Below are 56,988 nucleotides of genomic sequence, written 5' to 3' on the forward strand. Positions count from 1 at the left end.
CACAAAAAAGCCCCCGGGCAATCACTCATCCGGGGGCTTTTGGCGATCGCCTGAAAGCGTATTACTTCTTCAGGCCGTAATGCTCATCGAGCATGCCCGGTGCGTTGGGCGTTTTTGGCGCGTAGTCGCGAGGCGGTTCCTGGTCGCGCGGTGGCGTCAGGCGTTCCCGTGGGGCCTGGGCGGCATCGGCGTGCAGCGCGGCCAGCAGGCGTTGGCGAGTCTGCTCGTCCAGGGCCAGGCGGTTGGCACCCTCGGCGAGGTGGTCTTGTACTTCCTGATAGCTCTGGGTGAGTTTTTTCACCAGCGTTGCGGTGCTGTTGAAGTGGGTCACCACTTCATTCTGATAGCTGTCAAAACGTTCCTGAATGTCATCCAGCTGACGTTGCGTGCTGTTAGGCACGGCATTGGGCAGCAGACGCGCAACCAGGAATCCAATAGCGACACCGGCAACCAGGGCAAGAGTCGGCAACAACCAAACTAAGAGCGAGTGTTCCACGAGTCCTTCCTCTATAAACGGCTTTGCTTTACGTTAACGGCTCGGACCTGCGCTGTATACCGCGACGAGATCGCAATCATGCCAGGCGCAGACTTTTAGCTAGACGAGTCGACCCTTCGAGAGGTCACGGAGTTCCTTCCTTGCTTATGCGTGAAACCCCTGTAGAGATTGCCGGCCCGGTGGGTCAATTGGAAGCCTTGTACCTGGATTCCCCCGAACCACGTGGCCTGGCGCTGATCTGCCATCCCAACCCGGTGCAGGGCGGCACCATGCTCAATAAAGTGGTTTCGACCCTGCAACGCACTGCCCGTGATGCCGGCTTGATTACTTTGCGATTCAACTACCGTGGTGTGGGCGCCAGCGCCGGCAGCCATGACATGGGCAGCGGCGAAGTTGACGATGCCCAGGCGGCCGCCCAATGGCTGCGGGCCAGGCACCCGGACTTGCCGCTGACCTTGCTGGGTTTTTCCTTCGGCGGCTTTGTCGCGGCCAGCCTCGGTGGGCGCCTGGAAGCCCAGGGCGAAACCCTGGCCCGGCTGTTCATGGTGGCGCCGGCGGTGATGCGCCTGGGGGCTCAGGACCCGTTGCCGCAGCACGGCGCTCTGACCCTGATCCAGCCGGAAACCGACGAAGTGATCGACCCGCAGCTGGTTTACGATTGGTCCGCGGCCCTCGATCGCCCCCATGAGCTGCTGAAAGTGGCAGAATGCGGACACTTTTTTCACGGCAAGCTGACCGATCTCAAGGATCTGCTGCTGCCGCGCCTTTCGAATTGATTGCAGTCTGATAAGCGATTACCCATGACTACTCGTATGCGCATCCTCACCGGCATTACCACCACCGGCACCCCGCACCTGGGCAACTACGCCGGTGCGATCCGCCCGGCGATCGTCGCCAGCCGCGACAGCAATGCCGATTCGTTCTATTTCCTGGCCGACTACCACGCCCTGATCAAGTGCGACGATCCGCTGCGCATCCAGCGCTCGCGCCTGGAAATCGCCGCGACCTGGCTGGCCGGTGGCCTGGATGTGGACCGGGTAACCTTTTACCGTCAGTCCGATATCCCGGAAATCCCTGAGCTGACCTGGCTGCTGACCTGCGTCGCGGCCAAGGGCCTGCTCAACCGCGCGCACGCCTACAAGGCGTCGGTGGACAAGAACCTGGAGACCGGCGAAGACCCGGACGCCGGCATCACCATGGGCCTGTACAGTTACCCGGTGTTGATGGCTGCCGATATCCTGATGTTCAACGCGCACAAGGTGCCGGTCGGCCGCGACCAGATCCAGCACGTGGAAATGGCCCGCGACATCGGCCAGCGCTTCAACCACCTGTTTGGCCAGGGCAAGGAGTTTTTCACCATGCCCGAGGCGCTGATCGAAGAGAGCGTCGCCACCTTGCCCGGCCTGGATGGGCGCAAGATGTCGAAAAGCTACGACAACACCATTCCGTTGTTCACCAGCGCCAAGGACATGAAGGACGCGATCTCGCGCATCGTCACCGACTCCCGCGCCCCGGGCGAAGCCAAGGACCCGGACAACTCGCACCTGTTCACCCTGTTCCAGGCGTTCGCCACACCGGACCAAGCCGCTGAGTTCCGCAGCGAACTGTTGCAGGGCCTGGGTTGGGGCGAGGCGAAAAACCGTCTGTTCCAGCTGCTCGACAGCGAACTGGGCGAGTCCCGCGAGCGTTATCACCAACTGATTGCACGGCCTTCGGACCTGGAAGATATTCTGCAGATCGGCGCTAAGAAAGCCCGCGCCGTGGCCACGCCGTTCCTCAACGAACTGCGTGAAGCGGTCGGCCTGCGTTCTTTCGTCAATCAGACGCAAGTCGCTGCCAGCACCAAGAAAAAAGCCGCCAAGGCCGCGCGCTTTGTCAGCTTCCGTGAAGACGACGGCAGTTTCCGCTTCCGTCTGCTGGCGGCCGATGGCGAGCAACTGTTGCTGTCGCGCAACTTTGCCGACGGTAAAACCGCGGGGCAGGTAACCAAGCAGCTGCAATCCGGCCAGGCGCTGGATGTGCGCAGTGATGACCTGGGTTTCAGCGTCTGGCTCGAAGGCGCGTGTGTCGGCGATAGCCCGGCCTTTGCCGACAGCGCTGCGCGGGACCTGGCCATCGACGCCTTGCGGGTCGCTCTGACGCCAGTTCAGGAATAATCAACGGCGCGGCCCGACCAAGGGCCGATTGCCATTCTTTCGGGCCGTCGCTACAGTGACGGCCCGTTTTTGTTGCCTTGCTAACGAATTATGACGCCCCTAGAACGATATCAAGCTGATCTCAAACGTCCGGAGTTCTTCCATGACGCCGCCCAGGAAACTGCCGTGCGTCATTTGCAGCGCCTGTACGACGACCTGGTTGCGGCCTCGCAGAACAAACCGGGCCTGCTCGGCAAGCTGTTCGGCAAGAAAGACCAGGCGCCGGTCAAGGGCCTGTACTTCTGGGGCGGCGTAGGTCGCGGCAAGACTTACCTGGTCGACACCTTCTTTGAAGCGCTGCCGTTCAAGGAAAAGTCCCGGACCCACTTCCACCGCTTCATGAAGCGCGTGCACGAAGAAATGAAGACCCTCGGCGGTGAGAAGAACCCGCTGACTATCATCGCCAAGCGTTTTTCCAGCGAGGCGCGGGTCATCTGCTTCGATGAATTCTTCGTCTCCGATATCACCGACGCGATGATCCTCGGCACCTTGATGGAAGAGCTGTTCAAGAACGGCGTGACCCTGGTCGCGACGTCCAACATTGTGCCGGACGGCCTGTACAAGGACGGTCTGCAGCGTGCGCGGTTCCTGCCAGCAATTGCGCTGATCAAGCAGAACACCGACATCGTCAACGTCGACAGCGGCGTCGATTACCGCCTGCGTCACCTTGAACAAGCGGAGCTGTTCCACTTCCCGCTCGACGAAGCGTCCCACGAGAGTCTGCGCAAAAGCTTCCGCGCCCTCACGCCGGAATGCACCCAGGCCGTCGAAAACGACGTGCTGATGATCGAGAACCGGGAAATCCGTGCCCTGCGTACCTGTGACGACGTGGCCTGGTTCGACTTCCGCGAACTGTGCGACGGTCCACGCAGCCAGAATGACTACATCGAACTGGGCAAGATCTTCCATGCCGTGTTGCTCAGTGGCGTGGAACAGATGAGCGTCACCACCGACGACATCGCCCGGCGTTTCATCAACATGGTCGACGAGTTCTACGACCGTAACGTGAAGCTGATCATTTCTGCCGAGGTCGAACTCAAAGACCTGTACACCGGCGGTCGCCTGAACTTCGAGTTCCAGCGCACCCTGAGTCGCCTGCTGGAGATGCAATCCCACGAGTTCCTGTCGCGGGCGCATAAGCCGTAAGGTGTTTCGAAATATAAAAAGGGCCTGCAATTGCAGGCCCTTTTTTATGGTGCGCAGTACCGCTGCGGTAGCTCCTACGCGGCTTGCTGGAACTGCTGCCGGTACTGGTTGGGCGACAATTCGGTGTGCTGGCGGAACAGTCGGGCGAAGAAGCTCGCATCGTCGTAGCCGACTTCGTAGCTGATGGTCTTGATGCTTTTGCGGCTGCCGGACAGCAAGCCCTTGGCGGTTTCGATGCGCAGGCGTTGCAGGTAGTGCAGCGGCTTGTCGCCGGTGGCGGTCTGGAAGCGGCGCATGAAGTTGCGGATGCTCATGCCGTGCTCGCGGGCGACGTCTTCGAAGCGGAACTTGTCGGCAAAATGCTCTTCGAGCCAGTGCTGGATCTGCAGGATGATCACGTCCTGGTGCAGTTTCTGCCCGCCGAAGCCGATGCGGCCGGGGGAATAGCTGCGTTGCACTTCATACAGAATGTCGCGGGCCACGGCCTGGGCAATATTGGCCCCGCAGAAGCGCTCGATCAGGTAGATGTAGAGGTCGCAGGCCGAGGTGGTGCCGCCGGCGCAAAACAGGTTGTCGGCATCGGTAAGGTGCTTGTCCTTGTTGAGCTGGACCTTCGGGAAGCGCTCTTCGAAGGTGTTGAAGAAGCGCCAGTAGGTGGTTGCTTCCTTGCCATCGAGCAGGCCGGCCTCGGCCAGCCAGAACACCCCGGTCGCCTCGCCGCAGAGCACTGCGCCCCGTGCATGCTGCTCACGCAGCCACGGCAACACCTGTGGATAACGCTGGCACAACGTCTCGAAGTCGTCCCAGAACGCCGGGAGGATGATGATGTCGGCATTTTCCAGGCCACCGTCCACCGGCATCAGCACATCGCTGAAGCTGTTGACGGGTTTGCCGTCGGGGCTGACCACGCGGGTTTCAAAGCCGGGGGTCAGGCCCTGGCCCTGTTGTTTGCCGTACCGCAGGCTGGCCAGGTGGAAAAAATCCTTGGCCTGCATGAGGGTGTAGGCAAAGACCCGGTCGATCGCCAGGATGCTGACGCGCCGCAACGGCGTAGAAGATTGGATAGACATAATTCAATTTATTCTTATAGGGGAAAGTGGTCACCAAGCGGCTGGATCGTCTTATTTTTTGGCGGATGTGTCCAGTGTCCCGTTGCAAGTGGGGGGATTAGTCTCTGGCATACATTTTCGTTCAACAATAACGACAGGTGCCCCGATGATCCCTAGAACCTTGTTCAGCTCCGAGCACGAATTGTTTCGCGATAGCGTGCGCACCTTCCTCGAAAAAGAGGCCGTGCCGTTTCATGCTCAGTGGGAAAAGCAGGGCTACATCGACCGCGCGTTGTGGAACAAGGCGGGGGAGGCGGGGATGCTCTGCTCCCATCTGCCGGAGGAGTACGGCGGCCTGGGGGCGGACTTTCTCTACAGCACGGTGGTGATCGAGGAGGTGGGCCGGCTGGGCTTGACCGGCATCGGCTTCTCCCTGCATTCGGACATCGTCGCGCCGTACATCCTGCATTACGGCAGTGAAGCCTTGAAACACAAATACCTGCCCAAGCTGGTTTCGGGCGAGATGGTCACGGCCATTGCCATGACCGAGCCGGGCGCGGGGTCCGATCTGCAAGGGGTGAAGACCACGGCGGTACTGGATGGCGACGAGTATGTGATCAACGGCTCGAAGACCTTTATCACCAACGGCTACCTGGCAGACCTGGTGATTGTGGTGGCCAAGACCGATCCCAAGGCCGGGGCCAAGGGCACCAGCCTGTTCCTGGTGGAAGCCGACACCCTGGGCTTTGACAAGGGTAAGCGCCTGGAAAAGGTCGGCATGAAGGCCCAGGACACTTCCGAGCTGTTCTTCCAGGACGTCCGGGTGCCCAAGGAGAACCTGCTGGGGCAGGCGGGGATGGGCTTTGCCTATCTGATGCAGGAGTTGCCACAGGAGCGCCTGACGGTTGCCATCGGCGGCCTGGCGTCGGCGGAGGCGGCGCTGCAGTGGACCCTGGATTACACCCGCGAGCGCAAGGCGTTCGGCAAGTCGATTGCGGACTTCCAGAACACCCGCTTCAAACTGGCGGAAATGGCCACCGAGATCCAGATTGGCCGGGTCTTTGTCGACCGCTGCCTGGAGCTGCACCTGCAAGGCAAGCTGGACGTGCCGACGGCGGCGATGGCCAAGTACTGGGGCACTGACCTGCAATGCAAGGTGCTCGACGAATGCGTTCAGCTGCATGGCGGCTACGGCTTCATGTGGGAATACCCGATCGCCCGGGCCTGGGCCGATGCGCGGGTGCAGCGGATTTATGCGGGGACCAACGAGATCATGAAGGAGATCATTGCGCGTTCGCTTTGACTCGCGTTGCCGGCACGGACGCAATCGCGGGCAAGCCCGCTCCCACAGGTAGGGTGTGATCCTCTGTGGGAGCGGCGGTGCGACGATTCGAGGGTCTAGAGGCCGATCACGGCGCCGGGTTCGGGTGATCCTTGTGGATCGCCTCGATCCCCGCCAGCACTTCATCCGACAGCTTCAGGTCGAAGCTGGCAATGTTGCTGTCCAGTTGTTCGATCGTGGTTGCCCCGATGATGTTGCTGGTGACGAACGGTTGCTGGGTGACGAAGGCCAGGGCCATTTGTGCCGGGTCCAGGCCGTGTTCACGGGCCAGGGCGACGTAGCGGCTGCAGGCTGCTTCCGATTGTGGGTTGAAATAGCGACTGAAGCGGCTGTAGAGGCTCAGGCGGCCTTTTGCCGGGCGCGCGCCACCTTCGTACTTGCCTGACAGGAAGCCGAACGCCAGCGGCGAGTAGGCGAGCAGGCCGCATTGTTCACGGATGGCGATTTCCGCCAGGCCCACTTCAAAGCTGCGGTTGAGCAGGTTGTAGGGGTTTTGGATGCTCACCGCACGCGGCCAGCCACGGGCTTCGGCCAGGGCGAGAAAACGCATGGTGCCCCATGGGGTTTCGTTGGACAGGCCAATGTGGCGGATCTTGCCGGCCTTGACCTGTTCATCCAGGGCTTCGAGGGTGTCTTCCAGTGGTGTCAGGTTGACTTCGCTCTTGTGCTTGTAGCCCAGTTGGCCAAAAAAGTTGGTGCTGCGCTCTGGCCAATGCAACTGGTAGAGGTCGATCCAGTCGGTCTGCAGGCGCTTGAGGCTGGCGTCCAGGGCCTGGACGATGTGTTCGCGGTTGTGCTTGAGGTGACCATCGCGAATATAGTCGATGGTATTGCCGGGACCGGCGATCTTGCTGGCCAGGATCCAGTCGGCGCGGTCTCCACGGCTCTTGAAGTAGTTGCCGATGTAGCGTTCGGTGCTGGCGTAGGTTTCTGCCTTCGGCGGGACCGGGTACATCTCGGCGGTGTCGATGAAATTGATCCCGGCGCTCTTGGCTCGTTCGATCTGTGCGAAGGCCTCTGCCTCGCTGTTTTGCTCACCCCAGGTCATGGTTCCGAGGCAGATGGCGCTCACATTCAGATCGGTGCGGCCTAGCTGGCGATAGTCCATCGGGTGCTCCCTTGGCAAAACAATCATAAAAGCAGGTTGAAAAATTTTTCGCAATCTGCATAATTGCGCACCTCTTTCTGCAGTGGAAGTGATGCGCCGCCGCCGAAGAATCTTGCCGTTGAACGGACGCGCCGACCCGAGCCCCCGATAGCGTCTGTACCCGGCTGCCTTTGACTTGTCAAAGTACGCACTATTCAGTAAGATCCGCCGTCTAATTTACAGGGCGGCCCCTGAGGCTATAAAGAATGAAAACTTTTACTGCTAAACCGGAAACAGTACAGCGCGACTGGTTTGTCGTCGACGCTGCAGGTCAGACCCTGGGTCGTCTGGCCACCGAAATCGCGAGCCGTCTGCGTGGCAAGCATAAAGCTGAGTACACTCCTCACGTTGACACCGGCGACTACATCGTCGTTATCAATGCCGAGCAGATTCGTGTAACCGGTGCTAAAACCACCGACAAAATCTACTACTCCCACTCCGGTTTCCCGGGCGGCATCAAGTCGATCAACTTCGAAAAGCTGATCGCTAAAGCCCCTGAGCGCGTGATCGAGACCGCGGTTAAAGGCATGCTGCCTAAGAACCCACTGGGTCGCGACATGTATCGTAAGCTGAAAGTCTATGCGGGCGCTGTTCACCCTCATACTGCTCAGCAGCCCCAAGAACTGAAGTTTTAACGGAATAGTTCATTATGTCGGCGACTCAAAATTACGGCACTGGCCGTCGCAAGACCGCAACCGCACGCGTTTTCCTGCGTCCGGGCACTGGTAACATCTCCATCAACAACCGTTCGCTGGATAATTTCTTCGGTCGCGAAACTGCCCGCATGGTAGTTCGTCAGCCGCTGGAATTGACTGAGACTGTCGAGAAGTTCGACATCTACGTCACCGTGATCGGTGGTGGTGTAAGTGGTCAAGCTGGCGCAATCCGCCACGGCATCACTCGCGCTCTGATGGATTACGACGAAACTCTGCGCGGTGCACTGCGTAAAGCTGGCTTCGTAACCCGTGACGCGCGTGAAGTTGAACGTAAGAAAGTTGGTCTGCGTAAAGCGCGTAAGCGTCCGCAGTACTCGAAGCGTTAATTCGCTTTCGCGTTCAAAGCGCCCAGTCTCCTCGCGGAGCTGGGCGTTTTTTATGGGCGATGATTTTTGGTGTGACAACTTGCCACATCCGCAGAGGCCCTATACTACAAGGCTTGGCGGTACCCTCGGGTGGTAATTACCTTGTCAGAATTGGGGCTTTTCATTACCATTCTGCAAAATTTTTATAAGTTCAGATTTTTACTTAGTAGATGCCTGATTTAACAGGCCACAAAGCTGATGGGAGAGGACTGGATGAGCAATGACGGCGTGAATACAGGCCGGCGTCGCTTCTTGGTAGCAGCCACATCCGTGGTGGGTGCTGCAGGAGCGGTGGGGGCTGCGGTCCCGTTCGTGGGGTCGTGGTTTCCCAGTGCCAAGGCGAAAGCCGCAGGTGCACCGGTGAAAGTGAATGTCAGCAAAATCGAGCCAGGTCAGCAAATGATTGCCGAATGGCGCGGTCAGCCGGTATTCATCGTCCGCCGCACCCAGGAGATTCTGGGGAACCTGACGAAGATCGAGGGGGATCTCTCTGATCCGGACTCCAAGGCCTCGGTACAACCGACCTACGTGGATCCCAAGACGCGTTCGATCAAGCCGGAAGTGCTGCTGCTGATCGGTATCTGCACGCACCTGGGCTGTTCACCGACCTTCCGTCCAGAAGTGGCGCCGGCCGACCTCGGTCCAAAATGGGTGGGCGGCTACTTCTGCCCTTGCCATGGCTCCCACTACGACCTGGCTGGCCGTGTCTTCAAATCGCAGCCTGCGCCTTTGAACCTGCCAGTTCCCCCGCATTCCTATGAGTCGGACGACATCATTGTCGTCGGCGTCGATACGGAGAACGCGTGATGAGCAAGTTCATGGATTGGGTTGATGCGCGCTTTCCTGCGACCAAAATGTGGGAAGACCATCTCAGCAAGTATTACGCTCCGAAGAACTTCAACTTCTTCTACTTCTTTGGCTCCCTGGCACTGCTGGTTCTGGTTAACCAGATAGTTACCGGTGTCTGGCTGACCATGAGCTACACCCCGTCGGCGGAAGAGGCGTTTGCCTCCGTCGAGTACATCATGCGCGACGTCGAGTACGGCGCGATCCTGCGTCTGCTGCACTCCACCGGCGCTTCGGCGTTCTTCGTCGTGGTCTACCTGCACATGTTCCGTGGCTTGCTCTACGGTTCGTACCAGAAGCCGCGTGAGCTGGTGTGGGTGTTCGGCATGCTGATCTACCTGGCCCTGATGGCGGAAGCCTTCATGGGTTACCTGCTGCCGTGGGGCCAGATGTCCTACTGGGGTGCCCAGGTGATCATCTCGCTGTTCGGTGCGATCCCGGTCATCGGCGACGACCTGACCCAGTGGATCCGTGGTGACTACCTGATTTCCGGGATTACCCTGAACCGCTTCTTCGCCTTGCACGTCGTGGCCTTGCCGATCGTTATTCTCGGCCTGGTCGTGCTGCACGTCCTGGCGCTGCACGAAGTCGGTTCGAACAACCCGGACGGCGTCGACATCAAGAAATACAAAGACGAAAACGGCGTACCGCTGGATGGCATTGCCTTCCACCCGTACTACACCGTGAAAGATATCGTCGGCGTGGTGGTGTTCCTGTTCATCTTCTGCTCGATCGTGTTCTTCTTCCCGGAGATGGGCGGTTACTTCCTGGAGAAGCCGAACTTCGAAGTGGCGAACGCCTTCAAGACCCCAGAGCACATTGCTCCGGTCTGGTACTTCACCCCGTTCTACGCGATCTTGCGTGCCGTTCCCGACAAGCTCCTGGGCGTTATCGCCATGGGTGCCGCGATCGCCGTGCTGTTCGTCCTGCCATGGCTTGACCGTAGCCCGGTCAAATCCATGCGCTACAAGGGCTGGATGAGCAAGATCTGGCTCTGGGTGTTCTGCATTTCGTTCGTGATCCTGGGCGTGTTGGGTGTTCTGGCGCCAACGCCAGGTCGTACGCTGTTGTCGCAGGTATGTACCTTCCTGTACTTCGCCTACTTCATTCTGATGCCGTTCTACACCCGGCTCGAGAAGACAAAACCGGTTCCGGAAAGGGTGACTGGCTGATGAAAAAGCTATTTGCTGTACTGATTCTTGCTGCTATGCCTGTGTTCTCGTTCGCATCTACTGCGGGCGGTCCTGAGCTGGAAAAGGTCGACATCGACGTCTCCGATAAAGCAGCAATGCAAGATGGCGCACGTACCTTCGCCAACTACTGCATGGGTTGCCACAGTGCCAAGTTCCAGCGCTATGAGCGTGTGGCCGACGATCTGGGGATTCCCCACGATCTGATGCTCAAGAACCTGGTGTTCACCGGTGCCAAGATCGGCGACCACATGAACATCGGCATGCAGCCGGCAGACGCCAAGGCCTGGTTCGGCGCTGCGCCGCCTGACCTGACCCTGGTGGCGCGGGTGCGTGGCACTGACTGGCTCTACGGCTACCTGAAGTCGTTCTACGAAGATCCGTCGCGTCCTTGGGGCGTGAACAACAAGGTGTTCCCGAACGTCGGCATGCCCAACGTGCTGGTCGGCCTGCAAGGTCGCCAGGTCGTAGGCTGCAAACAGGTGCAGATCGTCGAAGACGGCAAGAAGCAATATGATCCGCTGACCGGTACGCCGCTGACTCATGAAGCGTGCGATCAGTTGACCATCGTGCCGAAGTCCGGTGCCCTGACCGAAGAGCAGTTCGATGAGAAGGTCAAGAATCTGGTAACCTTCCTCGCTTACTCGGCTAACCCGGTTAAGCTGGAGCATCAGCGCATCGGTACCTACGTACTGTTGTACCTGGCGTTCTTCTTCGTATTCGCTTACTTGCTCAAGCGCGAATACTGGAAAGATGTGCATTGATCTAGCTTCAAGCATTTGCTGTTAATCGCGCGCGCCCAAGGGCGTCTCTGTAAACGTAGCGGGTCTGGTTATCCAGGCGTTACGGGAGACGCCCTCTGGGCGCGCTCGTTTTTCCGCTTTCAATAATTTCAACAAGCGAGGAGGACCGCCATGGGCGTGACCAACCGGTTGGCCTGTTACTCCGACCCCGCCGACCACTATTCCCACCGAGTGCGAATCGTACTGGCAGAGAAGGGTGTCAGCGCCGAGATCATCAGTGTGGAGGCGGGCCGTCAGCCGCCAAAACTGATCGAAGTGAACCCTTACGGCAGCTTGCCCACCCTGGTCGATCGTGACCTGGCGTTGTGGGAGTCGACCGTGGTGATGGAATACCTGGATGAGCGTTATCCCCATCCACCTTTGCTGCCGGTGTATCCTGTGGCGCGGGCCAATAGCCGCCTGCTGATCCATCGCATCCAGCGTGATTGGTGTGGCCTGGTGGATTTGATCCTGGATTCACGGACCAAGGAGCCAGCGCGCGTGCAGGCACGCAAAGAGCTGCGAGAAAGCCTCACGGGTGTCTCGCCGCTGTTCGCCGACAAGCCGTTTTTCCTCAGTGAGGAACAAAGCCTGGTCGATTGCTGCCTACTGCCCATACTCTGGCGTTTGCCGATTCTGGGTATTGAACTGCCGCGGCCAGCCAAGCCGCTGCTTGATTATATGGAGCGCCAGTTTGCGCGTGAGGCATTCCAGGCGAGTCTGTCTGGTGTTGAACGCGATATGCGCTAAGGCTTAAGGAGCCGCTATGAACTCCAGTCGTCCTTATCTCGTCCGTGCGCTCTATGAGTGGATTGTCGATAACGATTGCACCCCGCACATGCTGGTCAACTCCGAGTTTCCTTCGGTGCAGGTGCCACAAGGTTTTGCCAGTGACGGACAGATTGTCCTGAACGTTTCGCCCGCTGCCGTGCGTCATCTGCACATGGATAACGATGCAGTGAGCTTTGAAGGTCGCTTCGGTGGTGTGCCGCACACCCTGTACGTGCCTATCGCTGCGATCCTGGGCATTTACGCCCGGGAGAACGGCCAGGGTATGGTGTTTGACCTGGAGTCGCCGGTAGAGGGCGAGGAAGAGTTCGAGCCCGAAGACGATCTGCCGCCACCCGACAACGAGCCGCCGCGTCCGAGTGGGCGGCCAAGCTTGAAGGTGGTGAAGTAATAAAAAAGGCGACCCGCGCAGACTGTGTGAAAACCTAGCAATCTGCCGGCCGGTTAAACAAAATGCCCGTATCGCAAGATACGGGCATTTTGTTTGCGCGCTATATCCAAGGTGAAGACCGCTCCCAGAGCGCGCTGTTTCCACTTTCGCTGGACGAACTTATCCCCGATGACCATCTGGTTCGGGTGATCGAGGCCTGCATTTCCCTTCTGGATTTTGAGCAGTTGGGCTTCGACAAAGCCAGACCCAAGGCCACGGGACGTCCTTCGTACGATCCTGCCGATCTGCTCAAACTCTACCTGTACGGCTATTTCCAGCGGATTCGCTCATCGCGACGACTCGAGGCTGAGTGTCAGCGCCACCTGCCGCGCCTTTGTTCAGTTTTGCCGACACGCCGGCCTGATTGCTGGCGAGCCGCCGTTATCTCACTCGCCATGCTCATGAAGCCGCTTTCGAGCGGATGGAGCTGCGAATGCAGGCCCGCCCCGAGATGATGGTCAGCCGGCGATCCATCGTCGAACACCCCTTCGGCAATCTCAAGCAATGGCTATTTGGCAATGGCCGGTTCTTGCTGCGACAGCTGAAAGGCGCCAGAGCCGAAATGGCACTGGCAGTGCAGGCCTATAACCTGAAAAGAGCGATCAAGGTGATGGGCACCCATCAGTTGATGGCATTGATGGGCTGAAAGGCCCTTTTTTCGTGCCGCCTGTTAGAAAAGCAAATGCCCCGACAAGTCGGGGCATTTGTTTTTGACCTTGGCAGGCTGTGTTTTCACACAGTCTGCGAAAGGATCGCCTTTTTTATTGCTGTAGGAGCCGGGCTTGCCCACGATGGCGTTTTCAAAGGCGCCATCGCAGCCGTGCTCCTGCAGAGGGGTGTCAGTCAATGTACTCAAACAGCTTCACGATCTTCTGCACCCCGGAAACGCCCTGCACCAGGTTGGTAGCCTGGGCCGCTTCCTGCTTCGTCAGCAGGCCCAGCAGGTAGACGATGCCGTTTTCGGTCACGACCTTGATGCGCGAGCCGGGAATGCTGGCGTCGGTGAGCATCTGAGTCTTGATCTTGGTGGTCAGCCAGGCGTCGTTGTTGCGCGCCAGCAGTGACGAGGGCTGCATGATCTGCAGTTCGTTGTGCACCGTCTTGACCCGCTGCACAGCGGCAGCAGCCTGCTCGGCCTGGGCCTTGAGGTCGGCGCGGGGCGTTTGCCCGGCCAGCAGCACCACGCCATTGAAGCTGGTGACGACGATGTGCGATTGGGTGTCCAGGTCCGGGTTGGCCTTGGCCACGTTCACGCCGACCTTGGTTTCGATCAACGAGTCGTCGATCTTGCTACCGAAGGTGCGGGTGCCACGGTCATCCTGGATGGGGCTTTCACGGCTGGCGGTCACCACCGAGGTGCATCCGCTGATGCCGAGGCACAGGGTCAGGGCCAGTAGGCCTAGGCGATTAGGGGTCATTCTTCACTCCCGAACAATTGGCTGTCGATCAAGTCACAGAGGCAGTGGATCGCCAGCAGGTGAACTTCCTGAATGCGTGCGGTGACGTTGGCCGGTACGCGAATCTCCACGTCTTCGGGCAACAGCAGCGACGCCATGCCGCCGCCATCGCGACCGGTCAATGCTACGACAATCATTTCGCGATCATGTGCGGCCTGGATCGCTTGAATTATGTTGGCCGAGTTGCCGCTGGTGGAAATCGCCAGCAGGACGTCGCCGGGTTGGCCCAGGGCGCGGATCTGTTTGGAGAAGATTTCGTTGTAGCTGTAATCGTTGGCGATCGAGGTGATCGTCGAGCTGTCGGTGGTCAGGGCGATGGCCGGCAGGCTGGGGCGTTCGCGTTCGAAGCGGTTGAGCAGCTCGGAGGAGAAGTGCTGTGCGTCACCGGCCGAACCGCCGTTGCCGCATGAGAGCATTTTGCCTTCGTTGAGCAGGGCGTTGACCATCACTTGGCTGGCTTGCTCGATGTGCGGTGCAAGTACGTCCATCGCCTGTTGCTTGGTATCGATACTGGCCTGAAAAAGCTGGCGAATTCGGGATTGCATGTCCATCTGTGTGACCTTAAGTGGCGCGGCCTGGTGGCACAGCAATGTGCGGCCCGCAAAGCAAAGAGCAAAAGTGTTGGGTGAAAAACGGTCCTGCCCGAGAGCGGTCAGCTGTCAAAGGCATTCCGTAGCCAGTTCAGATGCGCAGCGGTGCTGTCTATGGCAACCACATCAAAACGGCAGGGGGAGTCGGCCCAGCGTGACTCGCTCTGCAGGAAATACTGCGCGGCGAGGATCAGTTTTTGACGCTTGCGCGCATCGATACTGCCGAGCGCGCCACCCCATTGGGTGTTTTGTCTGTAGCGGACTTCGACGAATACTACTGTATCGCCGTCAAGCATGACCAGATCAAGCTCGCCGCGTTTACACAACCAGTTCTGCGCCAGCAGGCGCAGTCCCTGTTGCTGGAGATGCTGGAGCGCCTGGCTTTCAGCATCTCGACCGCTTTGCTGGCGTGACCTGTCGGGCATTAGCGCGGGGTGTCCGGCAGGCGTTGGACCTGGCCGTTGACGAACTGTGCCCAAGGCAGTTGGCGTTGAACCCGTTGCGTCGGGCTCATGCTCAGGTTGCCCGACTGGCCTTCAATGGTGCTGTCCGGCAGGGCCTTGAGTTGACCCAGGCGTGGGGCCAGGCGGTAAGCATCGACGCCCATGGCGTACAGCCGACCCAGGCTGCTGCTGGCTTGTGGCCATTGTGCGGTCACTTGCTGGCGCAGTGGGTCGCTGGTGTTGAGCAGCCACGGTGTTTCGCAGAAGCGCACGCCGTTCATGTCGTTGTACTGGTTCTGGTCGCCACTGGCGCTGTACACGTGGGAAGTGGCGTAGACCGGCACGTCACCGGCGTACTGGAAGTTCAGCGTGGGCTTGATCTGTTGCGCCTGTTGCGGGGTCGAGGCGAGGAAGATGAACTCGATGTCCTGGCGACGCGACGGTTGTGCCGCGATCTGCGAGCCTACAGTGCTTTGCAGGCTCTTGGCGCGACCTTCGCTCTGGCGCAGTTGGAACAGGTCGGCGATCTGCTGGGCCAGTTGCACCGGCTGATCTACACGTTCAATGCCGATGATGGTGCCACCATTGGCTTGCCAGTCCTGGCTGAAGGCCTTGAGGACGCGGTCGCCCCATTCGCCTTTGGGTACCAGCACCGCAGCACGATGCAGGCCGTCGGCACGTGCACGGCGGGACACTTCGCGCGCCTCGTCCTCGGCCGCCAAGCCGAACTGGAACAGTTGGGCCGGACCTTGCTCGCCTTCGCTGTAGTTCAGCGCCAGGGTGGTAATCGGCAACTGAGGGCGGGCGTTGAGTTGCTTGACCAGGGGTTTCTCCAGCGGGCCGACCACCAGTTGCACGCCGTCGGCTTGGGCCTTGCGGTAGAAGTCGTCCAGCGAGGTCAGGCGCGAGCTGTCATAGAACTCGATGGCCGGAGGGTTCTGGCCGGCCTGTTGGGCCTGGTAGTGAGCAGCCATGAAGCCTTCGCGCAGGGCCTTGGCCACCGAGGCCAGCGGGCCTTCCTGAGGCAGCAGCAGGCCGATCTTGCCCAGCGGCTGGCTGGCCAGTTGCTTGAGTTGGGTCAGTGGCAGTGGCAACTGCAGGGCAGCCGGGTGTTTCGGGTGCTGGGCCTTCCAGTTGTCGATGGCGGCCTGTTGCAGTTCCAGGGTGCCGGCGGTTTTTACCGCCACGGCCAGGCTCATCCAGCCACCGAGCACATCGTCGGTGATCGGTTGCAGTTGATCGGTGGGCAGCGAGGCAATGAGCGCCCAGATCGCCTCGTGGTTCTTGTTCGCGGCTTCGCCTTCGAGCATCGGCGCGATGGCGATCCGCTCACGGGCGGCGGCCAGCGTCTGGCCATCGGCTTCGAGGGCGCGGGCACGTACGGTGCCGGTGCGGACCTGTTGCTCGTCCGGCAATTCGCTCAGGCGTTGCAGGCTTGGGTGGTTCAGGGCAGTCAGTGCTGCCTTGGGCTGGTTGCGGGTCATCGCCAGTTCGGCGGCCAGGGTGCTGGCAAAGACCTGCTGGCCCGGTTTGAGCGTTTCCAGCGGAACCTGTTGCAGGATTTGTGCGGATTGGCCGGCGTTACCCTGGCGATAGGCCAGGTCGGCCGCGCTCAGGCGCAGCAGGGCAGCCTTTTCCGGATTGGTGCTGGTGGCCGCCTGTTCGAGCAGTTGCTCGATACTGGCATCGGCCGTCCGTGGAAGGTCGCCAAGGCTGGACGAGGGCGAGCTGGCGCAAGCCGCCAACAGGGCAGCGAGGCAGAGGGCAGTGAACAGCCGCAGGCAAGCGATCATGTAAGTGTTCCTGATACTCGATCAAATTAGCGTGGAATTGTACCCAAGCACTGGCCGGGGCGCGATGTTACTGGCGTGAATCGTGCAATTTAGGTCGTGTAAATGTTGCCGGACTCACGAAAAGGTAGTGCGACCTGATGACAGTGGTGCGCATCCAGCGGGCTTCTACGCGCTACAATGGCGCTTTTACCGATCATGAGGTGTGCGCTTTGACTGCTCCAGGTGCTTTGAATTCCGCTGCTGGCTCGCTTTATGTGGTGGCGACGCCCATCGGCAACCTGGATGACATCAGTGCCCGCGCGCTGAAAATCTTGCGTGAAGTGGCATTGATCGCTGCCGAAGACACGCGTCACTCTTTGCGCTTGCTGCAACATTTCGGCATCGCTACGCCCCTGGCAGCCTGTCACGAACACAACGAGCGCGACGAAGGCAGTCGCTTCATCACGCGGTTGCTGGCCGGTGACAATGTTGCGTTGATCTCCGATGCTGGCACCCCGCTGATTTCCGATCCGGGTTATCACCTGGTGCGCCAGGCACGTGCTGCCGGTATCAATGTAGTCCCGGTTCCCGGGGCGTGCGCGCTGATCGCCGCCTTGTCGGCCGCGGGGCTGCCGTCCGACCGCTTTATCTTCGAAGGTTTCCTGCCGGCCAAGGCCGTTGGCCGGCGCGCGCGCCTGGAATCCATAAAGGAAGAGCCGCGGACCCTGATCTTCTATGAGGCGCCTCACCGGATCCTCGAATGCCTGCAGGACATGGAGCTGGTGTTCGGCCCTGAGCGGCCAGCCTTGCTGGCGCGCGAGCTGACCAAGACCTTCGAGACCCTCAAGGGCCTGCCCCTGGCCGAGCTGCGTGGGTTTGTCGAGAGCGACAGCAATCAGCAGCGTGGCGAGTGTGTAGTGCTGGTGGCGGGCTGGACCGCGCCAGAGACAGAGGAGGCGGTCAGCAGCGAGGCCATGCGCATCCTCAACCTGTTGCTCGAGGAGATGCCGCTCAAGCGTGCCGCGGCGTTGGCGGCGCAAATTACCGGTGAGCGCAAGAATGTGCTCTATCAAGTCGCCCTGGAAAAGCAGAAGGGCGAGTAAAAACGGGGCCTGCAGAGCGGCAAAAGGCTTTTATTGCTTGTTCTTCGGGCGCTGTGCCGTTAACCTTCGCGGCGGAGAGTCGATTGGACAGTCGCTGCCCTCTATGAAAATTAGGGGGGGGAGGAAAGTCCGGGCTCCATAGGGCGAAGTGCCAGGTAATGCCTGGGAGGCGTGAGCCTACGGAAAGTGCCACAGAAAATAACCGCCTAAGCACTTCGGTGCCGGTAAGGGTGAAAAGGTGCGGTAAGAGCGCACCGCACGACTGGCAACAGTTCGTGGCTAGGTAAACCCCACTTGGAGCAAGACCAAATAGGGTCCCAAGGCGTGGCCCGCGCTGGGACCGGGTAGGTTGCTAAAGGTGTCCAGTGATGGCCATCGTAGACGAATGACTGTTCAAGACAGAACCCGGCTTACAGATCGACTCTCCACCTTTTTTCGCTTTTGTGCTTGAATCACCGGCACAGGGGCTTGGTATTATCGGTTGGCCGCCCGCTGCATGTTGCCGGCGGGCGTTACTTAATATCGATATGCCACCATCCCGTTTGACCCCCTTGTAGAGGCGCGCGTGTAGTAGCAATTACCCACCCTGCTGAATCAATAGCAGAAGCGCTTTTGTAATACCGAAAAAATCTTACTCTTAACAAATTACTTTAACTTCTGAACGTAGCCTCCTGCGCTGCTTCAAGTTATTGAGCTCAGTCATCCGCCAAATACTCGTAACCCCTTCTTTTGTACCGCTAAATCTCCGATCTGTAAGGGTTTTCCTTTACTGCGCGCCTTGACGGTGCGGTGGGCGCATTCCTATAGTGTGCGCAAGTGGCGGAAAGTGGCATGAAGTGGGTTTTTTGAGCGTAAAACGCTAGAATTTGGAGAAACGCTGACGTGTTTCGCGGAGCTAACGCTATCAGTCTCGATGCAAAGGGCCGTCTCGCTATGCCGAGCCGGTACCGTGACGAGTTGGTTTCGCGTAGTTCCGGGCAACTGATCGTGACCATTGATGCGGTTGATCGTTGTTTGTGTGTTTACCCCCTCGATGAGTGGGAGCTGATTGAAACCAAACTGCGCGCACTGCCTTCGCTTCGCGAAGAGAACCGTCGTCTGCAACGTTTGCTGATTGGTAATGCCGTCGACCTTGAACTCGACGGCAGTGGTCGTTTTCTGGTTCCGCCGCGTCTGCGTGAATATGCCAAGTTGGATAAACGCGCGATGTTGGTAGGCCAACTGAACAAGTTCCAATTGTGGGACGAGGATGCCTGGGATGCAGTGTCTGCTGCTGACCTGGCTGCTATTCAACAACCGGGCGCCATGCCTGATGAACTGCGTGATTTGATCCTGTGACTATTGATAGCGGCTTTAACCACATCACCGTACTGCTTGACGAAGCCGTCGAGGCTCTCGCCGTACGCCCTGATGGTTGCTATCTCGATGGCACGTTCGGGCGCGGCGGCCACAGCCGCCTGATACTCAGCCAGCTCGGTCCTGATGGCCGGTTGCTGGGGTTTGACAAAGATCCTCAAGCGATTGCCACCGGGCAAACGCTAGCGGCCGAAGACGGCCGCTTTGTCGTTGTACAGCGCAGCTTTGCCGAGCTGGGTTCGGAAGTTGCCGAGCGCGGTCTGGCGGGCAAGGTCAGCGGCGTGCTGCTCGACCTGGGCGTGTCGTCGCCTCAACTCGACGACCCTGAGCGTGGCTTCAGTTTCCTCAATGATGGTCCCCTGGACATGCGCATGGATCCGTCCCGCGGGATCAGTGCTGCCGAATTCGTCAACACCGCGCCGGTCGAAGAAATCGCCCGGGTGTTCAAGGAGTATGGCGAAGAGCGTTTCTCCGGGCGTATGGCCCGTGCTGTGGCTGAGCGCCGCGACATCAAGCCGTTCGAACGCACCGGTGACCTGGCAGAAGTGCTGAAAGTCGCCAATCCAGCGTGGGAAAAGGGCAAGAACCCGGCTACCCGTGCCTTCCAGGGCCTGCGTATTCACGTCAACAATGAACTGGGCGACCTCGAAGCCGGCCTTGAAGCAGCGCTTGAAGCGCTGGAAATCGGCGGCCGCCTGGTGGTAATCAGCTTCCACTCGCTGGAAGATCGCATCGTCAAACTGTTCATGCGCAAGCTGGTCAAGGGTGAAACCGACAACCTGCCGCGCAATCTGCCGGTACGTTTCGAAGCCTTTGTGCCGAAAATCAAAGTCCATGGCAAAGCGCAGTTCGCCGGCGAAGCCGAACTCAAAGCCAACCCACGTTCCCGTAGCGCTGTCATGCGTGTCGCGGAGAAGCTGCGGTGAGCAAGCTTTTCGCCAAGCCTCTTCCAGGCGGCAGCTTTATCATGCTGCTGCTGTTTATCGGCGTGCTGGTTTCCGCGATCGCGGTGTCCTACAGCGCCCACTGGAACCGGCAACTGCTCAACTCGCTGTACGGCGAGTTGAGTGTGCGCGACAAGGCGCAGGCGGAGTGGGGGCGGCTGATTCTCGAGCAGAGCACCTGGACCGCCCACAGCCGTATTGAAGTGCTGGCCACCGAACAACTGAAAATGCGCATTCCCGGCGCGGCAGAAGTGCGGATGGTGGCGCCATGATGAAACTCGAGGGGGCACTCTTTCCGTGGCGGTTTCGCTTGGTCGTGGGCTTGCTCGGGATCATGGTGGCGGCGATTGCCTGGCGCATCATTGACCTGCAAGTGGTCGATCGTGCCTTCCTCAAGGGGCAGGGTGACGCGCGCAGTGTGCGGCACATCCCGATCCCCGCACACCGTGGCCTGATCACCGATCGCAACGGCGAACCCCTGGCGGTCAGTACTCCGGTCACCACCCTGTGGGCCAACGCCAAGGAAATGCAGAGCGCCAAGGACCGCTGGCCGGCCCTGGCTGCCGCCCTGGGCCAGGACCCGCGTGCGCTGGCCGAGCGCCTGGAAGCCCAGGCCAACAAAGAATTCATCTACCTGGTGCGCGGCCTGACGCCGGAGCAAGGCCAGGTGGTGCTCGACCTTAAAGTACCGGGCGTCTACGGCATCGAAGAGTTCCGGCGCTTCTACCCAGCCGGGGAAGTGACCGCCCACATGGTCGGCTTTACCGATATCGACGACCATGGCCGCGAAGGCGTGGAACTGGCCTATGACGAATGGCTGGCCGGGGTCCCCGGTAAGCGCCAGGTCATCAAGGATCGGCGCGGCAGACTGATCAAAGATGTCCAGGTCACCAAAAACGCCAAGGCCGGCAAGCCCTTGGCGTTGTCGATTGACCTGCGCCTGCAATACCTGGCCAACCGCGAACTGCGCAACGCGATCATCGAGAACGGTGCCAAGGCCGGCAGCCTGGTGATCATGGACGTCAAGTCCGGCGAGATCCTGGCCATGGTCAACCAGCCGACCTACAACCCGAACAACCGTCGCAACCTGCAGCCGGCGATGATGCGTAACCGCGCAATGATCGACGTGTTCGAGCCGGGCTCGACCATGAAGGCCATCTCCATGAGTGCCGCCCTGGAAACCGGGCGCTGGAAGCCGAGCGACCGGGTCGAGGTCTATCCGGGCACCCTGCAACTGGGCAAGTACACCATTCGTGACGTGTCCAAGAGCGAAGGCCCGGTGCTCGACCTCACCGGCATCCTGATCAACTCCAGTAACGTGGGCATGAGCAAGATCGCCTTCGATATTGGCGGCGAGACTATTTTCCGCCTGGCTCAGAAAATCGGCCTGGGCCAGGACACCGGCCTGGGCTTCCCGGGCGAGCGCGTCGGCAACCTGCCCAACTACCGTGAATGGCGCAAGGCCGAGACGGCTACGCTGTCGTACGGCTACGGTCTTTCGGTGACCGCGATCCAGTTGGTCCACGCCTTTTCTGCCTTGGCCAACAACGGGCGCATCGCGCCGCTGACCCTGGTCAAGACCGACAAGCTGCCGCAAACCACCCAGGTGATTCCGGAAGACGTCGCCAAGACCATGCAGGGCATGCTGCAGCAGGTGATCGAGGCTCCGCGCGGGGTATTCCGCGCGCAGGTTCCGGCCTATCACGTGGCCGGCAAGTCCGGTACTGCACGTAAGACTTCCGCGGGCCTCAAGGGCTACGCCGTCAACTCTTACCGCTCGCTGTTTGCCGGTTTCGGCCCGATGAGCGACCCGCGTTTTGCCATCGTGGTGGTGATCGATGAGCCAAGCAAGGCCGGCTACTTCGGTGGTCTGGTCTCTGCCCCGGTGTTCAGCAAAGTGATGTCGGGCACCCTGCGCCTGATGAACATCTCGCCGGACAACCTGCCGCCGACCCAACAAGCCAATGCCACCCCGGCGATCCCACTCAAAGCCAACGGAGGGCGCGGCTGATGTCTCTGAGCCTGAACAAGATTTTCGCCCATGCCGGCCGCGATCTGTTGATTCGCGAACTGGCCCTGGACAGCCGCAATGTGCGCGCCGGGGACCTGTTCCTGGCCGTGCCGGGCGGCAAGTTCGATGGTCGTGCGCATATCGCCGATGCCCTGCAACGCGGTGCGGCAGCAGTGGCCTATGAAGTCGAAGGGGCGACCGTCCTGCCGATTACCGATGTACCGCTGATCCCGGTCAAAGGCCTGGCCGCGCAACTGTCGGACATCGCCGGGCGTTTCTACGGCGAACCGAGCCGTCATCTGAACCTGGTCGGTGTCACCGGCACCAACGGCAAAACCAGCGTGACCCAGCTGATTGCCCAGGCCCTCGACTTGCTCGGCCAGCACTGCGGCATTGTCGGCACCCTGGGCAGTGGCTTCTACGGCGCGCTGCAAAGCGGCCTGCACACCACGCCCAACCCGATCGACATGCAAGCCACCCTGGCCGACCTGAAAAAGGCCGGTGCCAAGGCGGTGGCAATGGAAGTCTCTTCCCACGGCCTGGATCAGGGGCGCGTGAGTGCGCTGGCCTTCGACGTGGCGGTGATGACCAACCTGTCCCGCGATCACCTGGACTACCACGGCACCATGCAGGCCTACGGTGAAGCCAAGGCCAAGCTGTTCGCCTGGAACGACCTGAAGTGCCGGGTGGTCAACCTCGACGACGAATTCGGTCGGCAACTGGCCGCTGACAAGGGCGAATCGCGGCTGATCACCTACAGCCTGGAAGACGCCAGCGCCTACCTCTATTGCCGCGAAGCGCAGTTCGACGACGAGGGCGTGCGCGCCACGCTGGTGACCCCTCAGGGCGAACACCATTTGCGCAGCACCCTGCTCGGTCGCTTCAACCTGAGCAACGTGCTGGCCGCGGTCGGCGCTTTGCTCGGCCTGGACTATGCGCTGGACGAAATCCTCCGTGTGCTGCCCAAGCTCGAAGGCCCGGCCGGTCGCATGCAGCGCCTGGGCGGTGGCACCCAGCCGTTGGTGGTGGTCGACTACGCCCATACCCCCGATGCCCTGGAAAAAGTCCTGATGGCCCTGCGTCCACACGCCAAGGGCCAGTTGTTGTGCCTGTTCGGCTGCGGCGGCGATCGCGATCGCGGCAAGCGTCCGCTGATGGCCGAAGTGGTCGAGCGCCTGGCCGATGGCGTGCTGGTGACCGACGACAACCCACGCACAGAAGACCCACTGCAGATTTTCGACGACATCCGCGCCGGTTTCAGTGCTGTGGATAACGTGCGTTTTGTCGCCGGCCGTGGCCAGGCGATAGCCGAAATTGTTGCTGGCGCCAGCGCCGATGACGTGATCGTCCTGGCCGGCAAAGGTCACGAGGACTATCAGGAAATCAATGGCCAACGCCATGCCTTCTCTGACCTGGTGGAGGCCGATCGGGCCTTGACCGCCTGGGAGGTGACCCATGCTTAAGGCCCTGCAACTGAGCGAAGTGGCGGGTCCACTGGGTGGCCGTCTGGTCAGCACCGACAGCCGCTTCGAGGGCGTGAGCATCGACAGCCGGGCCATCGTGCCGGGCCAGTTGTTCGTGGCCCTGGCCGGTCCGCGTTTCGACGGCCATGACTACCTCAATGAAGTGGCCGGCAAAGGTGCGGTCGCCGCCCTGGTCGAGCGCGAAGTCGCCAACGCCACCTTGCCGCAACTGCTGGTCAAGGACACGCGTCAGGCCCTGGGTCAACTGGGTGCCCTGAACCGTGCGGCCTTTACCAAGCCGGTCGCGGCGATCACCGGCTCCAGCGGCAAGACCACGGTCAAGGAAATGCTCGCGAGCATCCTGCGCACCCGCGGCCCCGTACTGGCGACCCGTGGCAACCTGAACAACGACCTCGGTGTGCCCCTGACCCTGCTGGAACTGGCGGCCGAACACAGTGCCGCGGTGATCGAGCTGGGTGCTTCGCGGATCGGCGAAATCGCCTACACCGTGGCCATGACCAAGCCCCACGTGGCCGTACTCAACAACGCCGGGACCGCCCACGTCGGTGAGTTCGGCGGGCCGGAAAAAATCGTCGAGGCCAAGGGTGAGATTCTCGAAGGGCTGGACGCCGATGGCGTCGCCGTATTGAACCTGGACGACAAGGCCTTCGCTATCTGGAAGGCCCGCGCAGCCGGTCGCCAGGTGCTCACCTTCGCCCTGCTCGATAGCCAGGCCGACTTCCATGCCAGCGACCTGGATCGCGACGCACGGGGTTGCCCATCCTTCAAACTGCACAGTCCACTGGGTGTCGAACACGTCCAGTTGAACCTGCTGGGCACCCACAACGTGGCCAATGCCCTGGCCGCCGCCGCGGCCGCCCATGCCCTCGGGGTGTCGCTGTTCGGCATCGTCACCGGCCTGAACGCCGTGCAACCGGTCAAGGGACGCGCGGTGGCGCAGCTGGCGAGCAATGGCATGCGCGTCATTGATGATTCTTACAACGCAAACCCCACCTCCATGTGCGCGGCGGTTGATATACTTGCCGGCTTTTCCGGCCGCACCGTCCTGGTGCTCGGAGATATCGGCGAGTTGGGCGAGTGGGCGGAGCAGGGGCACCGCGAAGTTGGCGCGTATGCCAGCGGCAAGGTTTCTGCACTTTACGCCGTGGGGCCGTTGATGGCGCATGCCGTTGCCGCTTTCGGTGAGCAGGCTCGTCACTTTGCCACCCAGGCCGACCTGATTGCGGCGCTGGGCGCCGAACACGATACAAACACCACTATTTTGATCAAGGGCTCGCGCAGCGCGGCGATGGAAAACATCGTTGCGGCTCTGTGCGGTTCGAGCGGGGAGAAACATTAATGCTGCTGCTGCTAGCGGAGTATCTGCAACAGTTCTACAAAGGCTTCGCGGTCTTCCAGTACCTGACCCTGCGCGGGATTCTGGGTGTACTGACCGCGCTGTCGCTGTCGCTGTGCTTCGGGCCTTGGATGATCCGCACCCTGCAGAATCGTCAGATCGGTCAATCGGTGCGTAACGACGGGCCGCAATCGCACCTGTCCAAGTCCGGCACCCCAACCATGGGTGGCGCGCTGATCCTGTCCGCCATCGGCGTCAGCACCCTGCTGTGGGCCGACCTGACCAACCGTTATGTCTGGGTTGTGCTCCTGGTGACCCTGCTGTTCGGCGCCATCGGCTGGGTCGACGACTACCGCAAAGTCATCGAGAAGAACTCCCGTGGCTTGCCGAGCCGCTGGAAGTACTTCTGGCAGTCGGTGTTTGGCCTGGGCGCGGCGATCTTCCTTTATATGACTGCCGCCAGCCCGGTGGAAACCACCCTGATCCTGCCGATGCTCAAGGACTACAGCATTCCGCTGGGTGCCGGCTTCATCGTCCTGACCTACTTCGTGATCGTTGGCTCCAGCAACGCCGTCAACCTGACCGACGGCCTCGACGGCCTGGCGATCATGCCGACCGTGATGGTCGGCGGTGCCCTGGGGATCTTCTGCTACCTGTCGGGTAACGTGAAATTTGCCGAATACCTGCTGATCCCTTATGTCCCGGGCGCGGGTGAACTGATTGTGTTCTGCGGCGCGCTGATTGGTGCCGGCCTGGGCTTCCTGTGGTTCAACACCTACCCGGCGCAAGTGTTCATGGGCGACGTCGGCGCATTGGCGCTGGGCGCAGCCCTGGGCACCATCGCAGTGATCGTGCGCCAGGAAATCGTGTTGTTCATCATGGGCGGCGTGTTCGTGATGGAAACCCTGTCGGTGGTGATCCAGGTCGCGTCCTTCAAGCTGACCGGTCGCCGGGTGTTTCGCATGGCGCCGATCCACCACCACTTTGAACTCAAGGGCTGGCCCGAGCCACGCGTGATCGTCCGATTCTGGATCATCACCGTGATTCTCGTGCTGTTCGGCCTTGCCACCCTGAAGCTGAGGTAGAACGAGTGTCTCTGATCGCTTCTGACCACTTCCGCATCGTTGTCGGCCTCGGCAAGAGCGGCATGTCCCTGGTTCGCTTCCTGGCGAACCGGGGCGTGGCGTTCGCTGTGGCCGACACGCGGGACAATCCACCGGAGCTGGTCACGCTGCGCCGTGACTACCCGCACGTGGAAGTGCGTTGTGGCGAGCTGGATGTCGAGTTCCTGTGCCGTGCCGACGAGCTCTACGTGAGCCCCGGCCTGGCGCTGGCCACTCCAGCCCTGCAGGCGGCGGCTGCCCGTGGCGTGAAACTGTCCGGCGACATCGAGCTGTTCGCGCGTAACGCGAAAGCGCCGATCGTTGCCATCAGCGGCTCCAACGCGAAAAGTACCGTGACTACCCTGGTCGGCGACATGGCGGCTGCGGCCGGCAAGCGCGTGGCCGTGGGCGGCAACCTGGGTACGCCGGCGCTCGACCTGCTGCGCGACGACGTCGAGCTGTACGTGATGGAGCTGTCCAGCTTCCAGCTCGAGACCACCGACCACCTGGGCGCTGAAGTGGCCACCGTGCTCAACGTCAGCGAAGACCACATGGACCGCTACAGCGGCCTGCCGGCCTACCACCTGGCCAAGCACCGGATCTTCCGCGGCGCGCGGCAAGTGGTGGTCAACCGCCAGGACGCCCTGAGCCGGCCGTTGATGGGGGAGGGCCTGCCATGCTGGACCTTCGGCCTGGGCAAACCTGACTTCAAGGCCTTTGGTCTGCGTGAAGAGAATGGCGAGAAGTACCTGGCCTTCGAATTCACCAACCTGATGCCGGTGCGCGAGCTGAAAATCCGTGGCGCCCACAACCAGTCCAACGCCCTCGCGGCCTTGGCGCTGGGGCACGCCGTGGGCCTGCCGTTCGACGCCATGCTCGCCACCCTGCGTACTTTCGCCGGCCTGGAGCACCGCTGCCAGTGGGTGCGTGACCTGGACGGCGTGAGCTACTACAACGACTCCAAGGCCACCAACGTCGGTGCCGCCCTGGCGGCCATCGAAGGCCTGGGTGCCGACATCGACGGCAAGCTGGTGCTGATTGCCGGCGGCGATGGCAAGGGCGCCGAATTCAAGGACCTGCGTGATCCAGTCGCGGCGAACTGCCGTGCGGTGGTGTTGATGGGCCGTGACAGCGAGCTGATCGGCCAGGCCATCGGCGACGGTGTACCGCTGATTCGCGTCAACTCGCTGGTCGAAGCGGTCGCCCAATGCCGTGCCCTGGCCCAGCCAGGTGATGCGGTGCTGCTGTCGCCGGCCTGCGCCAGTTTCGACATGTTCAAGAACTACGAAGAGCGTGGGCACCTGTTCGCCCAGGCCGTGGAGGACTTGGCATGAACCTGAGAAACATCATCAAGCCTTATCCTTCGCCGATCATTACCGGGCGTGGTATCGACCTCGACTTCCCGATGCTCGCCGGTTGCCTGGCGCTGATCGGCCTGGGGTTGGTGATGATTGCATCGGCGTCCACCGAAGTGGCGGCCGTGCAGTCGGGCAGCGCCCTGTACTACATGATTCGCCACCTGATCTACGTCGTGCTTGGCCTCGGGGCCTGCATCGTCACCATGATGATTCCGATCGCCACCTGGCAACGCCTGGGTTGGCTGATGCTGATTGGCGCGTTCGGCCTGCTGGTGATGGTGATCATCCCGGGGATCGGCCGCGAAGTGAACGGCTCGATGCGCTGGATCGGCTTCAGCTTCTTCAACGTCCAGCCTTCCGAGATCGCCAAGGTGTTCGTGGTGATCTACCTCGCCGGTTACCTGGTGCGCCGGCAGAAAGAAGTGCGAGAAAGCTGGATGGGCTTCTTCAAACCGTTCATCGTGCTGCTGCCGATGGCGGGCCTGCTGCTGATGGAACCGGACTTCGGTGCCACCGTGGTGATGATGGGCGCGGCGGCCGCGATGCTGTTCCTTGGCGGGGTCGGGCTGTTCCGCTTCTCCCTGATGGTGGTCCTGGCCGTGGCGGCCGTGGTGCTGTTGATTCAGGTGCAGCCGTATCGAATGGCGCGCCTGACCAACTTTGCCGATCCGTGGGCCGACCAGTTCGGCGCCGGTTACCAACTGTCCCAGGCACTTATCGCGTTTGGTCGCGGCGAGTGGCTGGGGGTTGGCCTGGGCAACAGCGTGCAGAAGCAGTTCTACCTGCCGGAAGCCCACACCGACTTCGTGTTCTCGGTCCTGGCCGAAGAGCTGGGCGCCATTGGCTCGCTGTGCACCGTCGCACTGTTCACCTTTGTCTGCATCCGTGGCATGTACATCGGTTACTGGGCCGAGAAGTCCAAGCAGTTCTTCGCCGCCTACATCGCCTACGGCTTGTCGTTCCTGTGGATCGGTCAGTTCCTGATCAACATCGGGGTGAACGTCGGCCTGCTGCCGACCAAGGGCCTGACCTTGCCGTTCCTCAGCTATGGCGGCAGCTCGCTGGTGATCTGCTGTGCGTGCCTGGGGCTGTTGCTGCGTATCGAGTGGGAGAGTCGGACCCACCTGGGCAGCGAAGAGATGGAATTCAAGGAGAGCGATTTTGCCGAGGAGCCAACCCATGGGCGCTAACGTGCTGATCATGGCGGGCGGCACCGGCGGCCATGTGTTCCCGGCGCTGGCCTGTGCCCGCGAGTTTCAGGCGCGCGGCTACACCGTGCACTGGCTCGGCACGCCGCGTGGCATCGAAAACGAGTTGGTGCCCAATGCGGGCCTGCCGTTGCACCTGATCAACGTCAGCGGCCTGCGCGGCAAGAGCAAGATGTCCCTGCTCAAGGCGCCTTTTGTGCTGCTCAAGGCGGTGTTCCAGGCGCGCGCGATCATCCGTCAGTTGAAACCGGTGTGCGTCCTGGGTTTTGGCGGATATGTCACCGGTCCTGGTGGCGTAGCGGCCAGGTTGGCCGGCGTGCCGGTGATCGTCCACGAACAGAATGCCGTGGCCGGTACCGCCAATCGGTTGCTGGTGCCCTTGGCCGCGCGAGTCTGCGAAGCTTTCCCGGACACCTTTGCTGCCCGTGACAGCCGGCGGACCACCGGTAACCCGGTGCGCGCCGAGTTGTTCCTCGAGACCCCGCGCCCGGCCCTGGCCGGACGCCAGGCGCGTTTGCTGATCCTGGGCGGAAGCCTGGGGGCAGAACCCTTGAATAAATTGCTGCCTGAAGCCCTGTCGCAGGTTCCCGTCGAACTGCGCCCGGAAGTGTTCCACCAGGCTGGCAAAAACCACGATGAAGTGACAGCCGAGCGCTACCGCGCTGCCGGCGTCGAGGCGCACGTGCAGCCGTTCATCAAAGACATGGCCCAAGCCTACGGCTGGGCCGACCTGGTGGTCTGTCGCGCAGGTGCGCTGACTGTCAGTGAGCTGGCTGCTGCCGGTCTGCCCTCGATGCTGGTGCCGCTGCCCCACGCGATCGACGATCACCAGACCCGCAATGCCGATTATTTGGCTCGTGAAGGCGCTGCCTTCCTGATGCCGCAAAGAACGACCGGCGCCGCAGAACTGGCTGCGCGCCTGACCGAGGTCCTGATGCAACCACAACGACTCAACGACATGGCTGGCGCAGCTCGTCGCCTGGCCAAACCGGATGCCACCCGTAACGTGGTCGATATCTGCCTGGAGGTGGTTCATGGTTGAGAATCAGAAAGCCATGCCGCAGCCGGAAATGCGCCGTATCCGTCGTATCCACTTCGTCGGCATCGGCGGTGTGGGCATGTGCGGGATTGCCGAAGTGTTGCTGAACCTGGGCTATGAAGTGTCCGGTTCCGACCTCAAGGCTTCCCCCGTGACCGAGCGCCTGGAATCCTTTGGCGCACAGATTTTCCTCGGCCACCGTGCCGAGAACGCCGCCAATGCCGATGTGCTGGTGGTCTCCAGTGCCGTGAACACCTCCAACCCGGAAGTGGCGACCGCGCTCGAGCGCCGCATCCCGGTGGTGCCGCGTGCCGAAATGCTGGCCGAGCTGATGCGCTACCGCCACGGCATCGCCGTTGCCGGTACCCACGGCAAAACCACCACCACCAGCCTGATCGCCTCGGTGTTCGCCGCCGGTGGCCTGGACCCGACCTTCGTCATCGGTGGCCGCCTGAATGCAGCGGGTACCAATGCCCAGCTCGGCACCAGTCGCTACCTGATCGCCGAAGCCGATGAAAGCGATGCCAGCTTCCTGCACCTGCAGCCGCTGGTGGCCGTGGTCACCAACATCGACGCCGACCACATGGCGACCTACGACGGCGACTTCAACAAGTTGAAGAAAACCTTCGTCGAGTTCCTGCACAACCTGCCGTTCTACGGTCTGGCGGTGGTGTGCCTGGACGACCCGGTGGTTCGCGAGATCCTGCCACAGGTCAAGCGCCCAACCGTCACCTACGGTTTCAGCGAAGACGCCGACGTGCGCGCAATCAATGTTCGCCAGCAAGGCATGCAGACCTTCTTCACCGTGCTGCGCCCCGATCGCGAGCCGCTGGACGTGTCGGTGAACATGCCGGGCAATCACAACGTGCTCAACTCCCTGGCGACCATCTGCATTGCCACCGACGAAGGCGTCAGCGATGAAGCCATCGTCCAGGGCCTGTCGGGCTTCCAGGGTGTCGGCCGTCGCTTCCAGGTCTACGGCGAACTGCCAGTCGAAGGCGGCAGCGTGATGCTGGTGGACGACTACGGTCATCATCCGACCGAAGTGGCCGCGGTGATCCAGGCCGTGCGTGGTGGCTGGCCGGAGCGCCGCCTGGTGATGGTCTACCAGCCGCACCGCTACAGCCGCACCCGTGACCTGTATGACGACTTCGTCAATGTCCTGGCCGATGCCAACGTGCTGCTGCTGATGGAAGTCTATCCGGCCGGCGAAGAGCCGATCCCGGGCGCCGACAGCCGCAAGCTGTGCAACAGCATTCGCCAGCGTGGCCAGCTTGACCCGATCTACATCGAGCGCGGCGTTGACCTCGCGCCGCTGGTCAAGCCGTTGCTGCGTGCCGGAGACATCCTTCTGTGCCAGGGCGCCGGTGATATCGGTGGCCTTGCACCCAAATTGTTGAAAAGTTCGTTGTTCGCAGGCGCCGTTGTCGCGCCTAGCGAGGGGAAGTTGAAATGACTGCAGCCTACGCCAACCTGTTCTCGACTATCGCCCCGCAAGACTTCGGGCGTGTCGCCGTGCTGTTCGGTGGCAAGAGCGCCGAGCGCGAAGTGTCGCTCAAATCCGGTAACGCTGTGCTCAGTGCCCTGCAGAGCGCCGGTGTCGATGCGTTCGGCATCGACGTCGGCGACGACTTCCTGCAGCGCCTGCTCAATGAAAAGATCGACCGTGCGTTCATCATTCTCCACGGTCGCGGCGGTGAAGACGGCAGCATGCAAGGCCTGCTCGAGTGCCTGGGTATTCCCTACACCGGCAGCGGCATTCTCGCCTCGGCCCTGGCCATGGACAAACTGCGCACCAAACAGGTCTGGCATACCCTGGGTATTCCGACCCCGCGTCACGCCGTCCTGAGCAGCGAAGCGGATTGTATTTCGGCTGCGACGGAACTGGGCTTCCCTTTGATCGTCAAACCGGCGCATGAAGGTTCAAGTATCGGTATGGCCAAAGTGACATCAGCGTCTGAATTGACCGACGCCTGGAAAGCGGCCAGTACCTACGATTCGCAAGTGTTGGTCGAACAATGGATTCAAGGTCCGGAGTTCACCATTGCCATGCTGCGCGACCAGGTGTTGCCGCCGATCGCCCTGGGTACGCCACACACTTTCTACGACTACGACGCCAAGTACCTGGCCTCCGATACCCAGTACCGGATCCCGTGTGGCCTCGACAGTGCCAAGGAACAAGAACTCATGGACCTCACGGCGAAAGCCTGTGAGGCGCTGGGTATCGCCGGTTGGGGACGGGCTGACGTGATGCAGGACGCCGAAGGGCAGTTCTGGTTCCTCGAAGTCAACACCGCACCGGGCATGACCGATCACAGCCTGGTGCCGATGGCGGCCCGGGCAGCCGGCCTGGATTTCCAACAGTTGGTGTTGGCGATCCTGGCTGCAAGCATTGAGCCGCGAGGGTAAGTCCATGCAAGGCGCCCAGCTACGTCATCAGCCACCCGCACCCGGCCGCAAGCCGGTACCGCGGGGTGCCAGCCGAATGGTGGCCAAAGAGCCGATGTCGGTGCGCCTGCCGAAAGCCAATTTTGGTTTTCTCAAAGCGGTGTTCTGGCCAGTGCTGCTGGTGGCGTTGGGCTTCGGTACCTATGAGGGTGCACAGCGCCTGATGCCGTACGTGGACCGGCCGATCAGCAAGATCAACGTGCAGGGCGACTTGAGCTACATCAGCCAGCAAGCGGTGCAGCAGCGGATCGCCCCCTACGTGGCGGCGAGCTTCCTCACCATCGACCTGGCGAGCATGCGCACCGAACTGGAAACCATGCCGTGGATCGCGCACGCCGAAGTGCGTCGTGTCTGGCCTGACCAGGTGGTGATTCGCCTGGAAGAACAACTGCCCGTGGCCCGTTGGGGTGACGAGGCCTTGCTGAACAACCAGGGCCAGGCGTTTACCCCGCGTGAGCTGGCCAACTACGAACATTTGCCACAGTTGTTTGGCCCGCAGCGGGCCCAGCAGCAAGTGATGCAGCAGTATCAGGTGTTGAGCCAGATGCTTCGGCCACTGGGTTTTTCCATCGCCCGGCTGGAGTTGCGTGAACGCGGCAGTTGGTTCCTGACCACAGGTGCCGGCAGTGCGGGACCGGGGATCGAGTTGTTGTTGGGCCGCGGCAACCTGGTGGAAAAGATGCGCCGCTTCTTTGCCATCTACGACAAGACGCTTAAAGAACAGATTACGAACATAGCGCGCATCGACCTGCGTTATGCCAACGGCCTTGCCGTCGGCTGGCGGGAACCTGTAGCGCCCACGACGGCCCAACCCGCCGTCGCGAAGAATTGAGAAGAGGCAGGACCATGGCAAACGTGCAAAGCGGCAAAATGATCGTCGGTCTGGATATCGGTACCTCCAAGGTGGTGGCGCTGGTAGGCGAGGTCGCGGCCGATGGCCAACTGGAAATCGTCGGGATCGGTACCCATCCTTCCCGCGGCCTGAAGAAGGGCGTGGTGGTGAACATCGAGTCCACCGTGCAGTCGATCCAGCGCGCCATCGAAGAAGCGCAATTGATGGCCGGTTGCCGGATCCACTCGGCGTTCGTTGGCGTGGCGGGCAATCACATCCGCAGCCTGAACTCCCACGGCATCGTGGCGATCCGTGATCGCGAAGTCAGCTCCGCCGACCTTGAGCGCGTCCTCGACGCCGCCCAGGCAGTCGCGATCCCGGCCGACCAGCGGGTCCTGCACACCTTGCCGCAGGACTACGTGATCGATAACCAGGAAGGCGTGCGCGAGCCGCTGGGCATGTCCGGCGTGCGTCTGGAGGCCAAGGTCCACGTGGTCACCTGCGCGGTCAATGCAGCACAGAACATTGAAAAATGCGTGCGCCGCTGCGGCCTGGAAATCGACGACATCATCCTCGAGCAACTGGCTTCGGCGTACTCGGTGCTGACCGATGACGAGAAAGAGCTGGGTGTGTGCCTGGTGGACATCGGTGGCGGTACCACCGACATCGCGATCTTCACTGAAGGCGCTATCCGCCATACCGCGGTGATCCCGATTGCCGGTGACCAGGTGACCAACGACATCGCCATGGCGCTGCGCACCCCGACCCAGTACGCCGAGGAAATCAAGATCCGTTACGCCTGCGCCCTGGCCAAGCTGGCCGGTGCCGGTGAAACCATCAAAGTGCCAAGCGTCGGTGACCGTCCGCCCCGCGAGCTGTCCCGCCAGGCCCTGGCCGAAGTGGTCGAGCCGCGTTACGACGAGCTGTTCACCCTGATCCAGGCCGAGCTGCGTCGCAGCGGCTACGAAGACCTGATCCCGGCCGGCATCGTGCTGACCGGCGGTACGTCGAAAATGGAAGGCGCGGTAGAGCTGGCCGAAGAGATTTTCCACATGCCGGTCCGCCTGGGCGTGCCCCACGGCGTCAAGGGCCTGGACGATGTTGTGCGCAACCCGATTTATTCAACCGGTGTTGGTTTGCTGATGTACGGCCTGCAAAAGCAGTCCGACGGCATTTCCTTCTCGGGGATCAGCAGCAGCCGCGATAGCTACAGCAACGAAGAGGCCAAGAGCCCGTTGCTCGACCGCATCAAGAGCTGGGTCCAGGGCAATTTCTGAAGATTTACCGCAACACCGTTACAAGCAGTAGGCGCAGTAGGCGAAAAAACTAGAGAATTGAAGGAGAGGGAAAATGTTCGAACTCGTAGACAACATCCCCGCAAGCCCGGTCATTAAAGTCATCGGTGTTGGCGGAGGCGGCGGCAACGCTGTCAACCACATGGTCAAGAGCAACATTGAAGGCGTTGAGTTCATCTGCGCCAACACTGATGCCCAGGCGCTGAAAAGCATCAGCGCGCGGACCATCCTGCAACTGGGCACCAGCGTGACCAAAGGCCTGGGCGCCGGCGCGAACCCTGAAGTCGGTCGTCAGGCCGCCATGGAAGACCGTGAGCGCATCGCCGAAGTACTGGCGGGCACCAACATGGTGTTCATTACCACGGGCATGGGCGGTGGTACCGGTACCGGTGCTGCACCTGTGATCGCCGAAGTGGCCAAGGAAATGGGGATCCTCACCGTTGCGGTGGTGACCCGTCCGTTCCCGTTCGAAGGTCGCAAGCGCATGCAGCTGGCCGACGAAGGTATCCGCCTGCTGTCCGAAAGCGTCGACTCGTTGATCACCATTCCCAACGAAAAGCTGCTGACCATCCTCGGTAAGGACGCCAGCCTGCTGTCGGCTTTCGCCAAGGCTGACGACGTGCTGGCCGGTGCCGTGCGCGGTATCTCCGACATCATCAAGCGTCCGGGCATGATCAACGTCGACTTCGCTGACGTGCGTACCGTGATGAGCGAAATGGGCATGGCGATGATGGGCACTGGCTGCGCCAGCGGTCCGAACCGTGCACGTGAAGCAACTGAAGCGGCCATCCGCAACCCGTTGCTCGAAGACGTCAACCTGCAAGGCGCGCGTGGCATCCTGGTGAACATCACCGCCGGTCCTGACCTGTCCCTGGGTGAGTACTCCGACGTGGGTAGCATCATCGAAGCCTTCGCTTCCGAGCACGCCATGGTCAAGGTCGGTACCGTTATCGATCCAGACATGCGCGACGAACTGCACGTGACCGTCGTTGCGACCGGTCTGGGCGCGAAAATCGAGAAGCCGGTCAAGGTCATCGACAACACCGTCCACACTTCCATGACCAGCGCCCCGGCTCCTTCTGCCGCTGCCGCACGTCCGGAAATGCCGTCGGTGAACTACCGCGACCTGGACCGTCCAACCGTGATGCGCAACCAGGCTCAGGCCGGCGCAGCGGCGGCGGCAAAGCTCAATCCGCAAGACGATCTGGATTACCTGGATATCCCGGCATTCCTGCGTCGTCAGGCCGATTGATGAAATGTATCAGGCGTATTAAGTTGATTGGTGTTCAGCAAAGGTCTGGTCTGCTATTATCGCCAGCCTTTGTTGATACCAGTTCGCACTTTGCGCTGAAGCGGCCCATGCCATGATTAAACAACGCACCCTGAAGAATATTATCCGTGCCACAGGTGTCGGCCTGCACTCCGGGGAGAAGGTCTACCTGACCCTCAAGCCTGCACCTGTCGACACTGGCATTGTGTTTTGTCGTGCCGATCTCGACCCTGTGGTGCAGATTCCTGCTCGCGCAGAAAACGTTGGCGAAACCACCATGTCGACCACTCTGGTCAACGGTGACGTCAAAGTGGACACGGTGGAGCACTTGCTCTCGGCCATGGCTGGCCTGGGCATCGATAACGCCTACGTCGAGCTCTCCGCGTCCGAAGTGCCAATCATGGATGGTAGCGCTGGACCTTTTGTATTCTTGATTCAATCGGCTGGCCTGGAAGAACAGGATGCCGCCAAGAAGTTCATCCGTATCCTGCGTGAAGTGACTGTGGAAGATGGCGACAAGCGCGCCACTTTTGTCCCTTTCGAAGGTTTCAAGGTGAGCTTCGAGATCGATTTCGATCACCCGGTGTTTCGTGACCGCACCCAAAGTGCCAGCGTGGATTTTTCCAGCACTTCGTTCGTAAAAGAAGTCAGCCGCGCCCGGACCTTTGGTTTCATGAGTGATATCGAGTACCTGCGCAAGCACAACCTCGCACTCGGCGGTAGCGTTGAAAATGCCATCGTGGTCGATGCGGACGGTGTATTGAACGAAGACGGCCTTCGCTACGAAGACGAATTCGTCAAACACAAGATCCTCGACGCCATTGGCGACCTCTACCTGCTGGGCAATAGCCTGATTGGTGAGTTCAAGGGCTTCAAGTCCGGCCACGCACTGAACAACCAGCTTCTGCGCAAATTGATTGAGCAGACAGATGCTTGGGAAGTCGTGACCTTTGAAGACGCCAGCACTGCTCCGATCTCTTACATGCGCCCGGTTGCGGCGGTGTAAGTAAAAACCTCTCTAGTTTTTAAAGGCTGCCTTCGGGTGGCCTTTTTTTATGCCTGCCGCACAGGCCAGACCTACGCCTGCGCGCTGACCACGCAGTTGCGCCCCTGGTGTTTGGCCTTGTACAGGGCCTTGTCAGCGGTGTACATCAGGTTTTCCAGGCTCTGATTCGGCTGTCCCGTGGAGGTACTGAGGCCGATGCTGACGGTCATGGGCGATGCGCCGGCGGCAAAGGGCGGTAGTTGTTCGACCGCCGCACGAATGTTTTCAGCGATGCGCAGTGCACCGGCGGTATCGGTCTCGGGCAGCACCGCGGCGAACTCTTCGCCGCCATAGCGTGCCGCGAGATCAGCCGGGCGGCGGATGTTTTCGCTGATGACCCTGGCCAGCACGCGCAACGCATCATCCCCGCGCTGATGGCCGTGACGGTCATTGAAGGCTTTGAAGTGATCGGCGTCGATCATCAGCACTGACAGCGGTTTACCCGACCGATGGGCACGCGACCATTCGCGGTTCAACACCGCATCCAGGGTGCGGCGGTTGGCCACTCCGGTGAGTGGATCAATGGCCGCCTGATGGGCCAGTTCCTGCTCGGCGTGCTGGCGCAAGCGCAGTTCGCGACACAGCAGCAGGGCCAGCCACATCAGGCCGATGCACAGCACGCCGGTGGCGCCACTGATCACATAGGCGGTACGTTTCCAGGTGGCAAAGACTTCGTCCATGGACAGCGCCACCATCACCGTCAATGGCAGGTTGCCCACGCGCGAGAAGGTGTACAGGCGATTGCGGTGGTCCATGCTTGAGACGCTGCTGAAACTGCCACTGCCTTCACGCATGATGCGAACCACATTGGGCCGATTGCCGAAGCTCTTACCGATGCTGTTGTCACGCAGCATGGGTTTTTGCGCGAGCAGAATACCGTCCTTGTCGAGCACATTGAGGGTGCTGTCGTTGCCGATGTTCAGGCTCTTGAACAGCTCGTCGAAATACGCGAGACGCATGGACGCCACGGCCACGCCGAGAAACTCACCAGAGGGTGAAGAGATGCGCCGGCTGAAACTGATGCGCCACTGCTCATTGTCGGGGCATACACAACGGGGTTTGAAGGGACGGCTGATGAACATCCCGGTGTCATCGTTGAACGCATGGGCCAGGAAGTAATCACGGTCGGCGAAGTTCCCCGGCTTGGGTTCCACCCGGGAGGAGTCGGCAATCACATTGCCATACTTGTCCAGTAACAGCAGGTCGCCCTTGAAGCGTGCGGTGCTGGAGCGATCGAACAGCACCAGGTGGCGGATCTGTGGCGACACCTGCTTCAGGTCGTCTCGCTGGGCGGCGGCGATCAGGCCTTGCAGCGACAGGTCATAGAGCTCGACGTTGCGCAGCACATCCGCATCGATCAATTGCACGATGTTGGTCGCGCTACGGGTCGCCGTCTGCATCGCGTAGGCGTGTTCGCGTATCAGCAGGAAGGTGACGATGGCGATGATGGCAATCACGGTCAGGGAACTGCCGAGAATCAGCATGAATTCCGGCCGGTGGGTGTTGCCCGTCAAGTGAAGGTGCGTACGGCTTGCACTCATGGTTCTGATTTCTGCAAAGGGACATCATCAGCGTAGTTCCCGGACGGGCCGGGCGGCATTGCAGATATCAGTTCGTTAATTGATTGCCTAGTGCATGTATAGATCCGGTGCGGACAAAAGGCCAGCCCAATGGCGGGATACCGATCAATTTTGCGAGCTCCATTCCTGATAGGCGCGAACACGCTCGCGCCTACGGGGGAGGGCGTTCGCCTTAGAAAACGTTCAGCGGGTAGTCGAGGATCACTCGGTACTCGTCGGTATCGTTGTCCAGTGCGCCATAGCCGTTGCCACCGCGGTTGGTCGCCCATTGCAGGCGCACGGCGAGGTTTTTCGCCGTGCCGTTCTGGACGACGTACTGCAGGTCGAGGTCACGTTCCCAATGCTTGGCGTGCTGACCGTCCGCGTTGTAGTACGCACCATAGCCGGGGCTGTCCGGGTCCACCTTGCGCAGGTTCAGGGTACCGCGCGAATAGGACAGGGCCGACGTCAGGCCCGGCACGCCGACACCGGCAAAATCAAAGGCGTACTTGAGCTTCCACGAACGCTCGTTGGGGCCGTTGAAGTCCGAATACTGCTGCGAATTGTCGAGGTAGACGCTGTCGCCCTGGGCGATGTAGTCAAACGGCGTGTTGCCGTTCACCCGCTGATACGCGGCCGTGACGCTATGACTGCCGACGCCGAGGGTCAAATGCAGGCTGTAAGTGTTGTTGTCGATCGCCCCCAGCAGCGCTTCGCCGCTGTCCTGGGTGTGATAGTAGTGCAGGCCCGGGTTCAGGCTGGTGTGCTCGCTCAGCGCGTAGCGGTAGTCGAGGTCGTAGTAGTACTGGTTCCACACGTCCTTGAGTTCGGAGGCATACAGGCTGCTGCTCAGCCCTGGCACCGCGCTCCAGGCCACGCCGGCCCAGTTCAGGTGGCGGCTTTCGTCACCGTCGGCCAAAGTTCCGTAGGAGGTGCCGATGCGCTGATGTCCGCTCTGGTTGTACGGCTTGGTGAAACTGGCCTGGCCACCTTCGAGCAGCCAGCCATCGAAGCTCTGGTTGCTCAGGCTGACGCCGCGAAAGGTCTGCGGCAACAGGCGACTCATGCCGCCGGCAATCACCGGGTTATTGAGAAACAGGTCACCGGCCTTGAGCTCAGTGTCCATGGCGCGCATTTTCAGGGTCGCACCGCCGGTGGAAAACGACCCCGGCGCTTTGCCGTTGCCATCGCCGATCGGCAGGATGCTGGAGCCGTCAGTGCCGCCCCCACCATCGAGTTTGAGCCCAAGCATGGCATTGGCGTCCAGGCCAAAGCCCAGCGGGCCTTGGGTATAACCCGACTCGAAGAGCCCCAGCAAACCCTGGCCCCACTCGATATTGTCGTCAGCCTGCTGCAGGCGATTGCGGTTCATGTAGTAGTTGCGGGCACTGAGGTTGAGGCTGGAACCCTCGACAAAACCTTCGCGCGGGGAATTTTCGGCGGCCTGGGCGGGGGTGATCGTTGCGGCGATTGCAATGAACAGGGGACTCAGTTTGACGGTGATACTCACGTGGGATACAGCTCCTTGGCGCAATGACCTGTAGGGTCATTGTTTGAAATCCGGTGTTTCTCATGAAGGGGGACGCGTACGGGCGGGGCAAAAACACAACAAAAAAAAGCCGCTGATAGCAGCGGCTTTTAAGACAACTTCACGTGGGAAAGAGCCGAGTGAAGTGTCGAGGGAAACTCGAAACGATGAGCGATCAGCTGTCTTTCTCAACCTGGGGCTGAGCCTGGACAGTCGCTGCTTGCGGGGTGTGCTCAGGGTTTTGCGCCTTGGCGGTCAGTTCGGTCTGGGCTTTGTCGAAGGCGGCTGCCCGTGCGGCATTCTGCGCGACAAAGGCGGGCGACTCTTCGGCCATGACCGCTGGCGAAAGGAACAAGGACGACAAAACGAACGCGCTGGCAATACCCATACTGTTGGACATCTAAGGAACCTTCTTGCTTGGCAAGTGCTGTTTGGTGCGGGCAAAGATAAGGGTCCCGGGTAAAAGGAAACAGAGCGGATTGCAGAAAGGACTGTTGCGTGAACAGCAATAGTTGGCGCGGCGCCCGCCCCGTGGATGTCGTTAGAGGGGCAGGTAGAGACCGAAGGTATTGACCCCATCGTCACTGCGCACAAACACATCGCCGCCGTGCATCAGCGCAATTGCCTTGACGATGGCCAGCCCCAGGCCGTGGTTGGCGCCGCTGTTGCTGCGTGAGGCGTCGACACGGTAGAAGCGCTCGAACAGGCGCGGCAGGTGTTCGCTGGCAATCGGCTCGCCGGGGTTGGCCACGCCAAGGCGGACCTGATGGTGTTCGGTGTCGATCCGCACCTCGATCACCTGTCCGGGCGCGGTGTGTTGCACCGCATTGTTCAGCAGGTTGATCAAGGCCCGGCGCAGGTGGGCGATTTCAATCTGCACCTGGGCGTCACCACTGACCCGGACCTGGACCTGGGCATCTTCGAGGATGAAGTCCAGGTAATCCAGGGTGGTCGCCACTTCATCGGCCAGCGAGGTGCTGGTGAGTTTGGTGGCTTTACTGCCCTGGTCGGCGCTGGCCAGGAACAACATGTCGTTGATGATCGAGCGCAACCGTTCGAGCTCCTCCAGGTTCGATTGCAGCACTTCGAAGTAGTGTTCCGCCGAGCGCCCGCGCGTCAGGGCCACCTGGGTCTGGCCGATCAGGTTGGTCAGCGGTGAACGCAGCTCGTGAGCGACGTCGGCGTTGAACGACTCCAGGCGGGTGTAGGCCTGCTCGACCCGTTCCAGGGTCGAGTTGAACGAGCTGACAAACTGATCGAGCTCCGGCGGCAAGGGCGACAGCTGCAAGCGTGCCGACAGCAGTGGCGGGGCCAGGCGTTGTGCTTCCTGGGACAGCTTGATCAGTGGCTTGAGGCCGATTCGCGCGACCCAGTAACCCAGCGCCGATGCCAGCAGCACGCCGACGATTGCCAGGCTGATCAGGGCGATCAGCAGATGGTGCTGGGTGGCCTGGACGGCCTGGGTGTCGATGCCGATCATGAAGCGCAGCGGCGGGCGCTGATCCTTGGCCGGGAACTGGCTGACCAGCACCTTCAGCGGGTAGGGCTGCTGCGGTAACTGCAGGTCGCGCATGCCCAGCGGGCCCTCGGCGAAGGCGCGGACCTGCGGGGAGATGTCGCCGTACTCGTAGCGGCGATCGCCACTGATGATCCAGAAGCTGATGCGCTTGTCTTCTTCGCCGAGCAGCTTGAGCTTGTTGTTGATCTTGACCCAATGCTCCGGCGTGCCGTAACGGCCCACCGTGGATTCGAGCACGCTGTAGCGCGCATCCAGTTCCGCTTCCGGCAACAGACCCAGGCCCTTGTCGACCTGTTGATACAAGGCCCAGCCGATCAGCACGAACACCAGCGCCGCCACCAGGGTAAACATGGCGCTCAGGCGCAGGGCAATGGAATTACGGGGCACGCCGGCTCTCCAGCACATACCCCATGCCGCGGATGGTGTGCAGCAGTTTTTCCTCGAATGGCCCGTCGATCTTCGCCCGCAGGCGCTTGATCGCCACCTCGACCACGTTGGCATCGCTGTCGAAATTGATGTCCCAGACCATTTCCGCAATCGCCGTCTTGGACAGGATTTCCCCCTGGCGCCGGGCCAGCACACTGAGCAGGGAGAACTCCTTGGCGGTCAGGTCCAGGCGGGTGCCGGCGCGCGTGGCCTTGCGGCTGAGCAAATCTATCCACAGGTCGGCCACGCTCACCTGTACCGGTTCGTGGCCGCCACTGCGACGAGTCAGGGCCTGCAGCCGGGCCACCAGTTCGAGGAACGAGAAGGGCTTGCCCAGGTAATCGTCGGCCCCCTCGCGCAGGCCGCGGATCCGGTCCTCGACCCGTTCGCGGGCGGTCAGCATGATCACCGGCGTCTGCTTGCGTGCCCGCAGGGCCCGCAGCACGCCGTAGCCGTCCAGCCCCGGCAGCATCACATCGAGGACAATCACCGCGTAGTCGCTTTCCAGCGCCAGGTGCAGGCCTTCGATGCCGTCGGGGGCGACGTCCACGGTATAGCCTTGCTCCGTCAGGCCGCGATACAGGTAGTCCGCGGTTTTTTCTTCGTCTTCAACGATCAGGACACGCATGACCCGCCTCAGTGTGTGGTCGCCAGCGCAGGTGCTGGTGTAGGCCGATGAAAGAGCCGTTCAAGCCACAAGTATATGACCGGCGTGGTAAACAGCGTCAGCGCCTGGCTGACCAGCAAGCCGCCGACCACGGCAATCCCCAGTGGCTGGCGCAACTCGGCGCCGGGGCCGTGGCCCAGCATCAGCGGCAGGGCACCCAGCAGGGCGGCGAGGGTGGTCATGATGATCGGCCGAAAGCGCGTGATACAGGCCTGATAGATCGCGTCCTCGGGCGTCAGCCCGCTATTGCGCTGGGCGTCGAGGGCGAAGTCGATCATCAGGATGCCGTTTTTCTTGACGATGCCGATCAACAGCACCAGGCCGATCAGCGCCATGATCGAGAAGTCCTGGCCCAGCAGCCACAACATGATCAAGGCACCGAGGCCGGCCGAGGGCAGGGTCGAGATAATCGTCAGTGGGTGCACGAAACTCTCATAGAGCACCCCGAGAATGATGTACACCGCCACCAGCGCCGCCAGGATCAACCATGGCTGGCTGGCCAGCGAGCTTTGGAATGCCTGGGCCGCGCCCTGGAAGTTGCCGTTGACCGAGCTCGGCATACCGATTTCAGCTTTCGCCTGGTTGAGCAGGATCACCGCATCGCCCAGGGCCACACCCGGCGCCAGGTTGAACGACAGGTTGGCGGCGGGGAACATGCCATCGTGGGCGATGGACAGCGGGCCGATGGTCGGTGCGTCGAAGCGGGCCAGCGCCGACAGCGGCACCATCTCGCCGCTCAGGGGCGAGCGCAGGTAGAAATACGCCAGGCTTTCGGCCTTGCCCCGTTGCCGGGTGTCCAGTTCGAGGATCACGTTGTACTGGTTGATCTGGGTCTGGAACTCGTTGACCTGGCGTTGGCCGAAGGCATCGTACAGTGCTTCGTCGACATCGCTGGCGGTCAGCCCGAAGCGCGCGGCGGCTGCCCGGTCGATGGTGATGTGGGTGATGCTGCCGCCCAGTTGCAGGTCGTTGGAAATGTCACGGAAGGCCGGGATGCCGCGCAGTTTTTCCGTCAGGCGCTGGGTCCACTGGTTGAGGGTCGGGCCGTCGTTGCTCTTGAGCACGTACTGGTACTGGGCCCGGCTGGGGCCGGAGCTGAGGTTGATGTCTTGTCCGGCCCGCAGGTACAGGACGATACCGGGAACCGCCATCAATTTCGGGCGAATCCGATCGATGAACTGGCTGGCGGAGACATCGCGCTCACCCCGTGGCTTGAGGGCAATCCAGAAACGACCGTTGGCGATGGTCTGGTTGCTGCCCGAAACCCCGACCGAGTGGGAAAACGTCTGCACGGCGGGATCGGCCGCGACAATCTGCGCCATCGCCAGGTGCTTTTTCACCATGTCGCCATAGGAAATATCGGCGGCGGCTTCGGTGGTGCCCAGCACAAACCCGGTGTCCTGCACCGGGAAGAACCCCTTGGGGATAAACACGTAGCCCACCACAGCCATGGCCAGGGTCAGGACGAACACCCCCAGCATGGCTTTCTGGTGCGCAAGGGCGCGGCGCAGGCCGCGCTCATACAGGGCCAGCAGGCGTTCGCCGAAGCCCGGTCTGGCATGGGCGCGATGCACCGGCGCGCGCATGAACAGGGCGGCTAGGGTGGGGGCCAGGGTCAGGGACACCACCACCGAAATCAGGATGGTCGAGGTCGCGGTCAAGGCAAACTCCTTGAACAGGCGCCCGACAACCCCGCCCATGAACAGCAATGGAATAAACGCGGCCACCAGCGAGAAGCTGATCGAGACCACGGTGAAGCCAATCTCGCCGGCGCCCTTGATCGCCGCCACGCGCTGGTCGTCGCCGGCCTCCAGATGGCGGTGAATGTTCTCCACCACCACAATCGCATCGTCGACCACGAAGCCGACCGAAATCACGATCGCCACCAGGGTCAGGTTATTGAGGCTGAAGCCCATCACGTACATCAGGGCAAAACTGGCGATCAACGACACCGCCAGCACGCTGGAGACGATCAACGTCGCCGACAACTGACGCAGGAACAGCGCCATCACGGCCACCACCAGCAACACCGCGATCAACAGCGTCAATTCCACCTCATGCAGCGAGGCGCGGATGGTCTGGGTACGGTCGATCAGCACCTTGACCTCGACCGACGCCGGCAGCATCGCCTGCAGGCTGGGCAGCGCCGCCTGGATGCGGTCGACGGTCTCGACGATGTTGGCCCCCGGCTGGCGGAAAATCACCAGGTTGACCCCCGGTTGCGTGCCGGACCAGGCCTGCACATAGGCATCCTCCGCGCCGTTGACCACCCGGGCGACATCCCGCAGGTGCACCGGCGCGCCGTCTTTGTAGGAAACGATCAGTTCGCCGTATTCCTCGGGGTGGAACAGTTGGTCGTTGGTCGCCAGGGTGGAAATGCTCGACTCGCCATACAGCGCGCCCTTGGCCAAATTGAGGCTGGTCTGCTGGATGGCCAGGCGGATGTCGGCCAAGGTCAGGCCAATGGCGGCGAGCTTGTCGGCCGAGGCCTGGACGCGGATGGCCGGGCGCTGCTGGCCGGTGATGTTGACCTGGCCGACCCCGTCGACCTGGCTCAGTTGGCGAGCGAGCAGGGTTTCGGCGTAGTCGCTGAGTTCGGTGCCGGGCATTTGTGTCGAACTGACGCTGAGGATCAGCACCGGGCTGTCGGCCGGGTTGACCTTGCGCCAGGTTGGCAGGGTCGGCATGTCCTTGGGCAGTTTGCCCGCAGCGGTGTTGATCGCCGCCTGGACTTCCTGGGCGGCGGTGTCGATGCTCTTGTCGAGGGTGAATTGCAGGGTCAGGTTGGTCGAGCCCAGGGCACTGCTGGAGGTCATCTGGGTCATGCCGGGGATGGCGCTGAATTGCACCTCCAGGGGGGTGGCCACCGACGAGGCCATGGTGTCCGGGCTGGCGCCGGGCAGCAGGGCATTGACCTGGATGGTCGGGAACTCGGCTTCCGGCAGGGGCGCAATCGGCAATCGCGGGAAGGCGATCAGACCCAGCAGCACCAGGGCGAAGGTCAACAGGACCGTGGCCACCGGGTGATCGATACACCAGGCGCTGATCCCGCCGCGGGCCTTCATGGCTGCTGCTCCGAAACGGTGGCCTGAGTCAGTTCCGGCGGTTCGTCGAGGATCTGCACGCGGCTCCCCGGCTTGAGGCGCGACTGGCCATCGCTGACCAGGACGTCATTGGCTTGCACCCCCTTGATGATGTTCAGGTCGCTGTTCTGATAGACCATCTGCACCGGCACCGATTCGACCTTGCCGTCCGTGACCCGGTACACAAAGTGCTGGTCCAGGCCGCGCTGGACCACGGTCGGCGGTACCACCAGGGCCGCCTTGTCCAGCGCGGTCTGGATCTTGATCGTCACCAGTTGCCCGGGCCAGAGCTTTTGCCCGGGGTTGTTGAATTCGGCCTTGGCGCGAATGGTGCCGGTGTTGGCGTTGATCTGGTTATCGATCAGCGTCAGGTGACCTTCCCCGAGCAAGTCGCCAGTCTGGCCGTCGGTGTCGGCCCCCAGGTAGGCATCGACCGCGGCGGCGGGCGTCGCGCCGATCAGGCCTTGCAGGGTCGGCAGCATCTGCTGTGGCAGGGAGAACTCGACGGCGATCGGGTCGATCTGGGTCACCGAGAACAGCCCTTGGGCATCGCTCATGCGCAGGAAGTTGCCTTCGTCCACGGTACGAATCCCGACCCGTCCCGTCACCGGTGAACGTATCTGGGTGTAGGAGAGTTGCACCTGCGCCGCATCGATGGCGGCCTGGTTGCCCAGCAGCGTGGCTTTCAACTGATTGACCAGGGCCTGCTGCTGGTCGTAGGTCTGCTTCGACACCCCGTCATCGGCGCTCAACAGCTTGTAGCGCTGCAGATTGACCAGCGCCACCTGCAACTGGGCCTGGCTTTCGCCCTGCTGCGCGCGGGCCTGATCGAGGCTGGCGCGGATCGAGCGATCGTCGAGGGTGGCCAGCAGGTCGCCGGCTTTTACCCGTTGGCCTTCCTTGACCAGCAGTCGGGTGAGGATGCCGTCGATCTGCGGGCGAATGATTACGCTGTGCAGCGATAACACCGAGCCGATGCCGCTGACATAACGCGGTACATCGCGTTGCGCGACGCTGACCACACGCACCGGCACCGCTGTCGGCGCGGCGAGTTTGCTCGCCGCCGGCCGCAGCAGAGCCCAGGCCCCAGCGGCGACAAGCACGACGAGGGTACCGACAAGCAGGAGCGTGGTTTTTTTGCTGGGCATCAGTTCAATCGCCGGGGCCGGTGGGTCGGGTAGGTAGCCAGTATGCCTCCGTTATAGCCCCACGATACGGTCAGCAGGGTGACGGCTAACTGACAGGGCGGACAGCTTGCCGCTTGAAGCTTGCAGCTTGCCGCGGCGCTTCCCGTTATACTGCCGGCTTTTCGCGACCCATCATCCGGGCGCGACTCAACGCTACACCCGGAGCATTCATGACTTCCCCGACACAAGCGCCTGCGGCTGACGACCAGGCTGACCTGCCAGACAGCGTCGACTCCAGCGCCGACAGCGACAGCAACGCCGCCATCCCGGCCTTCAAGTTCCCGTTCAAGCCAGGTGAGCTGGCCGCGGCCAAGGCCGGCAACCAGCCGTGGTACAAGAACGGCGCCAAGAATGGCCACACCAAGGTGCCGGGCGCCGCGCCACCCGGTACCCGTCGCTCGATGGGCAAACGCTGATCGGTTGATCCTTGCCTTGCGCAGCGGTCATCAGGCCACTGCCCTAACGGCCTAGGCCGCCTGCAACGCGATAAAGGCGTACGTCAGGGGTTGCTCGGTCGTCACCTGCGCGCCGGCGGCCAGCACCTGGTCGGCGAGCGCTGTTCCCGACAGATGAAACTGCCACTGCCCGACCGAACCCGACAGCGGTTCGGCCTGGACCCGGTCCATGGCGGCGGCAAACGCGGCCATGTCAGGCAGATAGGCGGTAAAGCCGTCGCCCTTGAGGGCGGTGGTGCAAATCCCCAGCTGTGCGCAGATCCCTTCCTTGGCTTGAATATCATCCCGATCGGCCTGGCGTGACTGCTCGATCAGGCTCGCCAGCGAGCGGTCGACCAATTGGCCGCCGACGATCAACTCAGGCCCCTGCTGCCATGACTCGGGCGGGCAGTCCTTGGCGCTCGGTGTCAGGGGAATGTGCGGATTGATTTCCATCGGGTAGATCCGGCACACCAGCGGTCGACGCTCATAGATCCGGCACAGGTTGTCTTCGTCAAGATTCCGGCAGCGGCCCGCGTTGAAGGCGGCGAAGGTAATGGTCACGTAGGCGTGGGTGTCACCGCAGGGCACCACCACGGACCGGCGCTGGGCGTGTTCGCGCTGCGCGGCCGGCAGGCCCAGGCCGTTGTCCAGGAATCCCTCGACCAGCACGATCACCGCGCCGCCATCGGCTGCCCACATGCGGGCTTCGGCGAGGGTCAGGGGCACATGGTGGTCATTGCAGCATTTGCCGCAGCCTACGCAGGAAAACGATGTGTTCATGGGAGGGGTCACAGTCCGAAAGCGTCAGCGATGACAAAAAAACAGCGCCGGGGCCTGCGGCGAAGCAAGTTGTGCGCCAGTCATTGGCCCGGGGTGGCCGGGCGCACTGAATCCCATTCGGTGACGTGGGCGGTCTTGCTCTGCTTGTGGTAGAGGCACAGCTCGGTGCCGCGCTGTCCCTTCATGTGTTTCTGTGGGTACTGGCCCTCAAGCAGCAAGGCGCTGTAGCCGACGCGATCATCGAACTGCGCGGCCTTGCCCACCGGCTTGGCGTGGCTCAACTGGCTGGCCTGGGTGCAACTGGCGAGTACGGCCTTGTCGTAGGCGGCCCAGGCGTCGGGGCTTGAGGCCTGGGCGTGGAGGGCGAGGCTGGTCAGGGCGATGAAAAGCAGGGCAGGGGATCGCATGGCAGGGCTCCTGATGGGTCGGAGAGCAAGTATGCCTGATGTCGTTGTGGGGGCAGAGATGCCCTCAGTCGGGGACGGGTTCCCGGCGGACCTGGCGCATGCCGCAACTGGCGTACAACTGCCGTGCGCGAAGGTTGTCTTCCAGCACCTTCAAGTCGACAAACCCTTCGCGACGTTGCTGGAACACGCTGAAGGCATGCAGCAGCAACGCCCGTCCCAGGCCTTGCCCCTGGGCGCGGGGATGCACCACCAGGTGCTTGATGTAGGCGCTGGTCCAGCACTGGATCACGCCGACGAGGCCCTGGGCGTCGGAGGCGATGATGCACAGTTGCGGGTCGTATTCGGGGTCGCGCTCAAACCGTTCGCGCCAGACAGCCAGGGCCGAGACCTGACCGACGCCCGCTCGATATCCCGCCTCCAGCAACTGATGCACCGCCTCAGCCATCGTCGGCTGGTAGGTGGCCAGGCTGATGCCCGCCGGCCAGGCGCTGGGCGGCAGGGCGCCGGCCAGTTCGCGGCGCAGCAACAGGCAGTAAGCCTGGACCACGGCTCAATGCCCCTGCTGCGCCACCGCTTTGGCGGCGTCGATCAGGCATTGGGTCAGCTCCGGCGAAGAGAACTTGGTCAGCACTGCGTTGGCCCCGGACAGTCGGGCTTTTTCGCTGTTCATCGCGCTGTCCAGGGAGGTGTGCAGCAGCACGTAGAGGTGGGCGAAGTCCGGGGTTTCGCGCAGGGTCCGGGTAAAGGCGTAGCCGTCCATTTCCGACATCTCGATGTCCGAAACAATCAGGTTGATCTGCTGCGCGGTGCCTTGCAGTTCCAGCAGGCAGTCGATGGCTTCCTTGGCACTGCGGGCGGTGTGGCATAACAAACCGAGGTGACGCAGGGTGTTTACCGACTGTTGCAGCGCCACCTGGCTGTCGTCGACCACCAGGATGCGCGCGTTGCCCAGCAGCTCGGCATCTTCCATGCTCAACTCGGTGGGCGCCATTTGCACCGGCTCCGGGGCAATGCCGTGGATGACCTTCTCGATGTCCAACACCTGCACCAGCGTGCCGTCAACCGAGGTCACGCCGGTGATGTACGAACGTCCGCCGCCCGAGCCATACGGTGGCGGGCGAATATCGGAGGTCAGGCAGTGCACGATCTTGCTCACCGCCTGCACGTGCAGGCCCTGTTTCGAGCGGCTGACGTCGGTGACGATCAGGCAGCCACCGTCGGGGTCCGCCAGGGGGCGCTCGCCGATGGCGCGGCTCAGGTCGATGACCGACAACGAGTTGCCGCGCAGGGTCGCGATGCCTTTGACGTGGGGGTGCGACTCCGGTAACCGGGTCAGCGGCGGGCAGGGGATGATTTCACTGACTTTCAGCAGGTTGATCGCCATCAGCTTGCCACTGCGCAAGGTAAACAGCAGAAGCGAAAGTGAATCTGCGCGGGCTTTGGTGGAGGACATAAAAACCTTCTGTGGAAAAGGTGACGGAGGATCGCGCAAGCGCCGACAACTATTGATAACGGGTTATCGACTTGACGGGGGCAGGCTTTAGGGCCGGTACCACCTTTGTAGCTGCCGAGCTCCGCGAGGCAGCGTCTACAGGGGCTGCGATCATTTCATGCCCAGCCGCTTGGCCATTCGTCCCAGGTTCGCCCGGTCCAGGCCCAGCTCGCGGGCGGCGCTGGCCCAGTTGTGCTGGTGGCGCTCCAGGCAGGCGCTGATCAGTTGACGCTGGTACTGCTCGGTGGCCTGGCGCAGGTCGCCGCTCACCTCCGGTGCTGGCGCAGGTATGGCGGGCGCCGGGACTGCGCTGGCCTCAAGGGCCTCGTGGGGCAAGTCCAGGTCGGCGGCGCTGAGGCTGAGGATCTTCGGCCGCTCGCGGGCGTTGCCCAGCGCCTTCAAGGCACTGCGGCCGATCAAGTGTTCCAGTTCGCGCACATTGCCCGGCCAGCTGTAAGCCAGCAGCGAGGCCTGGGCATCGCTGGACAGGCGCAGGCTGTTGAGGCCCATGCGCGAGCGGTTCTGTTCGAGGAAATAGCCACTGAGCAACAGCACATCCCGCCCGCGATCACGCAGGGCCGGCACCCGCAACGGATACACGCTCAGGCGGTGGTAAAAGTCGGCGCGGTAGCGGCCGCTGCGCACTTCTTCGGCGAGGTCGCGGTTGGTGGCGGCGATCAGGCGCACATCGACCTGATGCTCCTTGTCCGACCCCAGGCGTTGCAGTTGCCCGCTCTGCAGCACCCGCAGCAACTTGGCCTGCACCGTCAGGGACAACTCGCCGACTTCGTCGAGAAACAGGGTGCCGCCATTGGCCAGTTCAAATTTGCCGCGTCGGTCACTGGTGGCGCCGGTGAAGGCCCCGCGCACATGGCCGAACAGCTCGCTCTCCACCAGGGTGTCGGGCAGGGCGGCGCAGTTGAGGCTGATGATCGGCTTGTTGGCCCGCGCTGAGGCGGCATGAATCGCCTGGGCCACCAACTCCTTGCCGACCCCGGTTTCCCCGGTGATCAGCACCGTCAGGTCGCTGCCGCCCACCAGCTTGATCTCCTCCACCAGGCGCTTGTGTGTCTTGCTCTGGCCGATCATTTCGCGGTCTTGCTGGCCGCTGGCCTGACGATAGACCTCGGCCCGCTGGTGCTCGTCTTCAACCCGATTGGCCAGCCGCTCGATGCGCTCGGCGGCGTTGACCGTGGCGGCCGCCAGGCTGGCGAAGGCCTGCAGGGCATCCAGCTCGATGGGTTCGAAGCGTTCCGGGTCCAGCGCATCCAGGGTCAGCAGGCCCCAGGGCTGCTCATCGATAAACAGCGGGCAGCCCATGCAGTCGTGGACCTCCAGGTGCTCGTCGAGGCCGTCGACCAGGCCGTCATAGGGGTCCGGCAGCTCGCTGTCGGCGGCAAAGCGCGTCGGTCCAGGGCTGCTGAGCAGCGCCGCGAAGCGCGGATGCTCGCTGACCTTGAAGCGCCGACCCAGGGTGTCAGTGCTCAAGCCGTCCACCGCCAGCGGCACCAGCCATTCGCCATCCAGGCGCAGCAGGGCGGCGGCATCGCAAGGCAGCAGGGCACGCATGGCTTCCAGCAGGCGCCGGTAGCGCTCGCCTTCGGGCAGTTCGCGGGACAGGTCAGAGACCAGGGGCAGCAGGGTGGTCAGCAGGGATTTTGCAGTCATATTGACTCCATGTAGTCGAGGTGACTATAAAACCCCCAGGGTCGTTATGACTACATATTAATTAAATGATTGATTTATAAGGGTTTAATTGTTGGCATGGAAACTGATAACCAAAGGGCAATTCATTAAAAGCAGTCGTTCAGGAGTTCATCCCCTTATGCTTAGTGCCCAAGACCGTGCCATCGTCAAATCCACCGTGCCGCTGCTGGAAAGCGGTGGTGAAGCTCTGATCACCCACTTCTACCGCATGATGCTCAGCGAATACCCGCAAGTGCGCCCGCTGTTCAACCAGGCGCACCAGGCCAGCGGCGACCAGCCCCGGGCCCTGGCCAATGGTGTGCTGATGTACGCCCGGCACATCGACCAGCTCGACCAGTTGGGCGACCTGGTGGCGAAAATCATCAACAAGCATGTGGCCCTGCAGATTCTTCCTGAGCACTATCCGATTGTCGGCAGCTGCCTGCTGCGCGCCATCAGCGAAGTGCTCGGTGAAGAGATCGCCACGCCCGAAGTGATGAGTGCCTGGGGCGCGGCCTACGGCCAACTGGCCGAGATCCTGATCGGTGCCGAAGCCGCGATCTACGACCAGAAAGCCGAAGCCGTCGGTGGCTGGCGCGGGGCGCGGGCGTTCGTCTTGACCCAGCGGGTCGAGGAGAGCGCGGAAATCACTTCGTTCTACTTCGAGCCAGCGGACAAAGGCCCGATCCTTGCCGCAGAACCTGGCCAGTACATCGGCATGAAGCTGCTGCTGGACGGTGAAGAGATTCGTCGCAACTACTCGCTGTCGTCCCTGGGCACTGACGGCCAGTACCGCATCAGCGTCAAGCGCGAAGCCGGTGGCCGTGCGTCGAACTACCTGCACGACCAGTTCCAGGTCGGTGCCCACATCGAACTGTTCCCGCCTGCTGGCGACTTCACCCTGACGGCCAGCGACAAGCCGCTGGTGCTGATCAGCGGCGGGGTGGGCATCACCCCGACCCTGGCCATGCTCGAAGCGGCCCTGGCCACCGAGCGGCCGGTGCACTTTATCCACTGCGCGCGCAACGGCGCGGTGCATGCCTTCCGCGACTGGATCGACGGCCTGGCCGAGCGTCATCCCCAGCTCAAGCGCTTCTACTGTTACGCCGAAGATGACGGGGTCAGCCCGGCAGCCGACCAGGTCGGGCTGCTGAGCCAGGAGCAATTGGGTCACTGGCTGCCCGAGCAGCGGGACCTGGACGCCTACTTCCTGGGGCCCAAGGGCTTCATGGCGGTGATCAAGCGTCACCTCAAGGCGTTGGGAGTGCCTGAAAGCCAGAGCCGCTACGAGTTCTTTGGGCCGGCTGCGGCGTTGGAATGACGGCAAGGGGGGCGACTTGGTCAGACCGAGTCGCCCCCATCGCGGGCAGGCTCGCTTCCACCAGTCTTTAGTCGAGGCAAGGTCAACGGTGGGAGATTCTATGGTGTTGAGGGGCTGTGTGAGCTGCTGAAGGTTGTGATCTTTTGATCTTGGATTTGGGGTATATCCATTGCTGCGGTTGTGGCGGCTAATGGTTCCGCCCTTACGGCGGGTCACTTTGGCAAACGCCGGAGTGCCGGCCCAGCCCAAAGTAACCAAAGGTCTTTGCCCCAGGCGTTCGGCCCCTCGCTAAGGCTCGGGGTCCCTTCGCTACGGTATCCATCCGGGGGCATCGCCTCCGGTTTGCTTCGCTGCACCTCCTCTCGATGTATGCGGCTTCGCCGCACGGCGCTCCGCGCCTCCCCCCTGATGGACACCTTCGCTCAGCCTGCCGATGGGGCGGGTGGATCAAGAGCAAAAGCACGGCGACCTGCCGGTCGGCCTGAGTGGCAAGGGCAGGCGAGGCGGCCTACCGGCCGGCCTGCTTTCCTGCGTTGGAGTATCTTTGTGGGAGCGGGCTTGCCCGCGATGAGGCCGGCATAGCCAACATTTATGCCCCCTGACCCACCGCCATCCCGGGCAAGCGGAGCGCCGCCTGGCCTGGTCCACAGATTCGCTGTGCGAGCCTGCTCGCGATGGCGTCATGCGCGTCAACACAGACCCCACGGCTTAATCCGCTGTTAATACCCCCCACGGTTAATTCCCCGCGAAAGGTCCGACACCACGCCGCGTGCTGCATGCGCACGCCCGGCGTGTAAACTGGCGGCCATAGCCTGCATTTATGACGAAGGAAACGGGAATGAACGAGGATTCGATGCGCCTGGGCCGTGAGCGGCGTTTTCTGGTGTTGTTGGGCATTATCTGCCTGGCGCTGATCGGGGGCGCGCTGTACATGCAGATCGTGCTGGGTGAAGCCCCGTGCCCACTGTGCATCCTGCAACGCTACGCGCTGCTGCTGATTGCCCTCAGTGCCTTCGCCGGGGCGGCCATGCGCACCCGTCGCAGCGTCACGGTGTTCGAGACCCTGGTGGTGATCTTTGCCCTGGCGGGGGCGGGCACCGCTGCCCATCACGTCTACACCCAGTTCTATCCATCGGTGAGCTGCGGCATCGATGTGCTGCAGCCGATTGTCGATGGCCTGCCACTGGCCAAGATCTTCCCGCTGGGCTTCCAGGTCGACGGTTTCTGCTCCACGCCTTATCCGCCGATCCTCGGCCTGTCGCTGGCGCAATGGGCCCTGGTGGCCTTCGTCCTGACCGTGATCCTGGTGCCGCTGCTGGTCTCGCGCAACCGCAAACAGATGAACTGAGGCCGTTACCCTCAGCTACCGTCACTGCTCAAAAAACGCCCTGGTCCTCGAAAGAGGCCGGGGCGTTTGACGTTTCAGTGGCGCGGTAAAAAGTCCGTGATGCAGGACAATCGAGGGTGCGGCAAGTGTGCGACATGTTGTCACAGCTTAAGTGTCGCAACGCATTTCAAGCGCAGCATTTTGGCATGAAAAGATACAAAGGTTTGCCCGGCACCGGGCTTCGCCAAAAGCCAGCAACCATGCCGCGCCAGGCAGTTTTAACAGGCTTCGGCGAATGGCCACAGGCCTTGTGAAAATGGGGGTTTGGCGAACATGGCGGGCTGAGCTCGGCCCCAGAAGCTGTCTGAACTGCGCACAGTAGACCTACATTTTTTGGGGTTCTTGTTGAGAATGAATCGCGATAAAATCGGCAATCGTTACAGGATTCGTTAATGATTGTTGCCGTATCCGATAAAAATTATTTCGAGATGAGACATGGTTTATAAAACGTTACATATCTACAATCGCCCGCACTGAAATTCCGGCACTGCTCACCCCTGAGCAGAGAAGGGTGGTCGAGGAGCGGTTCGATAGCTTCGTGCGACCCCAGGTGTCGGTGCCTTTCCAACTATCCGCACCAAATGGAATTGGTCTGTAACAAGGCCTTTGACCACGAATTCGAATAAGAACTCACCGCTGGCCCAGGATGTGTCAATCAACGTTTAGCGCGTGACGGGCAAGCCCTTATTCAATCCAAGAAAAATGCCAACCCTTGGCAGGGTGAAGTGTTGGCGATCAAAACCCAACTGCATTGCGCAAGCTGCTTTAGAGGTCGTGAGATGAGTAAAAACAGGTACCCCAGACTACTAGGCTTATTGCCGCTGCTCGGCACGCTGTTGCTGGGAGGCTGCAACATGACCTTGCTCGATCCCAAGGGCCAGGTCGGCCTGGATGAGCGAAACCTGATCATCACCGCAACGCTGCTGATGCTCCTGGTCGTGGTTCCGGTCATCGTCATGACCTTCCTGTTCGCCTGGAAGTACCGTGCGTCCAACACCAGCGCCACCTACACGCCCAAGTGGAACCACTCCACCAAGATCGAAATCGCAGTGTGGGCTGTCCCGGTACTGATCATCATTGCCCTGGGTTACGTCACCTACAAATCGACCCACGCCCTGGACCCGTACCGTCCGCTGGAATCCGACGTGAAGCCGGTGACCATCGAAGTGGTCGCGCTGGACTGGAAGTGGCTGTTCATCTACCCGGAACAAGGCATTGCCACGGTCAACAAGATCGTGTTCCCGGCGCACACGCCGATCAACTTCAAGGTGACCTCGGACGCCGTGATGAACTCGTTCTTCATCCCGGGCCTGGGCGGCCAGATCTACGCGATGGCGGGCATGCAGACCAAGCTGCACCTGATCGCCAACCAGAACGCTGAAATGGACGGTATCTCCGCCAACTACAGCGGCGCTGGTTTCACCGGTATGAAATTCAAGGCAATCGCCACCACCCAGGAAGAGTTCGACGCCTGGGTAAGCGAAGTCAAAAAGGCACCTAAACAGCTTGAACAAGCTGAATACGCAGCCCTTTCCAAGCAGAGCCAGAACAACCCAGTCGAGCTCTACTCCTCGGTTACGCCGAACCTGTTCCAGATCATCGTCGATAAGTACGAGGGCATGAAACCGGGTCCGAAGGTCAAGCACGAGAAGAAAGAGAAAGAAGTGGCCGCTACGGACATGGAATCGCATTCAGCTGCCGGGGCAGAGGAGTAAACGATGTTTGGTAAATTAAGTTGGGAAGCGGTCCCGTTCCACGAACCGATCGTGATGGTTACCATCGCCATGATCGCGCTCGGCGGTCTGGCGCTGTTCGCTGCAATCACCTACTTCAAGAAGTGGACCTACCTGTGGACCGAGTGGTTGACCTCGGTCGACCACAAGAAAATCGGCGTGATGTACATCATCGTCGCCATGGTCATGCTGCTGCGCGGTTTTGCCGACGCCATCATGATGCGTACCCAGTTGGCCATGGCCACCGAGGGTTCGCCGGGCTACCTGCCTCCTGAACACTATGACCAGATCTTCACCGCTCACGGTGTGATCATGATCATCTTCATGGCGATGCCATTCTTCACCGGCCTGATGAACCTTGCAGTGCCGCTGCAGATCGGCGCGCGTGACGTTGCCTTCCCGTTCCTGAACTCCCTGAGCTTCTGGCTGCTGGTTTCCGGCGTGGTGCTGATCAACCTGTCCCTGGGCGTTGGCGAATTCGCCAAGACCGGTTGGGTTGCCTATCCGCCGCTGTCGGGCCTGCAATACAGTCCGGGCGTGGGGATGGATTACTACATCTGGGCGCTACAGCTATCCGGGTTAGGTACGACGCTGACGGGGGTCAACTTCCTGGCCACCGTGCTGAAAATGCGTACCCCGGGCATGAAGCTGATGGACATGCCGATCTTCACCTGGACCTGCACCTGGGCCAACGTCCTGATCGTCGCTTCGTTCCCGATCCTGACCGCTACCCTGGCACTGCTGACGCTTGACCGTTACATGGATTTCCACATTTTCACCAATGAACTTGGTGGCAATCCGATGATGTACGTCAACCTGTTCTGGGCCTGGGGTCACCCCGAGGTTTACATCCTGATTCTGCCGGCGTTCGGGATCTTCTCCGAAGTCATCTCGACCTTCACTGGCAAGAAACTGTTCGGCCACCACTCGATGATCTACGCCTCGGGCGCGATCTCGATCCTGGGCTTCATGGTCTGGCTGCACCACTTCTTCACCATGGGTTCGGGTGCCAGCGTCAACGCCTTCTTCGGCCTGGCGACGATGCTGATTTCGATCCCCACGGGTGTGAAGCTATTCAACTGGCTGTTCACCATCTACCAGGGCCGCCTGCGTTTCACCAGCCAAGTGCTGTGGACCCTGGGCTTCATGGTGACCTTCGCCATCGGCGGCATGACCGGCGTACTGCTGG

Annotated in this window: 53 protein-coding genes, 1 other RNA gene and 1 pseudogene (1 of these 55 only partly in view); 35 read left to right on the forward strand and 20 right to left on the reverse strand. The window is 61.5% G+C overall.

Annotation, left to right across the window (positions count from 1 at the left end; all coding sequences use genetic code 11):
• Positions 1-61: 61 nt before the first annotated feature.
• The gene (locus H7995_RS11075; RefSeq protein WP_095168962.1) at positions 62-496 is read right to left on the reverse strand and encodes a Z-ring associated ZapG family protein; all 435 of its coding nucleotides are present in this window, start codon (positions 494-496) and stop codon (positions 62-64) included.
• A gap of 146 nt (positions 497-642) precedes the next feature.
• Between H7995_RS11075 and H7995_RS11080 the strand changes: the two genes are divergently transcribed.
• The 3 genes from H7995_RS11080 to zapE all read left to right on the forward strand — a co-directional run bounded on the left by H7995_RS11080 (position 643) and on the right by zapE (position 3,837).
• Positions 643-1,272, forward strand: coding sequence for an alpha/beta hydrolase (locus H7995_RS11080; RefSeq protein ID WP_166589725.1), 630 nt, complete (start codon positions 643-645; stop codon positions 1,270-1,272).
• 24 nt (positions 1,273-1,296) lie between these two features.
• A complete protein-coding gene (locus tag H7995_RS11085; RefSeq protein WP_185818368.1) occupies positions 1,297-2,652 on the forward strand; it encodes a tryptophan--tRNA ligase in 1,356 nt (451 codons plus the stop codon).
• Between the two features lie 90 nt (positions 2,653-2,742).
• Positions 2,743-3,837, forward strand: a complete 1,095-nt coding sequence (zapE, locus tag H7995_RS11090) for a cell division protein ZapE (RefSeq protein WP_185818369.1) — start codon at positions 2,743-2,745, stop codon at positions 3,835-3,837.
• Positions 3,838-3,911: 74 nt separating this feature from the next.
• Here the strand turns inward: zapE and H7995_RS11095 are convergent, their stop codons facing one another.
• Entirely contained in the window at positions 3,912-4,808 is an 897-nt protein-coding gene (locus tag H7995_RS11095; RefSeq protein WP_185818413.1) for a GlxA family transcriptional regulator, read from the reverse strand.
• A gap of 244 nt (positions 4,809-5,052) precedes the next feature.
• Between H7995_RS11095 and H7995_RS11100 the strand changes: the two genes are divergently transcribed.
• A complete protein-coding gene (locus tag H7995_RS11100) occupies positions 5,053-6,189 on the forward strand; it encodes an acyl-CoA dehydrogenase family protein (protein ID WP_206684549.1) in 1,137 nt (378 codons plus the stop codon).
• Between the two features lie 106 nt (positions 6,190-6,295).
• On the opposite strand, the gene H7995_RS11105 is transcribed toward H7995_RS11100, so the two are convergent.
• On the reverse strand, positions 6,296-7,336 hold the full coding sequence (locus H7995_RS11105; RefSeq protein ID WP_182342254.1) for an NADP(H)-dependent aldo-keto reductase: 1,041 nt from the start codon (positions 7,334-7,336) through the stop codon (positions 6,296-6,298).
• Between the two features lie 245 nt (positions 7,337-7,581).
• Between H7995_RS11105 and rplM the strand changes: the two genes are divergently transcribed.
• The 8 genes and pseudogenes from rplM to H7995_RS11145 all read left to right on the forward strand — a co-directional run bounded on the left by rplM (position 7,582) and on the right by H7995_RS11145 (position 13,139).
• On the forward strand, positions 7,582-8,010 hold the full coding sequence (gene rplM, locus H7995_RS11110; RefSeq protein ID WP_007905295.1) for a 50S ribosomal protein L13: 429 nt from the start codon (positions 7,582-7,584) through the stop codon (positions 8,008-8,010).
• Between the two features lie 14 nt (positions 8,011-8,024).
• Positions 8,025-8,417, forward strand: coding sequence for a 30S ribosomal protein S9 (gene rpsI, locus H7995_RS11115; RefSeq protein WP_003205364.1), 393 nt, complete (start codon positions 8,025-8,027; stop codon positions 8,415-8,417).
• Positions 8,418-8,669: 252 nt separating this feature from the next.
• Positions 8,670-9,263 carry a ubiquinol-cytochrome c reductase iron-sulfur subunit gene (gene petA / locus H7995_RS11120; protein ID WP_095168952.1) on the forward strand — a complete coding sequence of 198 codons (594 nt, stop codon included), beginning with the start codon at positions 8,670-8,672 and terminating at the stop codon, positions 9,261-9,263.
• Positions 9,263-10,474, forward strand: coding sequence for a cytochrome b (locus tag H7995_RS11125; RefSeq protein ID WP_166589719.1), 1,212 nt, complete (start codon positions 9,263-9,265; stop codon positions 10,472-10,474). Before petA ends, H7995_RS11125 begins: the two co-directional genes overlap by 1 nt.
• On the forward strand, positions 10,474-11,256 hold the full coding sequence (locus H7995_RS11130; protein ID WP_182342252.1) for a cytochrome c1: 783 nt from the start codon (positions 10,474-10,476) through the stop codon (positions 11,254-11,256). Before H7995_RS11125 ends, H7995_RS11130 begins: the two co-directional genes overlap by 1 nt.
• Before the next feature lie 150 nt (positions 11,257-11,406).
• The gene (locus tag H7995_RS11135; RefSeq protein WP_095168949.1) at positions 11,407-12,024 is read left to right on the forward strand and encodes a glutathione S-transferase N-terminal domain-containing protein; all 618 of its coding nucleotides are present in this window, start codon (positions 11,407-11,409) and stop codon (positions 12,022-12,024) included.
• Positions 12,025-12,040: 16 nt separating this feature from the next.
• Positions 12,041-12,454 carry a ClpXP protease specificity-enhancing factor gene (locus H7995_RS11140; RefSeq protein ID WP_166589717.1) on the forward strand — a complete coding sequence of 138 codons (414 nt, stop codon included), beginning with the start codon at positions 12,041-12,043 and terminating at the stop codon, positions 12,452-12,454.
• 62 nt (positions 12,455-12,516) lie between these two features.
• Positions 12,517-13,139, forward strand: a pseudogene (locus H7995_RS11145) (transposase).
• Positions 13,140-13,163: 24 nt separating this feature from the next.
• Here H7995_RS11145 and H7995_RS11150 read toward each other — a convergent pair.
• The 5 genes from H7995_RS11150 to H7995_RS11170 all read right to left on the reverse strand — a co-directional run bounded on the left by H7995_RS11150 (position 13,164) and on the right by H7995_RS11170 (position 16,776).
• Positions 13,164-13,349 (reverse strand): hypothetical protein, encoded by a 186-nt coding sequence (locus H7995_RS11150; protein WP_185818420.1) that lies wholly within the window; start codon positions 13,347-13,349, stop codon positions 13,164-13,166.
• Entirely contained in the window at positions 13,333-13,911 is a 579-nt protein-coding gene (locus tag H7995_RS11155; RefSeq protein WP_166589716.1) for a BON domain-containing protein, read from the reverse strand. The genes H7995_RS11150 and H7995_RS11155 overlap by 17 nt, the downstream gene beginning before the upstream one ends.
• On the reverse strand, positions 13,908-14,501 hold the full coding sequence (locus H7995_RS11160) for a phosphoheptose isomerase (protein WP_007904374.1): 594 nt from the start codon (positions 14,499-14,501) through the stop codon (positions 13,908-13,910). The genes H7995_RS11155 and H7995_RS11160 overlap by 4 nt, the downstream gene beginning before the upstream one ends.
• A 101-nt stretch (positions 14,502-14,602) precedes the next feature.
• The gene (locus H7995_RS11165) at positions 14,603-14,965 is read right to left on the reverse strand and encodes a YraN family protein (RefSeq protein WP_166589715.1); all 363 of its coding nucleotides are present in this window, start codon (positions 14,963-14,965) and stop codon (positions 14,603-14,605) included.
• On the reverse strand, positions 14,965-16,776 hold the full coding sequence (locus H7995_RS11170; RefSeq protein WP_185818370.1) for a penicillin-binding protein activator: 1,812 nt from the start codon (positions 16,774-16,776) through the stop codon (positions 14,965-14,967). Before H7995_RS11170 ends, H7995_RS11165 begins: the two co-directional genes overlap by 1 nt.
• A gap of 209 nt (positions 16,777-16,985) precedes the next feature.
• Here H7995_RS11170 and rsmI point away from each other — a divergent pair, with 209 nt between their 5' ends.
• From rsmI to lpxC, 18 genes are all read left to right on the forward strand, one after another.
• On the forward strand, positions 16,986-17,858 hold the full coding sequence (gene rsmI, locus H7995_RS11175) for a 16S rRNA (cytidine(1402)-2'-O)-methyltransferase (protein WP_166589713.1): 873 nt from the start codon (positions 16,986-16,988) through the stop codon (positions 17,856-17,858).
• Positions 17,859-17,933: 75 nt separating this feature from the next.
• Positions 17,934-18,287: RNase P RNA component class A (gene rnpB / locus H7995_RS11180), an RNA gene on the forward strand.
• 453 nt (positions 18,288-18,740) lie between these two features.
• A complete protein-coding gene (gene mraZ / locus H7995_RS11185; protein WP_185818371.1) occupies positions 18,741-19,196 on the forward strand; it encodes a division/cell wall cluster transcriptional repressor MraZ in 456 nt (151 codons plus the stop codon).
• Entirely contained in the window at positions 19,193-20,140 is a 948-nt protein-coding gene (gene rsmH, locus H7995_RS11190) for a 16S rRNA (cytosine(1402)-N(4))-methyltransferase RsmH (RefSeq protein WP_162530210.1), read from the forward strand. Before mraZ ends, rsmH begins: the two co-directional genes overlap by 4 nt.
• Positions 20,137-20,430: a cell division protein FtsL gene (gene ftsL / locus H7995_RS11195; protein WP_095168944.1), complete on the forward strand. Its 294-nt coding sequence runs from the start codon at positions 20,137-20,139 to the stop codon at positions 20,428-20,430. Before rsmH ends, ftsL begins: the two co-directional genes overlap by 4 nt.
• A complete protein-coding gene (locus H7995_RS11200; protein WP_178117370.1) occupies positions 20,430-22,169 on the forward strand; it encodes a peptidoglycan D,D-transpeptidase FtsI family protein in 1,740 nt (579 codons plus the stop codon). Before ftsL ends, H7995_RS11200 begins: the two co-directional genes overlap by 1 nt.
• Complete coding sequence (locus tag H7995_RS11205; RefSeq protein WP_185818372.1) at positions 22,169-23,632, forward strand: UDP-N-acetylmuramoyl-L-alanyl-D-glutamate--2,6-diaminopimelate ligase; 1,464 nt, start codon at positions 22,169-22,171, stop codon at positions 23,630-23,632. Before H7995_RS11200 ends, H7995_RS11205 begins: the two co-directional genes overlap by 1 nt.
• Positions 23,625-24,992 (forward strand): UDP-N-acetylmuramoyl-tripeptide--D-alanyl-D-alanine ligase, encoded by a 1,368-nt coding sequence (locus H7995_RS11210; RefSeq protein WP_166589710.1) that lies wholly within the window; start codon positions 23,625-23,627, stop codon positions 24,990-24,992. The genes H7995_RS11205 and H7995_RS11210 overlap by 8 nt, the downstream gene beginning before the upstream one ends.
• Positions 24,992-26,074: a phospho-N-acetylmuramoyl-pentapeptide-transferase gene (gene mraY / locus H7995_RS11215; protein ID WP_095168940.1), complete on the forward strand. Its 1,083-nt coding sequence runs from the start codon at positions 24,992-24,994 to the stop codon at positions 26,072-26,074. The genes H7995_RS11210 and mraY overlap by 1 nt, the downstream gene beginning before the upstream one ends.
• A 5-nt stretch (positions 26,075-26,079) precedes the next feature.
• A complete protein-coding gene (gene murD, locus H7995_RS11220; RefSeq protein WP_182342248.1) occupies positions 26,080-27,426 on the forward strand; it encodes a UDP-N-acetylmuramoyl-L-alanine--D-glutamate ligase in 1,347 nt (448 codons plus the stop codon).
• Complete coding sequence (ftsW, locus tag H7995_RS11225; protein ID WP_166589708.1) at positions 27,423-28,640, forward strand: putative lipid II flippase FtsW; 1,218 nt, start codon at positions 27,423-27,425, stop codon at positions 28,638-28,640. The genes murD and ftsW overlap by 4 nt, the downstream gene beginning before the upstream one ends.
• The gene (gene murG, locus H7995_RS11230) at positions 28,630-29,700 is read left to right on the forward strand and encodes an undecaprenyldiphospho-muramoylpentapeptide beta-N-acetylglucosaminyltransferase (RefSeq protein ID WP_182342246.1); all 1,071 of its coding nucleotides are present in this window, start codon (positions 28,630-28,632) and stop codon (positions 29,698-29,700) included. Before ftsW ends, murG begins: the two co-directional genes overlap by 11 nt.
• Positions 29,693-31,153, forward strand: coding sequence for a UDP-N-acetylmuramate--L-alanine ligase (gene murC / locus H7995_RS11235; protein ID WP_166589706.1), 1,461 nt, complete (start codon positions 29,693-29,695; stop codon positions 31,151-31,153). Before murG ends, murC begins: the two co-directional genes overlap by 8 nt.
• Positions 31,150-32,106 carry a D-alanine--D-alanine ligase gene (locus H7995_RS11240; protein ID WP_166589705.1) on the forward strand — a complete coding sequence of 319 codons (957 nt, stop codon included), beginning with the start codon at positions 31,150-31,152 and terminating at the stop codon, positions 32,104-32,106. The genes murC and H7995_RS11240 overlap by 4 nt, the downstream gene beginning before the upstream one ends.
• A gap of 4 nt (positions 32,107-32,110) precedes the next feature.
• On the forward strand, positions 32,111-32,977 hold the full coding sequence (locus H7995_RS11245; RefSeq protein ID WP_166589704.1) for a cell division protein FtsQ/DivIB: 867 nt from the start codon (positions 32,111-32,113) through the stop codon (positions 32,975-32,977).
• 14 nt (positions 32,978-32,991) lie between these two features.
• The gene (gene ftsA, locus H7995_RS11250) at positions 32,992-34,254 is read left to right on the forward strand and encodes a cell division protein FtsA (protein ID WP_095168933.1); all 1,263 of its coding nucleotides are present in this window, start codon (positions 32,992-32,994) and stop codon (positions 34,252-34,254) included.
• Between the two features lie 73 nt (positions 34,255-34,327).
• Complete coding sequence (gene ftsZ, locus H7995_RS11255) at positions 34,328-35,524, forward strand: cell division protein FtsZ (protein WP_095168932.1); 1,197 nt, start codon at positions 34,328-34,330, stop codon at positions 35,522-35,524.
• A gap of 112 nt (positions 35,525-35,636) precedes the next feature.
• The gene (lpxC, locus tag H7995_RS11260) at positions 35,637-36,548 is read left to right on the forward strand and encodes a UDP-3-O-acyl-N-acetylglucosamine deacetylase (protein WP_007939852.1); all 912 of its coding nucleotides are present in this window, start codon (positions 35,637-35,639) and stop codon (positions 36,546-36,548) included.
• Between the two features lie 71 nt (positions 36,549-36,619).
• Here lpxC and H7995_RS11265 read toward each other — a convergent pair whose 3' ends face one another.
• The 7 genes from H7995_RS11265 to H7995_RS11295 form a co-directional block, all read right to left on the reverse strand.
• Complete coding sequence (locus tag H7995_RS11265) at positions 36,620-38,128, reverse strand: sensor domain-containing diguanylate cyclase (protein ID WP_182342242.1); 1,509 nt, start codon at positions 38,126-38,128, stop codon at positions 36,620-36,622.
• A gap of 211 nt (positions 38,129-38,339) precedes the next feature.
• Entirely contained in the window at positions 38,340-39,656 is a 1,317-nt protein-coding gene (locus tag H7995_RS11270) for an OprD family porin (RefSeq protein ID WP_166589702.1), read from the reverse strand.
• Positions 39,657-39,849: 193 nt separating this feature from the next.
• On the reverse strand, positions 39,850-40,074 hold the full coding sequence (locus H7995_RS11275) for a hypothetical protein (protein WP_185818373.1): 225 nt from the start codon (positions 40,072-40,074) through the stop codon (positions 39,850-39,852).
• A 141-nt stretch (positions 40,075-40,215) separates the two neighbouring features.
• Positions 40,216-41,580 carry a heavy metal sensor histidine kinase gene (locus tag H7995_RS11280; RefSeq protein ID WP_182342236.1) on the reverse strand — a complete coding sequence of 455 codons (1,365 nt, stop codon included), beginning with the start codon at positions 41,578-41,580 and terminating at the stop codon, positions 40,216-40,218.
• Positions 41,570-42,247: a heavy metal response regulator transcription factor gene (locus tag H7995_RS11285; RefSeq protein ID WP_159997879.1), complete on the reverse strand. Its 678-nt coding sequence runs from the start codon at positions 42,245-42,247 to the stop codon at positions 41,570-41,572. The genes H7995_RS11280 and H7995_RS11285 overlap by 11 nt, the downstream gene beginning before the upstream one ends.
• Positions 42,248-42,255: 8 nt before the next feature.
• A complete protein-coding gene (locus tag H7995_RS11290) occupies positions 42,256-45,351 on the reverse strand; it encodes a multidrug efflux RND transporter permease subunit (RefSeq protein WP_185818374.1) in 3,096 nt (1,031 codons plus the stop codon).
• Positions 45,348-46,517, reverse strand: a complete 1,170-nt coding sequence (locus tag H7995_RS11295) for an efflux RND transporter periplasmic adaptor subunit (RefSeq protein ID WP_185818375.1) — start codon at positions 46,515-46,517, stop codon at positions 45,348-45,350. The genes H7995_RS11290 and H7995_RS11295 overlap by 4 nt, the downstream gene beginning before the upstream one ends.
• 209 nt (positions 46,518-46,726) lie before the next feature.
• Here H7995_RS11295 and H7995_RS11300 point away from each other — a divergent pair, with 209 nt between their 5' ends.
• A complete protein-coding gene (locus H7995_RS11300) occupies positions 46,727-46,972 on the forward strand; it encodes a hypothetical protein (protein WP_159997873.1) in 246 nt (81 codons plus the stop codon).
• Positions 46,973-47,023: 51 nt separating this feature from the next.
• Here H7995_RS11300 and H7995_RS11305 read toward each other — a convergent pair whose 3' ends face one another.
• From H7995_RS11305 to norR, 5 genes are all read right to left on the reverse strand, one after another.
• Complete coding sequence (locus H7995_RS11305; RefSeq protein ID WP_166589697.1) at positions 47,024-47,773, reverse strand: YkgJ family cysteine cluster protein; 750 nt, start codon at positions 47,771-47,773, stop codon at positions 47,024-47,026.
• Positions 47,774-47,853: 80 nt separating this feature from the next.
• Positions 47,854-48,180, reverse strand: coding sequence for a hypothetical protein (locus tag H7995_RS11310; protein WP_166589696.1), 327 nt, complete (start codon positions 48,178-48,180; stop codon positions 47,854-47,856).
• A gap of 64 nt (positions 48,181-48,244) precedes the next feature.
• Positions 48,245-48,727, reverse strand: coding sequence for a GNAT family N-acetyltransferase (locus H7995_RS11315; RefSeq protein WP_185818376.1), 483 nt, complete (start codon positions 48,725-48,727; stop codon positions 48,245-48,247).
• Between the two features lie 3 nt (positions 48,728-48,730).
• Complete coding sequence (locus H7995_RS11320; RefSeq protein ID WP_166589694.1) at positions 48,731-49,633, reverse strand: chemotaxis protein CheV; 903 nt, start codon at positions 49,631-49,633, stop codon at positions 48,731-48,733.
• 150 nt (positions 49,634-49,783) lie between these two features.
• Positions 49,784-51,340, reverse strand: a complete 1,557-nt coding sequence (gene norR, locus H7995_RS11325; RefSeq protein WP_185818377.1) for a nitric oxide reductase transcriptional regulator NorR — start codon at positions 51,338-51,340, stop codon at positions 49,784-49,786.
• 157 nt (positions 51,341-51,497) lie between these two features.
• Between norR and hmpA the strand changes: the two genes are divergently transcribed.
• From hmpA to cyoB, 4 genes are all read left to right on the forward strand, one after another.
• Positions 51,498-52,679 carry an NO-inducible flavohemoprotein gene (gene hmpA / locus H7995_RS11330; RefSeq protein ID WP_182342224.1) on the forward strand — a complete coding sequence of 394 codons (1,182 nt, stop codon included), beginning with the start codon at positions 51,498-51,500 and terminating at the stop codon, positions 52,677-52,679.
• A gap of 838 nt (positions 52,680-53,517) precedes the next feature.
• The gene (locus H7995_RS11335; RefSeq protein ID WP_166593144.1) at positions 53,518-54,027 is read left to right on the forward strand and encodes a disulfide bond formation protein B; all 510 of its coding nucleotides are present in this window, start codon (positions 53,518-53,520) and stop codon (positions 54,025-54,027) included.
• Positions 54,028-54,845: 818 nt separating this feature from the next.
• Complete coding sequence (cyoA, locus tag H7995_RS11340; RefSeq protein WP_095168916.1) at positions 54,846-55,781, forward strand: ubiquinol oxidase subunit II; 936 nt, start codon at positions 54,846-54,848, stop codon at positions 55,779-55,781.
• Between the two features lie 3 nt (positions 55,782-55,784).
• Positions 55,785-56,988, forward strand: partial view of a cytochrome o ubiquinol oxidase subunit I gene (gene cyoB, locus H7995_RS11345; protein WP_166593143.1) — the 5' portion only. Its footprint extends 827 nt past the window's final position; the window shows 1,204 of its 2,031 coding nt (coding positions 1-1,204); the start codon lies at positions 55,785-55,787; its stop codon lies beyond the right edge, outside the window.

Origin of the sequence: Pseudomonas kielensis (assembly GCF_014236655.1) — a bacterium.
In the GTDB taxonomy this organism is placed as follows: Bacteria; Pseudomonadota; Gammaproteobacteria; order Pseudomonadales; family Pseudomonadaceae; genus Aquipseudomonas; species Aquipseudomonas kielensis.

Excerpts from the sequence above, each read along its gene's own strand:
- H7995_RS11080 (WP_166589725.1), top strand. The coding sequence starts at position 643 with ATGCGTGAAACCCCTGTAGAGATTGCCGGCCCGGTGGGTCAATTGGAA.
- H7995_RS11085 (WP_185818368.1), top strand. The coding sequence starts at position 1,297 with ATGACTACTCGTATGCGCATCCTCACCGGCATTACCACCACCGGCACC.
- zapE (WP_185818369.1), top strand. The coding sequence starts at position 2,743 with ATGACGCCCCTAGAACGATATCAAGCTGATCTCAAACGTCCGGAGTTC.
- H7995_RS11100 (WP_206684549.1), top strand. The coding sequence starts at position 5,053 with ATGATCCCTAGAACCTTGTTCAGCTCCGAGCACGAATTGTTTCGCGAT.
- H7995_RS11105 (WP_182342254.1), bottom strand. The coding sequence starts at position 7,336 with ATGGACTATCGCCAGCTAGGCCGCACCGATCTGAATGTGAGCGCCATC.
- rplM (WP_007905295.1), top strand. The coding sequence starts at position 7,582 with ATGAAAACTTTTACTGCTAAACCGGAAACAGTACAGCGCGACTGGTTT.
- rpsI (WP_003205364.1), top strand. The coding sequence starts at position 8,025 with ATGTCGGCGACTCAAAATTACGGCACTGGCCGTCGCAAGACCGCAACC.
- petA (WP_095168952.1), top strand. The coding sequence starts at position 8,670 with ATGAGCAATGACGGCGTGAATACAGGCCGGCGTCGCTTCTTGGTAGCA.
- H7995_RS11125 (WP_166589719.1), top strand. The coding sequence starts at position 9,263 with ATGAGCAAGTTCATGGATTGGGTTGATGCGCGCTTTCCTGCGACCAAA.
- H7995_RS11130 (WP_182342252.1), top strand. The coding sequence starts at position 10,474 with ATGAAAAAGCTATTTGCTGTACTGATTCTTGCTGCTATGCCTGTGTTC.
- H7995_RS11135 (WP_095168949.1), top strand. The coding sequence starts at position 11,407 with ATGGGCGTGACCAACCGGTTGGCCTGTTACTCCGACCCCGCCGACCAC.
- H7995_RS11140 (WP_166589717.1), top strand. The coding sequence starts at position 12,041 with ATGAACTCCAGTCGTCCTTATCTCGTCCGTGCGCTCTATGAGTGGATT.
- H7995_RS11155 (WP_166589716.1), bottom strand. The coding sequence starts at position 13,911 with ATGACCCCTAATCGCCTAGGCCTACTGGCCCTGACCCTGTGCCTCGGC.
- H7995_RS11160 (WP_007904374.1), bottom strand. The coding sequence starts at position 14,501 with ATGGACATGCAATCCCGAATTCGCCAGCTTTTTCAGGCCAGTATCGAT.
- H7995_RS11165 (WP_166589715.1), bottom strand. The coding sequence starts at position 14,965 with ATGCCCGACAGGTCACGCCAGCAAAGCGGTCGAGATGCTGAAAGCCAG.
- H7995_RS11170 (WP_185818370.1), bottom strand. The coding sequence starts at position 16,776 with ATGATCGCTTGCCTGCGGCTGTTCACTGCCCTCTGCCTCGCTGCCCTG.
- H7995_RS11200 (WP_178117370.1), top strand. The coding sequence starts at position 20,430 with ATGAAACTCGAGGGGGCACTCTTTCCGTGGCGGTTTCGCTTGGTCGTG.
- H7995_RS11205 (WP_185818372.1), top strand. The coding sequence starts at position 22,169 with ATGTCTCTGAGCCTGAACAAGATTTTCGCCCATGCCGGCCGCGATCTG.
- H7995_RS11210 (WP_166589710.1), top strand. The coding sequence starts at position 23,625 with ATGCTTAAGGCCCTGCAACTGAGCGAAGTGGCGGGTCCACTGGGTGGC.
- mraY (WP_095168940.1), top strand. The coding sequence starts at position 24,992 with ATGCTGCTGCTGCTAGCGGAGTATCTGCAACAGTTCTACAAAGGCTTC.
- ftsW (WP_166589708.1), top strand. The coding sequence starts at position 27,423 with ATGAACCTGAGAAACATCATCAAGCCTTATCCTTCGCCGATCATTACC.
- murG (WP_182342246.1), top strand. The coding sequence starts at position 28,630 with ATGGGCGCTAACGTGCTGATCATGGCGGGCGGCACCGGCGGCCATGTG.
- murC (WP_166589706.1), top strand. The coding sequence starts at position 29,693 with ATGGTTGAGAATCAGAAAGCCATGCCGCAGCCGGAAATGCGCCGTATC.
- H7995_RS11240 (WP_166589705.1), top strand. The coding sequence starts at position 31,150 with ATGACTGCAGCCTACGCCAACCTGTTCTCGACTATCGCCCCGCAAGAC.
- H7995_RS11245 (WP_166589704.1), top strand. The coding sequence starts at position 32,111 with ATGCAAGGCGCCCAGCTACGTCATCAGCCACCCGCACCCGGCCGCAAG.
- ftsA (WP_095168933.1), top strand. The coding sequence starts at position 32,992 with ATGGCAAACGTGCAAAGCGGCAAAATGATCGTCGGTCTGGATATCGGT.
- ftsZ (WP_095168932.1), top strand. The coding sequence starts at position 34,328 with ATGTTCGAACTCGTAGACAACATCCCCGCAAGCCCGGTCATTAAAGTC.
- lpxC (WP_007939852.1), top strand. The coding sequence starts at position 35,637 with ATGATTAAACAACGCACCCTGAAGAATATTATCCGTGCCACAGGTGTC.
- H7995_RS11265 (WP_182342242.1), bottom strand. The coding sequence starts at position 38,128 with ATGAGTGCAAGCCGTACGCACCTTCACTTGACGGGCAACACCCACCGG.
- H7995_RS11275 (WP_185818373.1), bottom strand. The coding sequence starts at position 40,074 with ATGTCCAACAGTATGGGTATTGCCAGCGCGTTCGTTTTGTCGTCCTTG.
- H7995_RS11285 (WP_159997879.1), bottom strand. The coding sequence starts at position 42,247 with ATGCGTGTCCTGATCGTTGAAGACGAAGAAAAAACCGCGGACTACCTG.
- H7995_RS11290 (WP_185818374.1), bottom strand. The coding sequence starts at position 45,351 with ATGAAGGCCCGCGGCGGGATCAGCGCCTGGTGTATCGATCACCCGGTG.
- H7995_RS11295 (WP_185818375.1), bottom strand. The coding sequence starts at position 46,517 with ATGCCCAGCAAAAAAACCACGCTCCTGCTTGTCGGTACCCTCGTCGTG.
- H7995_RS11300 (WP_159997873.1), top strand. The coding sequence starts at position 46,727 with ATGACTTCCCCGACACAAGCGCCTGCGGCTGACGACCAGGCTGACCTG.
- H7995_RS11305 (WP_166589697.1), bottom strand. The coding sequence starts at position 47,773 with ATGAACACATCGTTTTCCTGCGTAGGCTGCGGCAAATGCTGCAATGAC.
- H7995_RS11310 (WP_166589696.1), bottom strand. The coding sequence starts at position 48,180 with ATGCGATCCCCTGCCCTGCTTTTCATCGCCCTGACCAGCCTCGCCCTC.
- H7995_RS11320 (WP_166589694.1), bottom strand. The coding sequence starts at position 49,633 with ATGTCCTCCACCAAAGCCCGCGCAGATTCACTTTCGCTTCTGCTGTTT.
- norR (WP_185818377.1), bottom strand. The coding sequence starts at position 51,340 with ATGACTGCAAAATCCCTGCTGACCACCCTGCTGCCCCTGGTCTCTGAC.
- hmpA (WP_182342224.1), top strand. The coding sequence starts at position 51,498 with ATGCTTAGTGCCCAAGACCGTGCCATCGTCAAATCCACCGTGCCGCTG.
- H7995_RS11335 (WP_166593144.1), top strand. The coding sequence starts at position 53,518 with ATGAACGAGGATTCGATGCGCCTGGGCCGTGAGCGGCGTTTTCTGGTG.
- cyoA (WP_095168916.1), top strand. The coding sequence starts at position 54,846 with ATGAGTAAAAACAGGTACCCCAGACTACTAGGCTTATTGCCGCTGCTC.